45 protein-coding genes and 1 tRNA gene (2 of these 46 running past the window's edge) are annotated in these 57,671 nt (G+C 45.3%); 41 read left to right on the top strand and 5 right to left on the bottom strand.

Features of this window, described 5'->3' with window-relative positions:
- The 3 genes from NXH67_RS14710 to NXH67_RS14700 all read left to right on the top strand — a co-directional run.
- Positions 1–948 carry the end of a glycoside hydrolase family 11 protein gene (locus NXH67_RS14710; RefSeq protein ID WP_330676726.1) on the top strand. The gene continues 1,407 nt to the left of window position 1, outside the view, so the window shows 948 of its 2,355 coding nt (coding positions 1,408–2,355); its start codon lies off the left edge, out of view; its stop codon occupies positions 946–948.
- Positions 949–1,127: 179 nt separating this feature from the next.
- Positions 1,128–3,215: a molecular chaperone HtpG gene (gene htpG, locus NXH67_RS14705; RefSeq protein ID WP_272797862.1), complete on the top strand. Its 2,088-nt coding sequence runs from the start codon at positions 1,128–1,130 to the stop codon at positions 3,213–3,215.
- A gap of 124 nt (positions 3,216–3,339) precedes the next feature.
- Complete coding sequence (locus NXH67_RS14700; RefSeq protein ID WP_272797861.1) at positions 3,340–4,497, top strand: hypothetical protein; 1,158 nt, start codon at positions 3,340–3,342, stop codon at positions 4,495–4,497.
- A gap of 5 nt (positions 4,498–4,502) precedes the next feature.
- On the opposite strand, the gene NXH67_RS14695 is transcribed toward NXH67_RS14700, so the two are convergent.
- Positions 4,503–5,285, bottom strand: a complete 783-nt coding sequence (locus NXH67_RS14695; protein WP_272797860.1) for a formate/nitrite transporter family protein — start codon at positions 5,283–5,285, stop codon at positions 4,503–4,505.
- A gap of 291 nt (positions 5,286–5,576) precedes the next feature.
- Here NXH67_RS14695 and NXH67_RS14690 point away from each other — a divergent pair, with 291 nt between their 5' ends.
- The 18 genes from NXH67_RS14690 to NXH67_RS14605 all read left to right on the top strand — a co-directional run bounded on the left by NXH67_RS14690 (position 5,577) and on the right by NXH67_RS14605 (position 31,759).
- Positions 5,577–6,275 (top strand): ABC transporter ATP-binding protein, encoded by a 699-nt coding sequence (locus NXH67_RS14690; RefSeq protein ID WP_022777901.1) that lies wholly within the window; start codon positions 5,577–5,579, stop codon positions 6,273–6,275.
- Positions 6,276–6,291: 16 nt separating this feature from the next.
- Positions 6,292–7,911 (top strand): efflux RND transporter periplasmic adaptor subunit, encoded by a 1,620-nt coding sequence (locus tag NXH67_RS14685; RefSeq protein ID WP_272797859.1) that lies wholly within the window; start codon positions 6,292–6,294, stop codon positions 7,909–7,911.
- Positions 7,912–7,932: 21 nt separating this feature from the next.
- Positions 7,933–9,141, top strand: coding sequence for an ABC transporter permease (locus NXH67_RS14680; protein ID WP_022777899.1), 1,209 nt, complete (start codon positions 7,933–7,935; stop codon positions 9,139–9,141).
- A 61-nt stretch (positions 9,142–9,202) separates the two neighbouring features.
- A complete protein-coding gene (locus tag NXH67_RS14675) occupies positions 9,203–10,420 on the top strand; it encodes an ABC transporter permease (RefSeq protein WP_272797858.1) in 1,218 nt (405 codons plus the stop codon).
- Positions 10,421–10,568: 148 nt separating this feature from the next.
- Positions 10,569–14,150, top strand: coding sequence for a DUF5717 family protein (locus NXH67_RS14670; RefSeq protein ID WP_272797857.1), 3,582 nt, complete (start codon positions 10,569–10,571; stop codon positions 14,148–14,150).
- Positions 14,151–14,152: 2 nt separating this feature from the next.
- Positions 14,153–15,454 (top strand): DUF5716 family protein, encoded by a 1,302-nt coding sequence (locus NXH67_RS14665; protein ID WP_272797856.1) that lies wholly within the window; start codon positions 14,153–14,155, stop codon positions 15,452–15,454.
- A gap of 15 nt (positions 15,455–15,469) precedes the next feature.
- Positions 15,470–16,318 (top strand): hypothetical protein, encoded by an 849-nt coding sequence (locus NXH67_RS14660; RefSeq protein WP_022777895.1) that lies wholly within the window; start codon positions 15,470–15,472, stop codon positions 16,316–16,318.
- A 4-nt stretch (positions 16,319–16,322) separates the two neighbouring features.
- On the top strand, positions 16,323–17,516 hold the full coding sequence (locus tag NXH67_RS14655; protein WP_272797855.1) for a hypothetical protein: 1,194 nt from the start codon (positions 16,323–16,325) through the stop codon (positions 17,514–17,516).
- Positions 17,517–17,632: 116 nt separating this feature from the next.
- Positions 17,633–19,075: an amidophosphoribosyltransferase gene (purF, locus tag NXH67_RS14650; protein WP_272797854.1), complete on the top strand. Its 1,443-nt coding sequence runs from the start codon at positions 17,633–17,635 to the stop codon at positions 19,073–19,075.
- A gap of 67 nt (positions 19,076–19,142) precedes the next feature.
- A complete protein-coding gene (gene purB / locus NXH67_RS14645; RefSeq protein WP_272797853.1) occupies positions 19,143–20,576 on the top strand; it encodes an adenylosuccinate lyase in 1,434 nt (477 codons plus the stop codon).
- A gap of 203 nt (positions 20,577–20,779) precedes the next feature.
- The gene (gene metF, locus NXH67_RS14640) at positions 20,780–21,643 is read left to right on the top strand and encodes a methylenetetrahydrofolate reductase [NAD(P)H] (RefSeq protein WP_022777891.1); all 864 of its coding nucleotides are present in this window, start codon (positions 20,780–20,782) and stop codon (positions 21,641–21,643) included.
- Positions 21,644–21,692: 49 nt separating this feature from the next.
- Entirely contained in the window at positions 21,693–22,706 is a 1,014-nt protein-coding gene (locus NXH67_RS14635) for an AAA family ATPase (protein ID WP_272797852.1), read from the top strand.
- Positions 22,707–22,733: 27 nt separating this feature from the next.
- Positions 22,734–23,633 carry a DUF58 domain-containing protein gene (locus NXH67_RS14630; protein ID WP_272797851.1) on the top strand — a complete coding sequence of 300 codons (900 nt, stop codon included), beginning with the start codon at positions 22,734–22,736 and terminating at the stop codon, positions 23,631–23,633.
- Complete coding sequence (locus NXH67_RS14625; RefSeq protein ID WP_155830752.1) at positions 23,599–24,093, top strand: hypothetical protein; 495 nt, start codon at positions 23,599–23,601, stop codon at positions 24,091–24,093. The genes NXH67_RS14630 and NXH67_RS14625 overlap by 35 nt, the downstream gene beginning before the upstream one ends.
- Complete coding sequence (locus NXH67_RS14620; protein WP_022777887.1) at positions 24,084–25,196, top strand: vWA domain-containing protein; 1,113 nt, start codon at positions 24,084–24,086, stop codon at positions 25,194–25,196. Before NXH67_RS14625 ends, NXH67_RS14620 begins: the two co-directional genes overlap by 10 nt.
- A 29-nt stretch (positions 25,197–25,225) precedes the next feature.
- The gene (locus NXH67_RS14615) at positions 25,226–26,152 is read left to right on the top strand and encodes a vWA domain-containing protein (RefSeq protein WP_196804952.1); all 927 of its coding nucleotides are present in this window, start codon (positions 25,226–25,228) and stop codon (positions 26,150–26,152) included.
- Positions 26,149–26,934, top strand: coding sequence for a tetratricopeptide repeat protein (locus NXH67_RS14610; protein ID WP_272797850.1), 786 nt, complete (start codon positions 26,149–26,151; stop codon positions 26,932–26,934). Before NXH67_RS14615 ends, NXH67_RS14610 begins: the two co-directional genes overlap by 4 nt.
- A gap of 277 nt (positions 26,935–27,211) precedes the next feature.
- Positions 27,212–31,759 (top strand): leucine-rich repeat domain-containing protein, encoded by a 4,548-nt coding sequence (locus tag NXH67_RS14605; protein WP_272797849.1) that lies wholly within the window; start codon positions 27,212–27,214, stop codon positions 31,757–31,759.
- A 127-nt stretch (positions 31,760–31,886) separates the two neighbouring features.
- Here the strand turns inward: NXH67_RS14605 and NXH67_RS14600 are convergent, their stop codons facing one another.
- Positions 31,887–32,408: a peptidylprolyl isomerase gene (locus NXH67_RS14600; protein WP_022777883.1), complete on the bottom strand. Its 522-nt coding sequence runs from the start codon at positions 32,406–32,408 to the stop codon at positions 31,887–31,889.
- 87 nt (positions 32,409–32,495) lie between these two features.
- Here NXH67_RS14600 and NXH67_RS14595 point away from each other — a divergent pair, with 87 nt between their 5' ends.
- Positions 32,496–33,197, top strand: a complete 702-nt coding sequence (locus NXH67_RS14595) for a 4'-phosphopantetheinyl transferase family protein (RefSeq protein WP_272797848.1) — start codon at positions 32,496–32,498, stop codon at positions 33,195–33,197.
- Between the two features lie 85 nt (positions 33,198–33,282).
- On the opposite strand, the gene NXH67_RS14590 is transcribed toward NXH67_RS14595, so the two are convergent.
- Positions 33,283–33,912 carry a trimeric intracellular cation channel family protein gene (locus NXH67_RS14590; protein WP_272797847.1) on the bottom strand — a complete coding sequence of 210 codons (630 nt, stop codon included), beginning with the start codon at positions 33,910–33,912 and terminating at the stop codon, positions 33,283–33,285.
- 243 nt (positions 33,913–34,155) lie between these two features.
- Between NXH67_RS14590 and NXH67_RS14585 the strand changes: the two genes are divergently transcribed.
- Positions 34,156–34,452, top strand: coding sequence for a hypothetical protein (locus NXH67_RS14585; protein WP_022777880.1), 297 nt, complete (start codon positions 34,156–34,158; stop codon positions 34,450–34,452).
- Positions 34,453–34,559: 107 nt separating this feature from the next.
- On the opposite strand, the gene NXH67_RS14580 is transcribed toward NXH67_RS14585, so the two are convergent.
- A tRNA-Trp gene (locus NXH67_RS14580) sits at positions 34,560–34,631 on the bottom strand.
- A gap of 205 nt (positions 34,632–34,836) precedes the next feature.
- Here NXH67_RS14580 and NXH67_RS14575 point away from each other — a divergent pair.
- From NXH67_RS14575 to NXH67_RS14530, 10 genes are all read left to right on the top strand, one after another.
- A complete protein-coding gene (locus NXH67_RS14575; protein WP_272797846.1) occupies positions 34,837–36,651 on the top strand; it encodes an alpha-amylase family glycosyl hydrolase in 1,815 nt (604 codons plus the stop codon).
- A 124-nt stretch (positions 36,652–36,775) separates the two neighbouring features.
- Positions 36,776–38,575 (top strand): oligoendopeptidase F, encoded by a 1,800-nt coding sequence (gene pepF / locus NXH67_RS14570; RefSeq protein ID WP_022777878.1) that lies wholly within the window; start codon positions 36,776–36,778, stop codon positions 38,573–38,575.
- 113 nt (positions 38,576–38,688) lie between these two features.
- Positions 38,689–39,174: a VanZ family protein gene (locus tag NXH67_RS14565; protein ID WP_442870189.1), complete on the top strand. Its 486-nt coding sequence runs from the start codon at positions 38,689–38,691 to the stop codon at positions 39,172–39,174.
- On the top strand, positions 39,152–40,768 hold the full coding sequence (locus tag NXH67_RS14560; RefSeq protein ID WP_272797845.1) for a response regulator transcription factor: 1,617 nt from the start codon (positions 39,152–39,154) through the stop codon (positions 40,766–40,768). The genes NXH67_RS14565 and NXH67_RS14560 overlap by 23 nt, the downstream gene beginning before the upstream one ends.
- Entirely contained in the window at positions 40,768–42,129 is a 1,362-nt protein-coding gene (locus tag NXH67_RS14555; protein WP_272797844.1) for a sensor histidine kinase, read from the top strand. Before NXH67_RS14560 ends, NXH67_RS14555 begins: the two co-directional genes overlap by 1 nt.
- Positions 42,130–42,245: 116 nt before the next feature.
- Positions 42,246–43,241 carry an ABC transporter substrate-binding protein gene (locus NXH67_RS14550; RefSeq protein ID WP_022777874.1) on the top strand — a complete coding sequence of 332 codons (996 nt, stop codon included), beginning with the start codon at positions 42,246–42,248 and terminating at the stop codon, positions 43,239–43,241.
- 163 nt (positions 43,242–43,404) lie between these two features.
- Entirely contained in the window at positions 43,405–44,889 is a 1,485-nt protein-coding gene (locus NXH67_RS14545) for a sugar ABC transporter ATP-binding protein (RefSeq protein ID WP_272798049.1), read from the top strand.
- Positions 44,890–44,892: 3 nt separating this feature from the next.
- Entirely contained in the window at positions 44,893–45,978 is a 1,086-nt protein-coding gene (locus NXH67_RS14540; RefSeq protein WP_022777872.1) for an ABC transporter permease, read from the top strand.
- Positions 45,979–47,013, top strand: a complete 1,035-nt coding sequence (locus NXH67_RS14535; protein ID WP_022777871.1) for an ABC transporter permease subunit — start codon at positions 45,979–45,981, stop codon at positions 47,011–47,013.
- An 8-nt stretch (positions 47,014–47,021) separates the two neighbouring features.
- Positions 47,022–48,077 (top strand): ABC transporter substrate-binding protein, encoded by a 1,056-nt coding sequence (locus NXH67_RS14530; RefSeq protein WP_272797843.1) that lies wholly within the window; start codon positions 47,022–47,024, stop codon positions 48,075–48,077.
- Between the two features lie 91 nt (positions 48,078–48,168).
- Here NXH67_RS14530 and NXH67_RS14525 read toward each other — a convergent pair whose 3' ends face one another.
- Entirely contained in the window at positions 48,169–50,073 is a 1,905-nt protein-coding gene (locus NXH67_RS14525) for an N-acetylmuramoyl-L-alanine amidase family protein (protein WP_272797842.1), read from the bottom strand.
- Between the two features lie 284 nt (positions 50,074–50,357).
- Here NXH67_RS14525 and infC point away from each other — a divergent pair, with 284 nt between their 5' ends.
- From infC to NXH67_RS14485, 8 genes are all read left to right on the top strand, one after another.
- Positions 50,358–50,909, top strand: a complete 552-nt coding sequence (gene infC, locus NXH67_RS14520) for a translation initiation factor IF-3 (RefSeq protein ID WP_022777868.1) — start codon at positions 50,358–50,360, stop codon at positions 50,907–50,909.
- Positions 50,910–50,993: 84 nt separating this feature from the next.
- Positions 50,994–51,194, top strand: coding sequence for a 50S ribosomal protein L35 (gene rpmI / locus NXH67_RS14515; protein WP_022777867.1), 201 nt, complete (start codon positions 50,994–50,996; stop codon positions 51,192–51,194).
- A 63-nt stretch (positions 51,195–51,257) separates the two neighbouring features.
- A complete protein-coding gene (gene rplT, locus NXH67_RS14510) occupies positions 51,258–51,614 on the top strand; it encodes a 50S ribosomal protein L20 (RefSeq protein ID WP_022777866.1) in 357 nt (118 codons plus the stop codon).
- A 144-nt stretch (positions 51,615–51,758) separates the two neighbouring features.
- Positions 51,759–53,198: an aminoacyl-histidine dipeptidase gene (locus NXH67_RS14505; RefSeq protein WP_272797841.1), complete on the top strand. Its 1,440-nt coding sequence runs from the start codon at positions 51,759–51,761 to the stop codon at positions 53,196–53,198.
- Between the two features lie 106 nt (positions 53,199–53,304).
- Complete coding sequence (locus tag NXH67_RS14500) at positions 53,305–53,868, top strand: TetR/AcrR family transcriptional regulator (RefSeq protein WP_272797840.1); 564 nt, start codon at positions 53,305–53,307, stop codon at positions 53,866–53,868.
- 15 nt (positions 53,869–53,883) lie between these two features.
- Positions 53,884–56,277: an alpha-galactosidase gene (locus NXH67_RS14495; RefSeq protein WP_272797839.1), complete on the top strand. Its 2,394-nt coding sequence runs from the start codon at positions 53,884–53,886 to the stop codon at positions 56,275–56,277.
- Between the two features lie 350 nt (positions 56,278–56,627).
- The gene (locus NXH67_RS14490; protein WP_272797838.1) at positions 56,628–57,089 is read left to right on the top strand and encodes a GNAT family N-acetyltransferase; all 462 of its coding nucleotides are present in this window, start codon (positions 56,628–56,630) and stop codon (positions 57,087–57,089) included.
- Positions 57,090–57,103: 14 nt separating this feature from the next.
- Positions 57,104–57,671, top strand: partial view of a DUF1848 domain-containing protein gene (locus NXH67_RS14485; RefSeq protein WP_272797837.1) — the 5' portion only. 365 nt of this gene lie beyond the right edge of the window; only the first 568 of its 933 coding nucleotides appear in the window; it begins with the start codon at positions 57,104–57,106; its stop codon lies off the right edge, out of view.

The raw sequence follows: 57,671 nt of genomic DNA, 5'->3' as shown, positions 1-57,671 counted from the left end.
TATACTCAGTACTTTGCCGGCGGCACTCATGACTTCACACTTCGCGGCTGTTCCAACAATAGCAATATGGCAAGAGTTGATCTTAAGATCGGTGGACAGACCAAGGGAACCTTCTATTACGGCGGTTCTTATCCTGCAGAGTACACCATCAAGAATGTAAGCCACGGAACCGGCAATCAGACTATCGAACTTGTTGTAACAGCAGACGACGGACAGTGGGATGCTTACATTGATTACCTTAAGATCACCGGCGCAGGTGTAGGAGATAACACCGGAAATACAGGCAACAACGGCGGAAACAACGGTGGGAACAACCAGGGCGGCAACTCCGCTAACCAGAAACTCATCGCCCTCACCTTTGATGACGGCCCCTCAAGCACCACAAGCGATGTTCTTGATGTCCTTGAGAAGTACAACGTTAAGGCTACCTTCTTCCTTATCGGACAGAACGTCAACAACAACACACTGTCAATCATGCAGAGACAGGTAAGGAACGGACATGAGCTGGCCAGCCACTCCTATACACATCAGGATATGACAAGAATGAGCGCACAGCAGATCCGCAATGAGATGGAGTGGACATCTTCAGCCATCAAGAATGCAGTCGGAGCTGAGGTTAAGTTCTTCAGACCACCTTACATTTCAGTAAATAACACAATGTACCAGAATATCGACTATCCTTTCATTCAGGGGCTTCTGATCAACGATTGGGAGAACAGCACCTCAGTTCAGCAGAGAGTAAACAATGCTCTTGGCGGAGCCAAGGACGGTCAGATCATTCTACTTCATGATTTCCAGGGCAACAGTCAGACAGTACAGGCTCTTCCTCAGATCATCGAAGGTCTTCAGAACCAGGGCTATACCTTTGTGACAGTAAGCGAACTCTTCAGACTTAAAGGTGTTAACGCTAACGTCGAGTACAAGATCTGGTCCAACGTAAATAACTGATAATACAAAAAAACTATACAGACATCCAGGCAAGGCATAAACCACAACAAAAAAGTTTTTGTTAGCACTCGTTTCTAACGAGTGCTAATTTTTTATTGACTTTTACTTTTCAGGGGTTAAAATATATTTTGTACGATGAATTCGTGCGGATATTATCTTTATGAGAAGGAGTGAAAGTTATGGCTTCCAAAAAGGGAAATTTATCAATTAACAGCGAGAACATGTTTCCGATCATCAAGAAATGGCTGTATTCGGATCATGATATTTTTTACAGAGAAGTAATATCCAACGCCTGCGATGCGATCACCAAGATCCGCAAGATGGATATGATGGGAGAGTATGAGCTGCCGGAAGGCTTTAAGCCCCGTGTGGACATCATCTTAAATGACAAGGAGAAGACCATCAAGATCGTCGATAACGGTATCGGTATGACAGCTGAGGAGGTTGAGGAGTACATCAATCAGGTGGCTTTTTCAGGTGCCACAGACTTCCTTAATAAATATAAGGACAAGGCCAACGCAGATCAGATTATCGGTCACTTCGGTCTTGGTTTCTATTCAACCTTCATGGTTGCAGAGAACGTAGATATCGACACACTTTCTTATAAGTCAGACGCAGCCTCTGTTCACTGGACCTGCGACGGCGGCTCTGATTTCGAGATGTCAGACGGAGACAAGACTGAAGTTGGTACCACCATCACACTTCACCTCTCAGAGGACTGCCTTGAGTTCTGCAACGAGTACAAGGCAAGAGAGGTCATCCAGAAGTATTGTTCCTTCATGCCTTATGAGATCTACCTTTCAAGAGAAAACGAAGAGGGCACAGAGACCATCAAGGCTTCTGAGAAGCTTGAGTCAGATACAGTTATAGAAGAGGTTCACCCTGAGAAGAAAGAGGGTGAGGAAGAGGAGCCCGAGCTTCAGTACAAGATTAAGAGAAGACCTCAGCTTCTTAACGACACACATCCCCTCTGGGCCAAGACCCCCAAGGACTGCACAGATGAGGAGTACAAGGAGTTCTACAGAAAGGTATTCCGCGATTACAAGGAGCCTTTATTCTGGATCCACCTTAACATGGACTATCCCTTCAACCTCAAGGGTATCCTGTACTTCCCCAAGATCAACATGGAGTTTGAATCCATCGAGGGAACCATCAAGCTGTACAACAACCAGGTATTCATCGCAGATAACATCAAGGAAGTTATCCCTGAGTATCTGATGCTTCTTAAGGGCGTTATCGACTGTCCCGATCTTCCTCTTAACGTATCAAGGTCGGCCCTTCAGAACGACGGCTTTGTTAAAAAGATCTCCGAGTACATCAGCAAAAAGGTTGCTGAGAAGCTCGCAGGCCTGTGCAAGACCGACAAAGAGAACTACGACAAATACTGGGATGACATCAGTCCCTTCATCAAATACGGTTGCCTTCGCGACGACAAGTTCTGCGAGAAGATGACAGACTACATCCTCTTCAAGAACCTTGACGGCAAGTACCTCACAACACCCGAGGCTCTTCAGATCAACAAGGAAGCCGAAGAGGAAGCAGCCAAAGAAGAGGCAGTAGATGAGAATGGCAACAAGGTCGAGGCAGAGGTAGTTGACGATGCCAAGACAGATTCCGCAGACTCCAAGGCTGACAATAAGGAAGAGGACAAGGAGCCCCGCACCATCTACTATGTAACCGATGAACAGCAGCAGAGTCAGTACATCAACATGTTCAAGGCCCAGAAGATGGAAGCCTTCATCATGAACCACAACATCGACGTACCTTTCATGGAGCAGCTTGAGCGCAAGAACGAGGGTATCAAGTTCCTTAGAATCGACGCTGACCTCACAGATGCATTTAAGTCCAAGACCTCCAAGAAGGCTGCAAAAGAGCTTGAGGAGCAGGAGAAGGGCCTTGCAGAGAAGATTAAGAAGGCTCTTAAGAACGACAAGCTCACCGTTAAGCTTGAGAAGCTCAAGGACAAAAAGGTATCTTCAATGCTCACCGTATCAGAGGAATCCAGACGTATGGCTGAGATGATGAAGATGTATGCCATGAACGGCATGAGCATGGGCGACTTTGGAAATGAAGGACAGACTCTTATCCTCAACGCCAACCATCCTCTTGTACAGTATGTTCTTGAGAACGAGGACGGCGCCAACACAAGAATGATCTGCGAACAGCTCTACGATCTTGCCCGCATCCAGAATGCACCGCTTGAGGGCGAGGCCATGAGCAAGTTCGTAATGAGAAGCAATGATATCATGATGCTTCTTGCAAAATAATATTTCTGTAATCGCATAATACAGCTTAGTAATTCGCCAAGAAATTCATTGAATTTCCTGGCGAATTTTCTTATATTAATTGAGTCAATTTGAACAAGAAAAAAGTATTTATTTGGGAGTAACAATGAAACAGTATTTGGAAAGATTATTAATGGGCACATTCAGGAGAGTTCTGTTTATAGGAAGTTTGCCCGTAGTATTTATTTCAGTAATTAGAATCATAGCAGACTGTAACGTGCATTTTTCAGCTGCAGGAGCCGACAGATTATCCAAGCTTCTGCTGGCTGGTCTCATGTTTTACATCATATTTGTCGTGACCAATTTTTCCAACGCAATGGACGCTCTTTCAAGCGTTCCCGTATGGCAGAAGATCCTGGGCAGTGAGCAGGTGGATGCTTTTCTTACGGACGAAGAATTTGTTCCCTATGTTTATTCTGATAACTCGGAGAGCGGTATTGTCAAGATCAGTAAGAGCCACAAGTGGATCAAGGTGTTCGGAAGATATTATCCGGTTGCTCTTATTGCAGGTTACAAGAGCTTTGGCTCACAACTTGTAATGCTAAACGGCCAGACCGCATATTTTCAGTTTATGATGGGACATCCCGATGTTAAGAGGGCCCTTGCAGAGCTCCATCCCAATTCAGATTATTATGAGGAACTTCTTACCCAGCCCCGCAGCACAGGTATCCTTCAAGAAACCTATGATAAAGCCCTCAGAGCCTGTGGGACAGACCTTGAGAAAGCCGACTGGGAGGATCTTCGTTACAGATTTGAGATTGAACTTTCACGGGTTTGTTCTTCGGGAATCGATGCCGTATCAACGATGCATAAAAATGTTCTTAGTGAGAAGCAGCTTGAATATGCCATAGAACAGATCAAAAAAGTTGAGCTTAAGAGCACCAGCACTGTCCTTGATTTTAAGAGCTATGAGAATGAGTACTGTGTTTGCAACGGTGTGGCAGTTCTTGAAGGCATAGGATATCCCGCCAATAAGGAAGGCATCGATTTTCTTTTCAAATGCCTTGGAAGTGTGGATGCACCTTATTTTGTACATGCTGTAAAAGTGCTTAAGGAATTTGATACAGAAGAGCTTCACAGGAAGATCGACTATGAGATAAAGAGAGCTTTCATCAAGAGAGATGCTGTTTACCTGGCAGGTATCATTTATCTGGCAAAAGAGATCGACTACGACATTCCTTTTTTGAAGGAGCAAAAAGAAAACCTGCAGGCATCATCCTCAGAGTCTGAAGAAGAGCTGCAGGTTGCAGGAGCGCAGTTCTGATAAGATCAGTCTTTTAAATATGCTACATAGTAGGCGGCGCCGACACAAAGGCTTCCGCCTATTATATTGCCTATGGTTACCGGGATCAGATTGGTGATAAAGAAGCCAAAAAGTGACAGGCCTTCAGCGGGAACACCGTAAACAGCAGAGGTGATAAGGCCTGCGGGAATGAAGTACATATTGGCTACGCAGTGCTCAAAGCCGCAGATGATAAACAGCATAACGGGAAGCCACAGAGCCAGCACCTTGCCTGCAAGCTCATCAGCAGCAAAGGAACACCATACCGCAAGGCATACCAGAACGTTACACAGTATTCCTCTAAGGAGTCCGTCGCCAAAGGAAATATTTGCCTTGGTAACAGCAGTGTTAACGACCATAGTAGCGAGATTACCGCCATCAAAGGAATAGATGTGGCTAAAGGCTGCGATAAGGGCGATGATAAGTCCGCCCACCATATTTCCGAAATATACAAGGACCCAGTTTCTGAGCATGCCTGTGAGCTTAGCCTTGCCGGACAGAACAGGGATGATAATAAGACAGTTGCCGGTAAAAAGCTCAGCGCCTCCTATAAGCACCATAAAAAGACCTATGGGAAATACAACAGAGCTTACCATTCTTGCAGCGGAAGGGTCAGCGGCGCAGCAGCTTGCAATCTGGCTTCCAAGGCCCCCGAGAGCAATATAGGCTCCGGCCAGGATGCCAAGAAGAAATGTCTTTCCGGCAGCCAGCTCTGTCTTCCCCTTTCCTGCAGCTTCATATCTGCTTGCGATTTCAGCAGGTGATTTCATAATATAATTCCTCCAAAAAACATTTTTCACGGTTAAAAAACCTCTATAATCATACAATATTGACCATATCAGTGCAAACCGGGGCCAAAATTGGTGTATTTGGACAAAAACGCACAGGTATGGTTTATAATTTTTTTATATCTGACAAGATTAAATAGCTTTATTTATTTTTGGAAACGTTATATACTACAATAGGTTGCGTACAATTTTATTAGTACGATATCAGACGGGGGCTTGGTCTATTGGGAGGCTTTTTCTTGGAAACTGCCCTGTCTGCTTAAGAGGAGAAACATGAAGAAACTAGTTGAGATAAAGGATGTATGCAAGATATACAATCCGGGAGAAAATGAAGTCAGGGCCCTTAATCATGTGACTCTGACCATCGGAGAGGGCGAGTTTGTCGCCATCATCGGCCAGTCCGGCTCAGGAAAATCCACACTTATGAACATGCTGGGATGCCTTGATACACCCACCAGCGGCAAATATTATTTGCATGGACAGGATGTTTCCCATATGACCGACGATGAACAGTCGGATGTAAGGAACAGAGAGATCGGCTTTATATTCCAGGGCTTTAACCTGATACCATCACTTACGGCCCTTGAGAATGTGGAGCTTCCTCTTATATACAGAGGTGTTGGCAAAAAAGAGAGAGAAAGGCTTGCCAATTCTGCACTTAACAGCGTAGGCCTTGAAAAGAGAAAGACCCACAAGCCCAATGAGATGTCCGGAGGTCAGCAGCAGAGAGTTGCCATAGCAAGAGCTATAGCACAGGCACCGCCCATTCTTCTTGCTGACGAGCCTACAGGTAACCTGGATACAGCCTCCACCAAGGAGATCATCAGGATCATCAAGAGGCTCTATCACGAGGGCAGAACGGTCATCATCATCACCCATGACCCCGGCATAGCCAAGCAGGCCAAGAGAATAATAACGATTTCAGACGGGATGATACAGAGCGATATCATCAATCCGGATTACAAAGAGTGATATAGGGAGGAAGACAATGTCAAACAAGGAAAACAAGAATATTGCAGAGAACGCGCAGCAGGAAGAAAAGGTGACAGTAGCCGAGTCCTCCGCAGAGATCAGAGAAACCACCGGATCCACAGTGGAGATCTATGATGAGGATGACAGCATCGATCTTTATGACACGCCCAAGAAGAAAAAGAAGCTTAAGAAGAGATGGATAGTTCTTGCAGTAGTGGCTCTTCTTATTGCATTTTTCGTAGTAAGAGGAATTAACGCAGCCAAGAACGCAATAGTTCTGGTTGATACCTGCGAGGCAACCATGGGAGATATCGAGAACATTCTCTCTATTTCGGGAACGGTTGAGAGCGCTGAGACCAAGACCTATTTTTCAGATGTTACAGCTCCTATTGATGAGATCAATGTCAAAGTGGGAGATAAGGTAACCAGCGGAAGTATGCTCTATACCTACGATCAGGAGTCAATTGAGCTTGCCAAGAAGACAGCGGAGCTTAACATAACACAGGCCAAGGGCAGCTACAACAGTCTCTACTCCGGAACCGCCGCTGCCGACAGAAAATATGCTCAGGGCATGAATGCAGAGCAGATCAATGCAAGACTTGATGCCATCACAGCTGAGATCGATGCCATCAACAACAAGATCACCGAGAAGACCAACAGGATCAATCAGACCATCAAGGACATCCAGAACACCATGCAGGATGTTAACCAGAATGGTATCGGTGATAATTATGAGCAGTATTTTGAGAACGGCAATACAGGCTTTATCACAAGAACCGAGGACAGCTCCGATGACAACAAGGATGCTTCTCCCGAGAACAGACAGGCCAGCCTTGCTCTCCAGCAGACTTTGACAGACGTTCAGTACAAGCTCAACACAGATGAGGAGATCCAGGCCTGGAAGAATCAGATCACAGCCCTTCAGGAGGAGCAGAGCCATCTTCAGTCCGCCAAGGCTTCACTGGTGAACCCCGGAACAGCTCAGTCTTCCAAGGCTCAGTATGAATCCACAGAGCTTACACAGAATGATACCATTGCCAAGCTTGAGAAGGCAGAGGCAGGAGTTAAGGCTGATTTCAACGGCGTTGTTACAGCTGTAAGCGCCGTTGAAGGTGCTACCGTAACAAGCGGAACCCAGATCCTGTCAATGGCCAACCTTGATGATGTTCAGGTTTCTATTTCAGTATCCAAGAGTGACCTTCCCAAGATTGCCATCGGACAGAAGGTTGATATCACAATAAACGGTAAGGCCTACAATGGCGAGATCACACAGATCTCCGGTAATGCCACCAAGAATAACAACGGTGTTGCAATTGTTGCCACCACCATCAAGATCACCAATCCTGATTCAGACATTATTCTGGGAGTTGAGGCCAGCAACAAGATTCACGCCGAGAAGGCAGAGAACACAATGGTCCTTCCCTATGAGTACATCCAGACTGATTCTGAGGGCGATTACGTATATGTTGTTGAGAACAATACCGTGGTAAGAAAGAACGTTACCATCGGAATCGCCACCAGCACAGATGCCCAGATCCTTGAGGGAATCAAGTCCGGAGACAAAGTAATCACCTCCGACGTTTCAACTCTTACTGAGGGAATGGTGGTAGTTGACAGCTCACAGATGAACGGCTGATAGGAGATACTTTTTTTACAGATGGGTAAATTTGGCGAGTATTTTAAAAGTGCAATTAAACAGATAATAGGAAACGGCTATCGTACTGCCATGACCATGCTGGGTATTGTCATCGGAATCGCTGCGGTTATCGCTGTTGTTTCTCTCGGTAACGGAATGAGTGAATTCGTACAGAGTGAGCTCAACGGCATTGCAGGTAACTACGGACAGATTTCCATCGATTCTTCCAAGACATCGGAGACCTTTGGACTTGATGATATCGAACTATTGGAGGAACAGCTTCCGGATATTAAGGGTGTGTCTCCCGACTTTATGACCTATGGCAAGGTTAAGGGCAGAAGAGAGACCTTCGAAGCTCAGATCACAGGCGTTGCTCCGGCCTACAGATATGCCATGAGCAACGACATCGTTAAAGGTCAGTATTTCAACAAGCAGCAGCTTGACAGTAATCAGAAGGTCTGCGTTATGCTAAGGGACGATGCCAAAAAGATCTTCGGAACCGAGGATTGTATCGGCATGGAGCTTGAGATGACCATCTGGGGTAAGACAGCGACTTACACGGTAATAGGCCTTCGAGACAGTATGAACAGGCTCTACGAGTTCATTATGGAGGGGCAGGATTACTACGCTACCATAGAAATCCCCTATACTTCCATGGGCGTAGACTACGATTTCAATGTTGATACCTTTTATTCCATGATGCTTTTTGCAGATCAGAGTATCCTTACAGAAAACATTGATAAGGCAAGAGACATTCTTACCAACAGGCACGGACTTCGCGGAACTAAAGCTTTGACAGCCTATAGCATGGCGGATATCTCCGAGCAACTTGATCAGATCCTGGGATATGCCAGAACCTTCCTTCTTCTGGTATCTGTAATATCCCTTGTGGTAGGCGGAATAGGTGTTATGAATATCATGCTTGTTTCCGTTACTGAGAGGACCAGGGAGATCGGCATCCGCAAATCAATCGGAGCAAGTACAGGCGCCATTCTGACACAGTTCCTGGCAGAGGCTGCGATCCTTACGCTTCTTGGAGGAATTGTGGGAATTTTTCTTGGAATGGGAATGGCTTACATTATCTGTACGCTTATAGGATTTAAGGTAATAATCACACCGACTTCGGTTATCGGAGCGGCGTTTTTCTCAGTACTTATCGGACTCTTTTTCGGAATCTATCCCGCAAGAAAAGCAGCGAAGATGAAACCGATAGATGCCCTCAGACTTTGATGTTGTCAGATCAAATGTCTGAAGCGCAACAATTTTGCTACTGATCAGGAAAGGCAATAAATTGGGAACCTTTGGAGAATACATAAAAAGCGCAGTATCAAGCATACGCACTAATAAGGGCAGATCTTTTCTTACCATGCTGGGTATCATTATCGGTATCGCAGCTGTTCTTACAGTGCTTATAATAGGCGATGGCATGAAGGCTACCGTCAATTCTGAGATGGATTCAATCGGTGCCACCACCATCTCCATAAGTCTTGATACAACCAAGACAGACAAGACTATCACAAGGCAGCAGCTTAGGGAAATCGAGAGCAATATTCCCAATATTTACGGCATTTCACCTTCTATGTCAGGATGGGGTACCGTTAACGGCAGGAAAGGCACTGCGGATCTGTATATCACCGGCGGCAGTGAATCCTTGGTGGAGCAGGGCAGTGTTAAGATGCTTCACGGAAGATATTTCTCCAAATCCGATGTGGAGGATGACAAAAAAGTCATCGTTCTTAGCCAGACTTCAGCCAATTATATCTTTGGATATGAGGAAGTTGTGGGTGAGACCTTCGAAGTGGACTGCTATGGTCTGACCGGAGAATTTACCGTGGTGGGTGTAAGAGAAGACAATACTATGGACAAGGCCTATGCCATGTACGGCGGCGATAACATTATCCTGATGGCAGAGGCTCCGTTCACGGGCCTGGGCGATGTGATGGAGTACGATCTTGATGATTTCATAAACAGCTTCACCATATATCTTGACAGTGAGAACAAAGATGAAGTTCTCTCCAAGGCACGTTCTGTTGTTGAGAACATCCTTGGACTTCGCGGAGAAAATGCGGTCAAGGTTTCTGCAGGCTCAGGTTTTGACCAGACAACAGAAACAATCCTTAATATCATCACTTCCGTAATTGCAATAATCGCAGCTATTTCTCTGCTGGTTGGAGGAATAGGCGTTATGAATATCATGACCGTATCGGTTACGGAGAGAACAAGAGAGATCGGTATCCGCAAATCTCTCGGTGCAAGAACCAGTTCCATTCTGACCCAGTTCCTTGCTGAGGCTGCTATCCTTACCTTCACAGGAGGTCTTATAGGAATGGCGCTTGGAATGACTATTTCCTTCATCATCTGCAAGGTAGTGGATTTCTCTTTCATTGTTAAACCGGAGCTGGTGGTTTTGGTTGTGGCAATTTCCACGGGAATAGGACTTTTCTTTGGAATTTACCCCGCCAAACGTGCAGCCAAGCTTGACCCCATCGAGGCTCTCAGGACGGAATAAACGGCAGGGGACAGTCCCCATTAACAAATTGTGAACTATTAAAATTATCGGTAGACTATGTTGTTCACAGTTTGCTGATGGGGACTGTCCCCCTTAGCTACCTTTATGATATACTATATAAGATTATTAGGTTTATTGGGGTGAAGTTTTGAGAGAGATAATTGACCAGTTTTTAAAGGGGAAATTTGAATATACAGAGAAAAAATTAGACTTCTCCACTCCCAGAGTGGAGCTTTCTTTAGGTACCGGCGAAACAATCGAGGGTACCTTTACTGTTTTCGGTCCGGAGGGAAGGCTTACCGAGGGCCGTATAATCTCCAGTGATGTCCGCATGGACGTTCTTACACCTGAGTTTTCGGGATCACCCTTTGAGGCATCCTACAGATTCAATGCAATAGGCTTAACTCCCGGAGATGTTCTTCAGGGAGAATTTCGCATTATCTCCAATCAGGGAGAGTATCTTCTGCCCTTTGTGGTGACCGTAAGACTTGACCATATAGCTTCGAGCCTGGGAGATATTAAGAATCTTTTTCATTTTGCCAACCTTGCCAAGACTGACTGGGCAGAGGCTGTGAATCTTTTCTATTCCTCTGATTTCATAACCATATTCAAGGGAAATGACGGGCAGTACGAGAGCCTCTACAGAGGTCTGTCTCAGATTCCCGGAAGTGAACAGAACGTGGAGGAGTTCCTGATCTCCATCAACAAGAAGCAGCCTGTGACTTATATACCGGATCAGCAGGAGATCCTTCTTGATTTCACAGGATTGTCCCATGACACCACCTTCATTCTGTCAAGAAACGGCTGGGGCTATACACAGCTGACCGCCAAGGTGGACGGAGACTTCATATCTCTGGATAAATATCAGATAGGCGAGGAGGATTTCTCCGGCAGCAGTTGCCGCGTAAGGCTACGTCTCAAGACGGACAAGCTTCATTCCGGCAATAATTTTGGCTGCATAACCTTCGAGAACGCCTATGTTTCCGTCAAGGTTCCGGTGACTGTTTCCGTTGATTTTACCGGAAGTCATTTCAGAAGTGATTATCATGAGAAAAAGAAGCTCATCTTAGAGCTTATCAGAGTATACGAGAACTTCAGCTGTAAAAAAATAACTTCAAGGGCCTGGGTATCCGAGACCGGCAAGATCATCTCCAAGATGAATGCCCTTGATGAGAAGGACCTGGAGTTCAGACTCTATACCGCCCATTACTACATTACCGCCGGCAGAGTCAACGAGGGCAAATGGATCCTGGACCACGCCGAGAGGGAAGTAGAGGAGGCACCGGGAGATACACTGTACTGTTATTTCCTGTATCTATCAACTCTCTGTAGCAGAGAGGAAGCCTATATCAACGACATAGCGGAGAGAATGGAGGGAATATTCAGGAGAAATCCCGACAACTGGCGCATCGCCTGGCTCCTTCAGTTCGTCTCTGAGGAATACAGCTCCAGCACACCAAGAAAATGGATGATGCTTGAGCAGCAGTTCTCTTTTGGTTCCAGAAGCCCCATTATCTATATGGAGGCCATGAACCTGTTAAATGAGACTCCCCCCATTCTCACCAATCTGGATGAGTATGAGCTGTATGTGCTTATGTACGGCGCCAGGAGGAAGATCATCAGCCTGAACCTTATGGACCAGATTGTATATCTCTCCATGAGGGTCAGAAATTTTGACAAAAAGCTCTTTACAGTCCTTAAGGCCTGCTATGAGATCAAGGAGAGCGACGAAGTCCTTGAAGCCATCGTTTCTCTTTTGATAAAAGGCGGTAAGACCGACAGGGACAGTTTTGCATGGTATGCCAAGGGTGTTGAGAGAGAGCTTCATATAACAAGACTGTATGAGTACTATATGATGTCCATCTACACCGATCAGGAGGGGAATCTTCCCTGCGAGATCAGCAGGATGATACTGATGTATTTTTCCTATCAGTCGGATCTTGAGTATGACAAGAACGCCATACTGTACAAATACGTTCACGAGAACAGAGAAGATTTTCCTGAGCTGTATGAGAGCTTCAGACCGCAGATAGAGAAGTTTATGCTGGCGCAGCTGGATAAAGGCAGAATCAGCAGGGAGCTGGGGTATCTCTACAAGAATTTTCTGACCAAACAAATGGTGGATGCAGCCAACGCCTCCAAGGTTCTGAGCGTTCTGTACACCGCAGAGATCAGAACTGAGGACAAGCGTATCAGCGAAGTGCTGGTTGTCTATGACAAGTGCGAGAGGGAGATGAGATATCCTCTTACGGACGGAGTTGCTTTCGTTCCTTTGTACGGTTCTGATTATGCTATCATTTTGGCCGACAGGCAGGAGAACAGGTATGCCGCCAGCGTACCCTACAGCAGCATCAGACTCATGGCTCCCGGAAGAGTTGCCTCCTATGCCATTCCTTATATTCAAAAGGGCAAGGAAAATCTTGACCTCTTCCTTTGCGACCTGGGTAAAAACGCCTATACCATCAACATGGAGAATGTTGGCAGATACAAGGATCTGGCCGCCTCTGAGCTGGTTAGAAAGAGCTGCAGGGACGAGATCAGGAACAATCTGGTGCGCTTTTACTATGACAACGACTTTACAAGGCAGCTTACGGAGTATCTGATGGAGATAGATCCTTCAGGGCTTCAGACCAAGGATAGGAATGATATCCTTGAGCTGATGGTTATGGGAGGACTCTACGACAGAGCGCTTGAGTGGCTCAAGTGCTACGGCACCTACGGAGTTGATCCCAAGGTGGTGCTTCGTCTGTGCGGAAGGCTCATAGACAGAGATGCTTTTGACGGCTTCTGGCCTGAGACCGAGATTGCTTTTTATGCCTTCTCTGCCAGCAAGTATGACGAGCAGCTGCTGAAATACCTGGTGGCCAATTACAACGGCACTGTTAAGGGGATGAGAAATATCTGGAAGGCTGCAGAGTCTTTCGGAATAGATACCTATCCTTTGTCTGAGAGAATACTTGTTCAGATGATGTACAGCGGCTCCTATGTGGGAGAGAAGAATCTCATCTATCAGTCCTATGTTCAGAGCGGCGCCAATACGGATATTGAGATGGCATTTCTTGCCAGCAACTGTTATGAGAACTTTGTTCACGGCAAGATAACTGACAAGTATCTCTTCGAGAGAATAGAGAAACTGGCACAGGAGAAGCTTCCTCTGGATGAGGTGTGCAAGCTTTCTTACCTTCGCCATTATGCCAGTGAGAAGAAGGCCGACGAGGAGTTCAATCCGGAGGTTGTTATCAGCTTCCTTAGAGAGCTTCTTGCGGAGGGAATCTTCTTCCCGTTTTTCATGGATTACGCAGAGCTGTGCCCTGATATGTACCAGTTCTCCGATAAGACCATGATCGAATACAGAACCACTCCCGGCAGCGTATGTATGCTTCATTACAGACTTGCCGGCAGCGATGACAACAAGTATCACAGCCTGGAGATGAAGGAAATGTATGACGGCATCTACGTGTGCTCCTTCGTTCTGTTCTTCGGTGAACAGCTCCAGTATTATGTATCTGAGGAGAGGGGAGAGCAGGGCCCTGTAACCACCGAGAGTGCGGTGGTGTCCAAGAACGATATCGTCAAGACCGGCTCCGGCTCCAGATACAGTCTGATCAACGACATTATGATCGGAGAGACACTGCAGGACTACGACACAGTGGACAAGCTGATGCAGGAGTATTTCAAGAAAAAGTCTCTCTGCGATCATTTATTTAAACCCTTGAAAGAGGATGAGTAACTATGCTATTTGGAAGCGGTGATGAAAAACGCTTTGTACTGGGGTATGACCTGGGCGAGAAGGTATCGCAGATCAGCTTTCTTGCCTCCGATGCGGATATGCCGGAGACCCTTTCAGTGCTGGCGGGAGCAGAACTATATAATATTCCCACAGTTCTTTGTAAGAGGAAGGATGTGAATCAGTGGTTTTACGGCAAGGAAGCCGTCCGTCACATCGATGAGGGCGATGGGATTCCCGTGGAGGGACTTATTGCGGCGGCCAGGGACGGCAAGCCCGTTAAGGTTGGAGATTCGGAGTATGACCCTATTGCGCTTCTTACTCTTTTTATCAAGAGGAGCCTTTCTCTTTTGTCAATGGAACTGTCCCTTGATATGGTGGAGGCCATTATGTTCACCACCATGAGTCTTGACCACAGAATGGTGCAGGTGCTCAATGCGGTAACAGCTGCGCTGGAGCTTAAGACTACCAATGTTTTTTACCAGAGTCACGAGGAGAGCTTTTTTAACTACATGCTCTATCAGCCGGAAGATCTGATGCATCACACGATCCTGGCCTGTGACTACGATTGTGAGACTCTTAATGTCTTGCAGATGACCCTTAACCACAACACCAAACCTGTGGTGGCTACCATAGATACTGCAAGCTACGATTCCCTTAGGCTTGGTCCCGACGGATTTCCCAAGGATGCGGCACTATTCCACAGAGCCTGCGACAGGTTGGACGATGAGTTCCTTACCATAATGCAGAAGCTGTGCTCGGAGCGCATCGTATCCACTATCTTTCTTCTTGGAGACGGATTCAGGGAAAAATGGACCAAGAGATCCCTGGAGTTTTTGTGCAGAACAAGGCGTGTTTTCCAGGGAAACAATCTTTTTAGCAAAGGCGCAAGTATTGCAGCCAGGGAGAGGATAAGACCCACAGACAACAGCAGGATGTTTGTTTTCCTCGGTGAAGACAAGCTCAAGTCCAACCTTGGAATGAATCTTCTTAAGTGCGGCAAGGAGGCGTATTTCGCCCTGCTTGATGCCGGAGTCAACTGGTATGAGGCCGAGAATTCTTTTGACATAATCATGGATCCGGGCGGCATCATCAATATTCAGGTGACGCCTCTTACAGGAAAGAGTCCAAGGCTTGTCCAGTTCTATCTGGAGGGCCTTGAGAAGAGACCTGCCGGAACCACAAGGCTTCATATATCACTGAACATGTCCTCAGTGGATGAGGTGAACGTCAAGGTGCAGGATATGGGCTTTGGCGAGCTGTTTCCCGCAACCGGCAAGGTGTGGGAGCAGACCATAGAATTGTAATTTTGGGAGCAGTATATGAGCAGACCGATTCTTTGCATGGGAACCTATGCCAAAGAGCCCTACAACATAGAGCGAATAGGGCGAAATGTATATTGTATAGAGGAGCTGTGCTACTGTATTGTTCAGAACGCATTTCTTTTTGACGAGGAGAGCTTTGACAGAGAGCTGTTCGACTGGATCGACTACGAATGTTCTCTCACAAGGCTGGCGGATGAACTTAGGAGTATGTCGGCCAAGCATTGTTCAATGGCCTCCATTGCGGGAACCATTCTGGACTACGTGGGCTACAACTCCAAGGAAGAGGTGGACAGAACCGAGGAGATCCTTCGTGCCAACGCAGGCATGGATATCTATAAAAAGAGGCTGGCAAGGGCCGAGTTTCTCATGAAGAGCGAGAAGTTCGCCATGGCTTTCAGGGAGTATGAGTTTTTGCTTAACAACACTCCCGACATAGACAGGAAGCTTCGGGCCATGATAGAGCATAACGAGGGGGTTATGTATGCCAAGCTGTTTTTGTTTGATCTGGCAGCAGGCATGTTCAAGAAGGCCTATGAGGACGACCACAACTATGAGTCCTATCTGCAGTATTTATCGGCAGTTCGAATGGGACTTACGGACAAGGAATATGTTTCTTTTATCGCTGAGAACGAGGATGCCTACGAAGCTTCGCTTGAGCTGGAAAAAAGGATGAGCGAAGCCTCAGAGCTCTATGGAGCCGGCAATGAGAATCTTCTTCTCAAGAGTCTTCTGGTCTACAAGGCCGAGGGCAAGATGCATGAGTACTACGAAAAGGTAGGAAATTTAACCGAGGAGCTTAAGGACGATTACAGATTTACTGTTAAGGAAAAGAACGTAAGCAGGTGAGATAATGGGGATATTCGACACCATCTTTGGTAGAAACGTAAATATTGATCCGGAGAGCAAAAAAGAGCTGGAGAATTGGAACGATATTGTCTATACCAGAAAAGATCTGGATATGGACGATCCGGTTCAGAGAAGGGAATACATAAACAGCTGCCTTCAGCAGATGGAGGAGGCTGCAGCGGAGCTGGACGCTCTGGAGATGGAATACAACGATGTAACCAGTCACCTTCGGGATATGGAGGAGATTGATGCGCTTCCTCCCGAGCAGAGGGCGGAGATCAATACCTGCGCTGCAAGAATACTGGAATCTCAGGAGCAGCAGGAGAAGTACAACAAGCGCAAGAACCGCATGAGCGAGACTGACTATGAGCGCATGGAGAGGCTGGAGAACGAGGCCCCTTCAGGAATAAAGAAGCTGACAGAAGCCGAGAGCTATCAGAAGAAGATTAAAAATGACTTAAAGCGCCTGGACGGTGAACACGAAGCCTACATGTTCAGAGAAGAAGACCTGGAAAAGAGCATCGACGTATCCCACAAGCTCATTGTAGTGGTGGGTGTAGCACTGGTTCTGGCAATAATAGCGCTTCTGGTACTTCAATACGGACTTAAGCTCAACGTGATCTACGGTTATATGGTTGCGATACTGCTTGCGGGAATTGCAGTGACTCTTTTGTATGTGCAGGGCACCAACGCTACTGTGGAGATGAAGGGCGTAAGGAAGTCCATCTCAAGGCTTATAATGCTGCAGAACCAGGTCAAGATAAGATATGTGAATAACACCAATCTCATCGATTATCTCTGCCTGAAATATGGAGTCAACAATGCCAAGGAACTGATTTCCCTCTATGACAGATATCTTGAGGAAAAGAAGGAGAGGGCCCTTGTGGAGGATGCCCGCAAGCTCCTTGATACCAATCAGAAGGATCTTGTGTATATGCTTCGCCACTACAGGGTGAAGGATCCGGATATCTGGCTGCGACAGGTGGAGGCTCTTTTGGACCACAATGAGGAGGTGGAGATCCGCCATTCCCTCAATGTTCAGCGCTCCAATCTAAGGAAACGCATGGAATACAACAGGGATATCGTTGCCGGCAATGCCAAGTCTGAGATTGAGGACATGGCCCGTCAGTATCCTGAATATACCCAGGAGATTTTGGATATGGTTTCCCGATATGAAGATAAATATCCGGGAGTATAATTAATTGAATCTTGTGAAAAATGATGATTGCCACATACACGCATAGATGTTATTATTGTCGTGTTTGTGGCAGTTTTTGCGAAGTACAATAATGCTTCACATGAGGAGATCATAAAATGAACGCAGGTAGGACGGAGAATTACAAACGCCTCGGGGAAGAATGCGGCGTTTTCGGTATGTACGACTTCGACGGCGGCGATGTGGCGGGATCCATCTATTACGGACTCGTATCACTCCAGCACAGAGGTCAGGAGAGCTGCGGTATCGCTGTCAGCGAGACCAAGGGTCCAAAGGGCAAGGTTAGCAGCTACAAGGACATGGGCCTTGTGAATGAGACCTTTACTCCCGACATTTTGGATAGCCTTAAGGGCGATATAGGTGTCGGACATGTTCGTTATTCAACAGCAGGCAGCAGCACAAGAGAGAATGCTCAGCCGCTGGTTCTTAATTATGTAAAGGGTACCTTGGCAATGGCGCACAACGGTAACCTTATCAACGCGCCGGAGCTCCGTCACGAGCTTTCTTATACCGGTGCTATTTTCCAGACTACAATTGATTCGGAAGTTATCGCTTATTTTATCGCCAGAGAAAGACTTGTTTCCAAGTCCGTTGAAGAGGCGGTGGGACGTGCAATGCAGAGGATAAAGGGTGCATATAGCCTTGTCATCATGTCTCCCAGGAAGCTGATCGGAGCAAGAGATCCTTACGGTTTCAAGCCCCTTGTTATAGGAAGAAGAGAGAACTGTTATGTTCTTGCATCTGAGACCTGCGCCCTTGATACCATAGGTGCCACCTTCATAAGAGATGTGGAACCCGGCGAGATCGTAACAATTTCTCCCGAATACGGAATTCAGTCCGATAAGAGCATGTGCCTGTCTGGGGACAAGCATGCACGCTGTATTTTTGAATATATCTATTTTGCAAGACCTGACAGCACCATCGACGGCATCAGCGTATACGATGCCAGAATAGCTGCCGGACGTTTCCTTGCCAAGGATTCACCGGTGGATGCGGATATGGTTGTGGGCGTTCCCGAGTCCGGTAATGTAGCGGCTCTCGGTTATGCTCTTGAATCAGGAATCCCCTATGGTCAGGCCTTTGTAAAAAATGCTTATATAGGTAGAACCTTCATCAAGCCCAAGCAAAAGAACAGAGAGTCCAGCGTTCAGGTCAAGCTTAATGCCTTAAAGAGCGCTGTCAAGGGCAAGAAGATAATCATGATAGACGACTCCATCGTAAGAGGAACCACCTCCGACAGGATCGTGAGAATGCTTCGTGATGCGGGAGCCAAAGAGGTACATATGAGAGTCAGCTCACCTCCGTTCCTCTGGCCTTGTTATTTTGGAACAGACGTACCTGCAAGAGACCAGCTCATTGCATATAACAGAAATGTTGATGACATCTGCAGGATCATCGGAGCAGATTCCCTGGCCTATTTGGGAATAGAGAGACTCAAGGAAATGGTAGGCGGTAGCCTCGGCATCTGCGAAGGATGCTTCACCGGCCAATATCCCATCGAGCCGCCTAAGGAAGATATTAGGGGAGAGTATGAGCGATAAGTGTAAGCGGAGCCATGCGTTATCGCGGAGTAGATTATATAAAAGTTGTTATATTAAGGAGGATAAAATGAGTACAGACCGTTACAGCAGCCCATTATCTGAACGTTACGCAAGTAAGGAGATGCAGTACATTTTTTCCCAGGACATGAAGTTCAGAACCTGGAGAAGACTCTGGATCGCCCTTGCGGAGATTGAGAAGGAACTGGGACTTAATATTACTCAGGAGCAGATCGATGAGCTTAAGAGCCATCAGGATGACATCAATTATGATGTTGCCAGAGCAAGAGAGAAGGAAGTAAGACATGACGTAATGAGCCATGTATACGCCTATGGACAGCAGTGCCCCAAGGCCAAGGGCATTATCCATCTTGGTGCGACCAGCTGCTATGTCGGTGACAATACAGATATCATCATTATGACTGAGGCGCTCAAACTTGTTCGCAAAAAGCTTGTTAACGTCATCGCCGAACTTGCTAAGTTCGCTGACAAATATAAGGATCAGCCAACACTTGGTTTTACTCATTTCCAGCCTGCTCAGCCTACAACAGTAGGTAAGAGAGCGAGCCTGTGGCTTCAGGATTTCACCATCGATCTTGAGGACCTTGATTTTGTACTTGATAATATGAAGCTTCTTGGTTCCAAGGGAACAACCGGAACTCAGGCATCCTTCCTTGAGCTCTTCGACGGGGACCTTACCAAGGTTGACAAGCTTGATCCCATGCTTGCAGATAAGATGGGCTTCAAGGGCTGCATGGCTGTTTCAGGCCAGACCTACAGCCGCAAGATTGACGTTAAGGTAGTTAATGTCCTCTCCGGCATCTGCCAGTCAGCCACCAAGATGGCCCAGGACATCAGACTTCTTCAGCACCTCAAGGAGGTAGAGGAGCCCTTCGAGAAGAGCCAGATCGGATCTTCTGCAATGGCATATAAGAGAAATCCCATGAGAAGTGAGAGAATCTGCTCACTTTCAAGATATGTTATCGTAGATACTCTGAACCCTGCCATCACAGAAGTTTCACAGTGGTTTGAGAGAACCCTTGATGACTCAGCCAACAAGAGACTGTCAGTACCCGAGGGCTTCCTTGCAACAGACGGTGTTCTTGACCTGTGCCTCAACGTAGTTGATGGCCTCGTGGTTTATCCCAAGGTTATCGAGAAACACATGCTGGCAGAGCTTCCCTTCATGGCAACAGAGAATATCATGATGGATGCGGTTAAAAAAGGCGGAGACAGACAGGAGCTTCATGAGAGAATCAGAGAACTCTCCATGGAAGCAGGTAAGACCGTCAAGGTTGAGGGTAAGGACAACAATCTCCTTGAACTCATCGCCGCAGATCCTGCCTTTAACTTAAGCCTGGATGAACTCAAGGCTTCAATGGATCCGGGGAAGTATGTGGGCTGCAGCGCACATCAGGTTGATAAGTTCCTTGGCGAAGTTGTTCAGCCTATTCTGGAGGCCAACAAGGACATTCTTGGTGTAACAGCAGAGATTAACGTATAAGATAATTTTTCGGGAAGCCGACAATAGGTGTCTGCCTCTGTTAGGGGGCAGGCACCTTTATTGACTTCTCTTTTTCTTACTAATAAATCGATTATATCTTGCCAAATCCGGTGTCTAATTTTGTTGAAAAAGACAGTGGTATTTGATAGTATATGGTGAACTGAAAAAAAGTTTTGTATTAAGGAAGCAAATGGGGATAATATATGAAAATTAGTGATCTTATCAAAGAAAAAGAAGTAACTTTGTCTTTTGAAGTTTTCCCACCAAAAACAGATGACGGATATGAAGCGGTCGAGAAGGCTGCGGCTGAGATAGCTGCCCTTAAGCCCGACTTTATGAGCGTGACCTACGGAGCAGGCGGCGGAACCAGCAAGAACACAGCAAATATCGCAGCCGACCTTCAGAATAAATATGATACTCCGGTTCTGGCTCATCTTACCTGTGTATCCTCCACCAAAGAGCATGTGAGGAACATGATTTCCGTATATAAGGAAAAGGGCATTGAGAACATAATGGCCCTTAGAGGTGACATCCCCAAGGAAGGTCGTATCTGCTATGAATACGATCACGCCACAGAGCTTATCTATGATATCAAATCATTGGATGAAAACATCTGCATCGGCGGTGCCTGCTATCCGGAAGGACATATAGAGTGTGCAAGGCAGTCCGAGGACATTATGCATCTCAAGGAAAAGGTAGATGCGGGATGCGATTTCCTTACCACCCAGATGTTTTTTGACAACTCCACATTGTATCAGTTCTTATACCGAATAAGAGAGAAGGGAATTGAGGTGCCTGTTCTTCCGGGAATCATGCCTATAACCAATGCGAGACAGGTAGCCAGAAGCGTAGCACTTTCAGGATCAACTATTCCCCAGAAGATGAAGATCATGGTGGACAGATTCGCAGACGACCCTCAGAAGATGAAGGAAGCCGGTATCATCTATGCCAGCGATCAGATCATAGACCTTATATCCAACGGGGTCAGCCATATTCACGTATATTCAATGAACAAGCCCGACATAGCAGCCGGCATCATGAGGAATCTGGCAACAATAATCAGATAATACGGTAATACCTGTATATAGAGAAATATCCCAAAGGAGAGTAATTAAAATGAACGAACAAGCAAACACAGGTGCTAAGAGCGCCATTTTGGAGAGTGAATATCACTACTCACAGGAAGTAATCAAGAAACTGTCAGATTACTTCGATGCCAAGGTTGTAGGTCAGCAGCAGCTTAAGTTCTCACTTATCGCAGCTATCCTTGCTGACGGACATATTCTTGTAGAGTCGGTACCGGGACTTGCCAAGACTACAGCAGCCAAGGCTATTTCGGATGCGGTAGACGGTCAGTTCGCAAGAATCCAGTGCACACCCGACCTTCTTCCCGGCGATATCGTAGGTACACAGATCTACAATCAGGCCAACGGCAAATTCGAGACAATCCTTGGACCTGTATTCGCCAACTTCGTACTTCTCGATGAGGTTAACCGTTCCAGTGCCAAGACTCAGTCAGCCATGCTGGAAGCCATGCAGGAGAAGCACGTAACAATCGGTGGAACAACCTACAACATGCCCGAGGACGTTTTCATCGTTATCGCAACTCAGAACCCTATCGAGCAGGAAGGAACATATCCTCTTTCCGAGGCTCAGACAGACCGTTTTATCATCAAAGAGGTTATCACATATCCTCTTGCAGCTGAGGAAGTAGAGATCCTTAACAGAATCGAGAGCGGTGTTATCTCAAGAGTTGACCCCGCAGTTCTTACTATCAAGGATATCGACCAGGTTCAGGATATCGTGGACAAGGTATATGTAGATGAGTCCATCAAGTGGTATATCTCCAGCATCATCGTTGCCAGCAGAAGAGCAAGCCAGATCCAGGGACTTGAGATTGGTAAATATGTAAGAATCGGAGCCAGCCCCCGTGCTTCCATCGCATTCCTTAAGATGGCCAAGGCTTCCGCACTTATGCATGGAAGAACCTATGTTACTCCCGATGATGTCAAGATGGTAAGACATCAGGTACTTCGTCACAGAATCGGTCTTAACTATTCAGCGGTTGCAGACAATATCACCGTTGAGCAGGTAATCGACGGAATTGTTAATTCAGTAAAAACTCCGTGATAAAACAGGTCTTTTGAAGGTGAAGCAATGAAAATTGATTACGAGTATTTATCAAGAATCAGAAGGGCGGTAGCTCTTTATACTAATAAGAAGACCTCCAATATTCTTGACGGTGATTTCCATTCCATTCACAGGGGCCGCAGCATGGAGTTTGATGACCTCAAGGAGTACAACTTCGGTGATGACGTACACGACATCGACTGGAAGTCCTCCTCAAGAATGGGCTCCATTGTAGTTAGAAGATATATGACGGACCGCCGCCACAACGTAATGTTTATCTGTGACTGCGGAGACAAGATGATGGCCGATACCGACAAGGGTCAGCCCAAGAAGGAAACAGCACTTATGCTGTTCGGAACTCTTGCTTATATCACCGGAAGAAACGGTGCGGATTATGCGCTTGCTTACCCCAAGGGAGAGAAGACAACCATCAGCATGTTCCGTTCCGGCCCGGAGCATCTAGAGAAGCTCCTGTATGACTATGAGGAGCATATTCCGGCACAGGCAGCCATTTCTCTCGACAAAGTGCTGGATGAAGTGGTGGGATCGATCAATAAGAGAATGATCATTATCATCATCACCGATTCCGCCGGAGTTGAGAGTCTTGATCCCAAGATGCTGAGGGCTATCACCAAGGATCATGATCTTCTTATTTATAATATTGAAGATGCCTGGCTTACCGGAGATCATGTATATGACACCGGGATCAGGAAATATGAGAAGTTGTTCTTATCTCACCATGCCCAGCTCCATGAGGAAGAGGCAAGGCAGAAAAGGGCAATGGTGGAAAGCTTCAATGAAATGTGCAAACAGTGCAAGATCGGCATGACCAGCATCTCACAGGAAAGCGAGATCATAGACAAGACTATAGATTTACTTGAGAGGTATAAACATGGTTACTACGGTTACTTTACAGGCACCATTTGAGTACAGTTGGTGGGTAATTCTTTTGGGAATCGTACTTCTGGCAGCTGCAGGGGTGTGCTTTTTCTTCTTTTACCGCATGCTCAAGGCATATCTTCCTGAGAGACAGAAGAAAGAAGTACCTAAGATCAAGAGGCTCTCACCCCAGGAGTTGTTTGCTCTTAAGAGAAAATATGAAGGACAGCTTCAGGGACTGCTACGAACTTATTCCGGTAATCAGATAGAAAAAAGAGAGGCATATCAGGATCTTAGTATGCTGATAAGAGAATTTGTCCGTGATGCCACAGGAATTCATGTGGAGAATTATACGGTAAAAGAGATTAAGTCTCTCGGAATCAGAAGGCTTGATATGCTTATGGATGAGTATTATGTTCCTGAGTTCGCAGAAGAGTTCAGAGCAAAGAACAAGGATTTTATAACATCTGTTAATACAGCCTTAGGAGTGATCAGAACATGGAGCTAATGTACAAACAGGCCATCGCCTTTGGAATCGTGGCACTGGCCCTGGTATTGGGACTTACGTTTTTTTTAAAAAAGAAGAAAAACGATGAATACGACACCGGAACAAGAGCAGCTAATACGCAGAAGCTCAGAAGTACGGCGCTGTATAAAAAACTGAATGAAAGATATAACATCCTTCGAGCTGTTCTTATAGCAGGAATCGTGGGTTCGATCATATCAACTCTTTTCCTTGCGGCAAGGCCCTTCAGAACAGAGGAGGTCATGAACGGAGTTAAGAAGAGAGACATCATCCTTTGCATGGATGTTTCCTATTCATTGTACGATCTGAACTATGAGATTACGGATTACTACAAGGAAGTTGTTGCAGGCCTTAAGGGTGACAGATTCGGAGTTAATATCTTCAATACTTCCACCGTTACATACGTGCCTCTTACAGATGATTACGATTACGTTATCACCAAGCTGGATGAGTTATCTGAGTACTTCACACTTCAGAAGGAGTACATGGAGAAATATGAGGACAATCCCAATTTCAGCTACATGAATCTGACAGAGGAAGAGAAAGAGCACTACGACGAGATTAGCTACAAGCTCAAATATTACAATGCAGGTACCTTGTACAATAACGTTACAAGAGGATCTTCACTTATCGGTGAGGGTCTTGGTACAGCATTATATACTTTCCCCTATCTTGATGATTCCGAGAGAACAAGAGTTATCATCATGAGCACAGACAACGAGCTGAATGCTTCAGGCGAGGAGATCATGAATCTCAAGAGTGCTTCCGAAGCCTGCGCAAAGCATAAGGTTACGGTATTCGGAATTTTCCCTTCTGAGGAAAAATTCTACGATCCCATGACCTATAACTATTCATCATGTCTTGGCGAGTTCAAGAATGCGGTAGAAAAGACAGGCGGTAAGTTCTATGTCAGGACCGAGAATCAGTCCGTATCCGAGATCGTCAAGGATATCAACAAGCAGGAAGCAATGGTGGTCAAGACGGTTATGTCCAGTCAGACAGTAGACATGCCTGAGATACCGTTTATTATTTTAATGATTTGCCTCGCCCTTGGCTGCGCGGCAGGATTGGTGTTGCAGAAATGAGTATTAGGCCTATTTTTCCGGTATTTATATTGATTATTATATTGGCAGCCCTGATGGGAGCAACTGCTTATATATTATTCAGAAACAAGAATAACCTTAAAGATAAGATCTTTTCCATGGTAAGACTTGGCATCATCTATATTCTTCTTTTTGTAATAGGACTGAGGCCGGTGACGGTCAAGACAGATTACGAATTTGCAATGAAGAATCTGGATGTAATGATCGTAGTTGATACCACCATCAGTATGTGGGCCAGGGACTACGATGGCTCCAATGAGAGGATGAAGGGAGTTGTGGCAGATATAAAGGGTATTACCAAGGCGCTGGCCGGCAGTAATTTTGCCCTTGTTACCTTTGATGACAAGGCCAAGGTATTGTCTCCCTTTACTCAGGACTTCGAATATGTCAATGATCTTGCAGATACGTTAAAGTCCCCCGACAGTATGTATGCTTCGGGAAGTGATATGTCAATTCCTTTTCATGATATGCAGGCTCTTCTTTTATCCTCTTCCAAAAAAGAGGGAAGAAAGACCATCGTATTCTTTATGAGTGACGGTGAGATCACCAATAACAAGGAGCTCATGTCCTATGCAGAGCTTGCTGAGTATATTGACGGTGGCGCTGTTCTTGGCTACGGAAGTGCAAGCGGCGGTAAGATGAAGGATGAATCCGGTTATATCTACGATTACCAGACAAGGCAGGATGCTTTGTCCAAGATAGATGAGGATAACCTTAAGAAACTTGCTGAGGATATGGGAATAGAGTATATGAACCTCAACAACGGTGCAAGCTCCCTTACAGGACTTGTACAGCTGATCAAGGATGGTTCCGCCATAGTCATAGAAAAGGGTGACGGCGCGGAAGTGTACGAGGATACCTATTACTATTATGCAATTGCACTGGCGGTTATGCTCCTCTTTGAATTATTCTTTGTGATTAGGAGGGAAAAACTGTGAATAAAAAGAAATTTCCTGTGCTTATGCCGGTTCTGGCAGTAGTTGGAACAATCTTACTTGTTCTCGGACTCTCAATGATCATAAGAGTTGGTATAAACCACAGCTTTATATCTGATTACAACAACAATGTCTATGCATCTGACAAGGAGGAGGGACTCCTTGTGATGAATGTTCCGGAGAGCTACCTGCCTTATTACAACCTTGGCAACGTGTCCTTCAAAAATGGAGATTACAACGGCGCCATCGCGTATTACAATCAGGCACTGGCACTTAATCCTCCCGGAAAAAGAGAATGCAAGGTTAGGATTAACCTGGCTCTTGCAATGGTATATTCCATCGATCTCAATCACCTTGATTCACAGGAGAAGATTGATACAGCACTTATCATTCTCTACAAGGCAAGAGATACTCTTACCACCAACGGATGGGCTGCAGACAATCCGGCAGATGCCAGGGATGCCACAGCTCAGCAGCTCAAAGAGGATATCGACAAACTTATTGAGCAGCTGGAGAACCCTCCGGAGGGCGGATCAGGCGGAAGCAGCGAACAAAATGAACCTGATTCCGGAGAATCCGGGGATCAGGGTCAGGGCCAGTCTTCCGGCGGCGATGATGCCAAGAACAAGAAAAAACTTGAGTCTCAGCAGAAGGGCGCTCTTGATGAGAAGTCCAGAGAGCAGGACGACCTTGAGAAGAGCTACGGCGGACAGAAATACGGAAGCGGCAGCAAAGAAAACAACAACGGAGAGGGCAGCGATTCAGGCTACTCCAATCCCTGGTAAATAATTCGGAACTTAAGGTGCCGGGCACAAATGACATGTGCCCGGCACCTTTTTTTCAATATATTGTGTGGTTATGTAAATTTAATGTCTTGTCAGGGTTTTCTGAGAATACAATATGATGTATAATTAACGGGAATATAAGGCGATATTTAGTAGTGTTAAATCCTGTTTTATATTCATTATTCCGATTGAACAAGATACAATATATAGTGTTTTGAACAAAGGGAAGAGTAGTACGAAAAAAGTATATTATGTTAGGAGGAGAGAAACAGTGCATATGAAGAAATTTTTGGCTGTTGCCTTAAGTGCGGCAATGATAGTTTCTTCTGCGATTCCCGGCTATGCTGCCGAGGAAAGCGCGGTAGTTCTTGAAGAAACAGTTGACGCTGCCTATGAGGCTTCATCCATGGAAAGCACAGAAGATGAGACCGCAGGCGCTGAGGCATCGGAAGATGCTACAGACTTCGAGACGGAGGAGACACCATCAGAGGCTGCAAGTGAAGCTACATCAGAGACAGCTTTGGAGGAAGAGATTGAGCTTGAGGAAATCGTACCTGAAGAGGTGGAGATCGCTGATGAGGCTGCAACATCTGATAGCGAGGCTGCTCTTGTAGAGAGCGATGAGGAGATCGCTGAGTTTTTGTCAGACGCAGAGCCTTCAGCTTGTTTCGATGTTGACGCTGACGGAACACTGATCTGGAAGGATGATACTGCTAAGGTCCCTACAACTGCGTATATTCCTGCATCTGTTAAGAAAATCACCAGCAAGTTCTTTACTGATGACAGATTCAAAGGCAAAGATACAAAAATTTTCTTCCTTGGAGATAAGGCTCAGGTAGTTATTGAAGAGCAGGCCTTTTTCAAATGTAAGAATCTTCGTAGTATTAAAGATGGCGCCGCAATCAAAAGCGTTGGTAAAGATGCTTTTATAGGATGTACCAATCTGGTATATGTTGATCTTGTAGGTGCGGAGAGAATTGAGGATAGTGCCTTTGAAGGTTGTGCAAAACTTGGAACTGCTGAGTTTGGAAAAAATCTTAAATATATTGGCGTTTCAGCTTTTGGAGAAACCGCAATTACTAAACTTGATCTGGCAGCACTTGATTTGTCGGCATTTTCTATGGGACAGGGAGCTTTCGAGAACTGTAAGAGTCTTCTGACAGTTACGCTTCCAAATACTCTTGTAGAAGTTCCTGTAGAAGCATTCAGCAATTGTACGGTACTTAACTCCGTAACTTTTGGAGATGCAAGAGGATCACTTTCTACTATTGGTAGAAGTGCATTTGAGGGATGTACCAAGCTTGTAAGCCTTGAGTTTTTCAATGTTAAGAATTATGGAAGCTCCGCTTTTGCAGGATGCTCAGGACTTAAGGCTATTACTATCGTATATGAAGGCAATGATCTGGTGATTTCCGAGAGCGCATTTCCTGCCAATCCCAAGAACTGGAAGATTGAGATGACCGGTAAATCGCCTATTGTCAAGGATTATGCCATAAGACACGAATATACCTATCATGGTGTAGAATATGCGGTTACTATAGTATATCCTACAACCAGCGACAAAGAGCTGGTAACTGTTAAGAGATATGTTAATAACAAAGAGATAAAGAATGCTGAGAAGGGTGACGATGTTAAGATTACCGTTGCTCCCAAGGAAGGTTATTCACTTAAGAAAATAACTTTTGCCACCGACAGCAAGGGGTATTATAGCATTCCTGATTTCAGTTATTTGGGAGACAAAGACAAGGTTTTAAGCTTTGAGCTGAAGGATATGCCTGATAAGGATGTTTTTGTCCTGGTTGAGATGATTGCCAATAATAAGATTAAAGACTGGATTGGCACTCCTTCAATGAAGTTTGAACATAATAATGATTATGATTTTAAGAGCACCGGAGTATCAGACAGAGTTATCATGAGCGGTAGCAAAGCCGATACGGGTGCATGGTTATGGACTTTTTCATCCAGCGCCAAGGATAAGATTGCTATAACAGAGGATGGTGTTGTTACTGTCATTGGTAAGACTGTAGATGATAAGGGTGTAACTCTTAAGGCAACTTTGAAGGCTGACACATCTGTAGTTAAAAGTATTTCAGGTATTACAGTTGATGATAGCAAAGATATAAAGAGCATTTCATTTAAGAACTTAGAAGGCAGCAAACCCAAGAATTCAAGATTTTACAGTGCGGATAATACAGAGTATAACAAATCCGGCTATGATGTTATCGAGATCAGGAATTATTTCGTTTCAACATCTGATTTGATTTTCAAAGTCAAAATTGATGCATATACCTCTAAAGATGCAGAGCAGCCTTATTTGGTAAAGTCCAATTGGACTTCGGTTGACAGCAAGATTGCATCAGTAGGTGCAGCATCTGTTTATGACAACGAGAACCGTATTGTTGTTAAGAAGGGTGCCATCGGCGAGACCATGATTACTGTCTCTGTAGCCGGCAAGAATGACAAGGGTGAGGACATAGAGCTTAAAAAGCGCTTCATTGTAAGGGTTCTTGATCCTACACCAAGACTCAGCACACCTGATATTACCGTTAACTATGCATCAAGCCTCGGAACAGAGCTGGGACTTGTAATGGTTAAGGGATATCCTGTTGATCCTAACTCACTTAAGCTGGTAGACAGCAAGAACAAGGAGTCAGGTAAGCTCCAGATAAACTACAAGGACGGCAAGTTCTATATAAGCAAGCACAACAACTATGTTAAGTTCAAGGGCGATGAAGTGTTCACAGGTGATACACAGCTGTATGTTACCGGAACCTTCGACGGGGATTCCAAGGAGATTGAATTCCCCAAGATCGCTATTACCAAGATTACCTTTACCAACAAGCCTCTGGCTCCCACACTTAAGACCAAGAACAAGATCAATCTGTTCTATAAGGGAGCTTCCGCAGGAACTGTTGAAGTAACACAGAGTATCAAAGATGCTGCGGTTATAGGCTATGAGCTGTATTCCGTTGACAAGAGCGGCAAAAAGGTTGAAGCATCTTCCGATAAGTTCAAGAAGAACTTCGACATCACCTACAACCCTGATAACAGAACCTTTACAATTTCAAGAAATGACAATGAGATACTTAAGGATGACAGCAAAAAAGCTGTTGTATCCGGCTATTTTGCAATCAGCTATGCCGGCTATTCCAATCCTGTAGTTAAGAAATTCACTGTACCCAACACTGTAACCAAGCCTGCTTATGCACTTGATGTTGCAACAACAACCAAGAACATGAGAGGCAGAGATCATGTATTTGATCTTAAGCTGGTTAAGAAGGTTAGCAAGACAGAAGTTGAGGTTCTTGACCTGGACGATTGCGAAGTTGATCTTTTATACGATTACACAACTGAGTATTCCCTCGGAGTAGAAGATGATACCATTCATCTGAGACACAACGGCTATGCAAGCAATTCCAAGGCTCAGTTCCGTGTACGCAAGCCTGAGTGGAGCGATGATCTTGTATACACCTTCACACTTAAGGCTACCAATGCACTTCCTGCAAATAAGCTGTCTGTTAAGTCAGTGACACTTAATAAGAACTATCCTGAGGAGACAGCACAGTTTGAACTGGCAGCTCTCGCAGACGGACATTATGCTTCACTTGATGTAACACCTACGGGTAAGAACGCAGCTGATATTGCAAGCTTTGAACTTGTTGGTGACAGAAAGGTAGTTGTTTCCCTGAAGGAAGGCGCCGTAACAGCAGGTACCTACAGCTTCAGCGTTACTCCTAAGGTATCCTTCGGTGGATATGATGAGCCTCTTAAGGCTGCAACCATCAAGGTTGTTGTTACAGATAAGAAGCCCGTTGTTAAGCTTAAGAGTGGTACATTTACCTTTAACTGGAATTATCCCGGCAGAGAGACTATCAGCACTACATACTCCATCACCAATCTGCCTGCAGGAACAGAGAAAACCGTTGATATTTCAGATTACACTATCACTCCTAACGGACATAACTACAAATTTGAGGATCTTGCGGAAATCAAGAGTTTCGAGGGCGGCAATATTTCAATAGCAATCAAGGATGGCTATGCGCTTATCGCAAACAAGGGCAAGACTCTTAAGTTCAAGGTGTCCGGTAAGGTAGGCGCCAACGATATGGAGTCCTTCGATCTGTCAATCAAGCTTGACAGCAAAGCTCCTTCAGTTAGTCTCAAGGCCTCCGGAACCATCAATCCTATCGACAGAACCAGCAAGGTGACCTACACAGCCACCATCAAGAACCTGATTATTGATGATCCTCAGTTTAAGCTCGTAGAGCTCGATTCTAAGGGAGTTAAGCTTCCTGATGAACAGTATCATTTTGAACTTGTTCAGGATGAGAAGAACAAGAAGATTGTTTATGTCAGAGTTAAGGACGGCAAGAGCGTAAACAGCGGTGTTAAGTATTCACTTCGTATTTCATGCACCAACGTACCTATGGCAAAAGAGTCCAAGGTAACCGTAACACCTAAGCAGGCGCTTCCTAAGATCAAGACAGATGTAACCTCCAAGACGATCTATTCACTTCAGGAGAACAGGTCCTTTGACGTTAAGGTTTCTCATGTGGTTGATAAGAACACAACTGTTATGAAACCTGCGATCCATACAATAGTATGGGCTGACGGCGTATCTGAATCAATTAAGGATGCATTTGACTACAACTATATTTACACCAGCGCAGATCGCACCAGTGCAGATCTTAGTGTTGAACTTGTCAATCCCGCAGCTGTTGTTCAGAACAAGACCTATACACTTAAGTTTGCCGTTAAATATGATGACCAGGCAGAGAACACTGCCGGCAACTACGTCACAGTCAAGGTAACTGTTAAGAAGTAATTGGTTAATAAGTAATCAGTTAGAAATAATAATTTATTCTTTTCACACAAAAAAAGAAGGAGAATGGTTAACTGCCATTCTCCTTCTTAATTATTATTTGGAAATATTTACATAAGACCTATGATCATCAGCACTTCTCGGGCTCGGGATAATCAACTCCGAAGGTCTCAACTGTAACGGTCTTCATAACCTGATTGGTAACAGGTCTGTCGTTCCAGTCTGTCTGAGTATCGGCGATTGCATTAACAACTTCCATGCCCTCGATGATCTTACCAAAAGCTGCATAGTCACCGTCAAGGTGAGGAGAAGTCTTATGCATGATAAAGAACTGTGAGCCTGCGGAATTGGGCATCATTGAACGAGCCATTGAAAGTACACCCTCGGTGTGCTTTAAGTCGTTTTTGAAGCCGTTGGATGAGAATTCACCCTTGATGCCATAGCCGGGGCCGCCCATTCCTGTTCCTTCGGGATCACCGCCCTGAAGCATGAAACCGCTGATAACACGATGGAAGATCAGTCCGTCGTAGAAATTCTTCTTAATAAGTGAAATGAAGTTATTAACTGTGTTGGGCGCGATGTCGGGATAGAGTTCAGCCTTCATTACGTCGCCGTTTGCCATAGTTATTGTAACTATAGGATTCTGTGCCATTTTAATTCCTCCTGGATAAATGATAGTATATACCTGACAGTCATCAACTGTTAGTTTATCATATTAATAGCTATAAGGAGCAAAAAAATGATGACTTGCAACGAAGTATATGTGACAGACGTCAGTATCTACAAGGATCCTGAGGTGTTCAGGTCTTTTTACGATAAAATGGACAGCATGCGTAAAGAGAAGATAGACAGACTTCATAATGACAGTGACAAATATCTGTCCCTTGGAGCGGGAGTGCTGCTTAAAAGAGCTATGTCGGAGTTTGGAATAGATGAGCCTGAGATTGAACTTGGAGCTAACGGTAAGCCTTATATTAAGGGCAGAAGCGACATCTTTTTTAACCTGTCCCATTCCGGCACATATGCCGCCATGACCGTATCTGACAGGGAAGTCGGGATTGATATTGAGAAGATTAAGAACTTCAAGGATACGCTGATCAAAAGAGTGTTTGATGAAAAAGAGATAGCTATGGTCTCACGGCTACTATCTGAAACGGAAGGCACAAAAGAGAATATTGCCGGCGCAGATGCTCTCTATACGGGGCTCTGGACAGCGAAAGAGAGCGTTATGAAGTACTTTGGCACGGGAATAAGTATGGATCCGGCGAAGATTCATCTGGAGCTTGGAAAAATTCGGGATAACTCTTCGATTAAGTCCATGACCGTATCTTCCGAAAAAGTGGACTGCAGCGGAATAACTATTCAATGCTATGAGCTGGAGGATTATCGAATATCTGTATGTAGTGAATATGATAGCTGTGGACAGGTAGTGATCATATGACAAGGGGACGGCTGTGAGTCAATGGGGGACGGTTCTAAAAGGTATAAAAACCGTCCCCCATTGACTCACAGCCGTCCCAGCCTACTCACTGCAGATGTACTGTCGGCAGATTCCACTCGAAGTGCATTGCGAGCCAACGCAAAATAACAATAGTAAAGAATCCCGCCAGTGTAGTAACGACTTCATTCGCTGTATACTTCCACAGCACAACCGTCACAATAGATCCTGCAATACATGCAATTGCGTACACATGCTTGACCAGCACATAAGGCACCTTGTCCGCAAACACATCGCGCATGATACCGCCGCCGATTCCGGTCACAACTCCGAGGAAAGCCACCAGAAACATATTGTCGGAGTAGGGCGAACTGATCCCTGTGAAGGTTCCGTCAACGGTAAAGGCCGCAAGGCCCAGTGTATCCAGCCAGAACATGGACTTGTCGTACAAAGGTGAGATACCCTTGGGCATTGGTTTTTTCAAATACAGAACCAGAAAGGCTATATTGGCCGTTATAAGTGCGATTATGGTATACATGGGATTGACGAACATGGCCGGAGGCGTGTTATTGATAATAAGGTCCCTTACCAGACCTCCGCCTGTGGCAGTCACCAGCGCCAGCAGGTTTATTCCGAATATATCCATGTCTTTTCTTGCAGCCACTACGGCTCCCGAGATGGCAAAAGCTATAATTCCCACATTTTCTATTAACATCATTATCGGTGAGTTCATATTGTACCCCGTTATCGTATTTCAAAAAAGTTTCAATTGATTTTGCCCACAAAAAGCACTACTTATCTTATTCTTAATTCTCATTTTTGTCCATAAGAAAAATCCCCGGAAAAATTGTTGCAGATTTGAAAAATAATATGTTTTTTGAGGTAAGTTTTTCACACAAAAGACACAATTTAGTCGGAAAATAATCCTTGTAATTTTTGAAATAAGGAAAGGGGATAAAACATGTTTACTACTAGACTTTACAACTTGCAGAAGAAAAATCCGAGTACCTTTGCTGTTATGCTTTCAAAAAGAGACAGAAGAAGAGTCAGCGGCTATATCAAAGATATATCCGCTATACTGTCGGAAGAAGGAGAGGATATCGCTTCCTACAATAAATTATCAAGAAAGTTGGAGGAGGGACATTTCTCCTACAGCAATAACGAGCTGAGCGTAATGAGAGCAGCCATCACACTTAACAAATATGGAGTTGCGTTATCATATTTCTTTAAGAGATATGCGCTCAAGACATACAGGTAAAGGGATGATCGGGTCACATGGAAACATGTGGCCTATTTGTTTGCCCAAAATAAAGAAGAGGACATGAAAAAAGGATCGTTCCAGACGGAACAATCCTTTCATACTAGCAGGGGAAGCAGGATTCGAACCCGCATGAACGGTTTTGGAGACCGCAATACTAGCCATTGTATGATTCCCCTATATGCAGTTGCTACCGGGCTTTTCGCACCGACGAATGTTAGTATAGCATAGTGATTTTGGATTGTAAAGAAATAATTTTACTAAGAAAACGTTTTCTTAAAAAAATATTTATGCTATACTTGGTAAGATTGCTTTGAAACCCGCTTGAATACGTTATATAATAGACTGATACAGGCGCTTATGTTTGTTTAAGGGGAAGGTATTATGTATAAAAGGAACAGGTTGATCGCAGGCCTGTGTGTGGCAGCCATGTTGGTTGGCTGCACCGGAGTTTTGCTGGAGGCAGATAAGGACAGGGAGAATAACAGGGACAGTGCGAGGGAGCAGGTCAGTGCTCCGCCGGAGAATGTTGCTCATAAGGATGAACCTGATGAGCCGGTGGAGGAACCCGCTGAGGAACCTCAGCCACTGAGGGTAATAGATGACAAGTACCGCACTACCTATGAGATTTTTGTTTATTCTTTTGCGGACAGTAACGGTGACGGCATAGGAGATCTGCAGGGAGTTATTAAGAATCTTGATTATATAAATGACGGGGACGACGAGAGTGACTTGGATCTTGGCTGTAATGCCATCTGGCTCATGCCGATAAGTCCGTCTCCTTCATATCACAAATATGACATAACAGATTATAAGAATATTGATCCGGAGTATGGTTCCATAGATGACTTCGATGATCTGGTAGCAGAGTGTCACAAGAGAGACATTGACGTATACCTTGATCTTGTCATCAATCATACTTCCAGCGAACATCCCTGGTTTCAGGAGGCCGCAGACTATCTTAAGGAGCATACGGATCCTGCGCAGATAATGGATGAGGAAGGGGCCTTTACCGAGGAGGCTCTTGAGGAATGTCCCTACCTCGAGTATTACAATTTTGGGACAGAAGCTTCTGACGGTTACGAGAGATTGAACGGCACCGAGTGGTATTATGAAGCCAGATTCTGGTCCGGAATGCCTGATCTTAATCTTGACAGCGACAAGGTCTTTGAAGAGATAGAAGGAATCACCAGGTTCTGGTCTGTGCGCGGCGTTGACGGCTACAGACTTGATGCGGTCACTTCCTATTTTACCAAGGACATTGAAAAGAATACTCAGTTCCTGACAAGGCTCAACACCATGATCAAGAGTCAGAACCCCAAGGCCTATATAGTGGGCGAGGCCTGGACTTCTGAGTCTGAGTATGCAGAGTATTATAAGAGTGGTATCGACAGCTTTTTTGCATTTAACTACGCTAATGCTGAGGGCATGATAGCGAGACTTGCCAAGAGTAAGTTAGATGCAGCAAGTTTTGCTGATGCGCTTAGTAGTAGTGAAAAGCTGCTTGGAGCAAGTAATCCCGACTATGTGGATGCGCCTTTTTACACCAATCACGACATGGCAAGAAGCGCCGGATATTACACCGGCAAGGGAGCAGACAACAGTATCAAGTTCGCAGGAGGCCTTAACCTTCTGATGGGTGGTAACGCCTTCATCTATTACGGCGAAGAGCTGGGAATGAGAGGCTCAGGCAAGGATGAGAACAAGAGAGCTCCCATGTACTGGGTAAATGAGGCTGGTTCCGGAACACTGTACGACAAGCTGTCAGCATTCATGTGCGACGGCCCCAAGGATATGGACAAAATAACCATGTCCAATCCTCCTTACTATGTACAGAAGGACGATGAATATTCCATCTACAATTATTACAAGAATGCTATCAGAATGAGGAATACCTTCCCCGTGATTGCAAGGGGAACCACTACTCCCGTTCCGGAGATAGAAAAAGAGAGACTTGGCGTCTTTATCAGGGCTGTACCTGTAGATACAGTGGACAAGGAGACTTTTGGTCCCAACAGCGTTCTTGTGGTATTCAACAATTCTTCCGAGGAGATCACTGTGGATCTGGGAAGAAGCGCGGCAGCCGTTGATTACAACAAGATAGTCTACCAGCTCAATACTTCAGCCAAGGTATCCGCCATCGACAGGACAGAACTTACCGTTGCACCCTTCGGAATAGTTATCCTGGACAAGCAGTAAATACATGGATTTTTGCACCGCATTCCCGTCATGGGTTTGCGGTGTTTTTTCGGGCAAAATATGTTATGATAGGAAACGACTGTTTTTAGTCAGTCGCAGTTTTTTGAAAAGGAAGGTGAGTTATATGCAGGACAAATTGTTAAAAAGAGATGAGGTCAAGGAGGAACTTACCTGGCGCCTCGAGGACATATATGAGAGTGAAGATAAATGGGAAGAGGATCTGAAAGCTTGTGAGAAGATCGGAGAGGAACTGGCTTCATATGCAGGTAGGCTCTCAACAAGCTCAGCAACTCTTCTTGAGTTCTTCAAGCTCTATGAGAAGAGCGAGCTTATGCAGAGCGCCATCTACGGTTACGCTCACATGAGACATGACCAGGATACTTCCAATACCAAGTACACAGGAATGTATCAGAGAGCATATTCAACACTTGTTCAGGCTTCTGAGAAGGTTGCTTTTGTTGAGCCTGAGATTCTTGAGATGTCTGATGAGACAATCGAGAAGTTCTATAAGGAGCAGTCCGAACTTGAGAATTACAGAGTTACCATCACAGAGATCAGAAGGCTTAAGGATCACATCCTCAGCAAGGAAATGGAGGAGCTTCTTGCTTCAGCAGGAGAGGTTCTCGGAGCATCTCAGAACAGCTACAGCATGCTCTCCAACGCAGATATGAAGTTCCCTGAGGTTAAGGACGGAAACGGAGAGGATGTTCAGCTCTCCGACGGAAGATTCGTTCCGATCCAGAATTCCAAGGACAGAGTTCTTCGTAAGAATGCTTTTGAGGCATATTACAGCAAATATGCAGAGTACAAGAACACCTGGGCTGCTATGTACGCAGGAGAGGTTAAGGGCCGCATTTTCAAGGCTAAGGCAAGAAAGTACGACAACATCTTTGAGGCAGCCGTTGATCACAACAACGTTTCTCCTCTTGTATGCGACAGACTCTTCGAGGCTGTACACGACAACATGGACAAGATGCACAGATACGTGAGCCTTCGTAAGAAGCTTCTTGGAGTTGACGATCTTCATATGTATGACGTATACGTATCAATGATCCCAGAGTTCGACATGAAGGTGACCTATGAGGAAGCCAAGGAGCTGTCTCTTAAGGCTCTTGCACCTCTCGGTGAGGACTATCTTGAGATCGTCAAGAAAGCATATGACGAGAGATGGATCGATGTTCCCGAGAACGAGGGAAAGAGAGGCGGAGCATACTCCAGCGGTGTTTACGGAGTTCATCCTTACATGCTTCTTAACTATAACGATACCTTAAATGATGTGTTCACACTTGTTCATGAGATGGGACATTCAATGCACACCTGGTATTCAGAGCATGCTCACAACGTATTTGACGCAGGCTACAAGATCTTCGTTGCAGAGGTTGCTTCAACTACCAACGAGATGCTTCTTTTCCATTATCTCAAGAACAACGCCAAGGATGAGAAGGAGAAGGCATTTATCATCAACCACCTTCTTGAGAGCTTCAAGTCCACAATGTTCCGTCAGACAATGTTTGAGGAGTTTGAGAGAAAATCAGGAAGAATGGCTGAGGAGGGCGAGCCTCTTACAGCAGATTCACTTTCTGAGCTGTATTACAATCTGAACCTTGAGTACTTCGGCAAGGATATGAATATGGATGATCTTATCCGTTATGAGTGGTGCAGGATTCCTCACTTCTATTACAACTTCTACGTATATCAGTATGCAACCAGCTTTGCTGCAGCAGTTGCTATTGCAAACCGCATCGTAAAGGGTGAGGCAGGTGTTGTTGAAGCTTACAAGAAGTTCCTTTCAAGCGGATGCACACAGGATCCCGTAAGCCTTCTCAAGATCGCAGGTGTTGATCTTACAACCAAGGCTCCTCTTGAGGAAGCACTGGCAGTATTCGGTGAAGCTATCGAGGAGATGGAAAGCATCAAGCTCTGATACATTAAGAGAATATTATGAAATATTTTTTACTGTATATTAAACAAACATTGCGGTTTGTGCTTAAGCCTATGTCTTTTGTACCCGCAATCATCATGATGTGTTTGATATTTATGTTTTCCGAGCAGGATGGATATGAGAGCAGCCGCCTTAGCTACGAAGTGGGAGTCAAGGTCCTCACGGTGGCCAATGACACCTTCGACAAGGGCTGGTCCGCTGAGCATATCAGCCTCCTGTCGGAAAACCTGCAGTTCTATATCAGAAAGACGGCGCATTTTACCGAGTATTTCTTACTTGCGGTATCGGTGGCCTTTCCCCTATATGTATATGGGGTCAGGGGAATATGGCTGGTGTTGTCCGCCGGGACTTTCTGTATAGGATTTGCCTGTCTTGATGAATACCATCAGTCCTTTATCGACGGCAGAAGCCCTCAGAAAAGAGATGTGTTCATCGACAGCTGCGGAGTGATTCTTGGGGTTATTGTTACCCGTATTGTGGGATGGACAGGCAGGATGACCATATTCCGGCCACTTTCCAACCACGGGGAGAAGGATAAAGAAAAGGGTAGAAAAAAGCATGTTAAAGGTGTTTCTTGCTGAGGATGAGTTCGTCATCCGAGAGGGAATCAAAAATAACATCAATTGGGGTGAACACGGCTATGAATTCTGCGGAGAGGCAGGCGATGGAGAGCTTGCCTTCTCCATGATTCAGAAACTTCAGCCGGATATTCTTATTACTGACATCAGAATGCCTTTTATGGACGGGCTGGCTCTCAGCCGTATGGTCAAGGCGGAATTCCCCGGAATAGAGATAATACTGCTCACAGGTTATGAGGATTTTGAGTATGCCAAGGAGGCTATCAGAATAGGAGTCGCATCCTATCTGTCCAAGCCCATCAGCGGCCGCAATCTCCTTACTGAGATAGACCATGTGGCAGACAAGATAATAGAAAAGAGAAAAGAGAAGGAGGCTGCCCTTCGCTATGAGCAGGATATGAAGGAGAAGGCGCAGCTGGATAAGCAGGAGTTTTTCAAGGACCTTGTCACAGGCGGAAGACCGCTTACCTATATCCTTGACAGAGCCAAGAAGCTGTCAATAAATATCCTGGCCCTTCGCTATAACATAGTTCTTGTTAAGATCTGGTCCACCAGACATGATGCCGGAGAGTATTCCGGAAGCGTTGTTAAGGTGGAGGAGAAGATAGATGAGATCGCAGCAAGATATAATGCGCTTGTATTCGATCTTAATCTTGAAGGCAAGGCTATTTTGTTCAGAGCGGATTCTGAGGAAGAGCTTAGCGGCAATATCAGCAGCGCCCTTTCTGAGATGAAGGAAGCTTTTGCTAAGTACAAGCATATAAGATATTACGGCGGCGTAGGTCAGAGCGCAGAGAGACTTACGGATATCCCGGCGGTCTTTAATTGGGCAAGCCGCGCTTTTGCCCATCAGTATCTGTCTTCTGACAGCGACTTTTTATACGGCTCGGAGGAGAAGCTTGACTTTGGCAAGGATAATGTCATCCTGTCGGAGGTGGATCCCAAGCACATTGACAGAAGGCTTATAAGGGAATTCCTTCGAAGAGGTGATGAGAGCGAGACAGAGTTTTTCATGGCGGAGTTCTTCGGAGGCATGGGCAAAAATGCCATGAAATCAACCATGCTCAGACAGTATATCGCTATGGATGTGTACTTCTGTGTGGCTGAGTTTGCCGAATCGGAGCTTAAGCTCTCAAGAAGCGAAATTGATGCTTCCATTCCTACAGCAGAGCTGATGGCCGATGAGAAGACTACCTGCGACTATCTGATCAATATCGTAAACAAGGCTATAGACCTGAGAAAAAAGACTGCGGCGGGAAGCTACCGCGATGTGGTCAATCAGGTTATTGAATACATCGAAGAGCACTATGCTGAGGATGAGCTGTCGCTTAATCAGCTGGCGGCTGTGGTGAATTTCTCACCGAATCACTTAAGCGCAGTGTTCAGACAGGAGACGGGACAGCCCTTCATCAAATATCTCACGGATTTCAGGATGGAAAAGGCCAAGGAGCTTCTTCTTTCAACCTCCAAAAGGAGCAACGAAGTGGGACTTCTTGTGGGCTATAAGGATCCGCACTATTTTTCGTTTTTGTTTAAAAAGACGCAGGGTGTCACCACAACCCAGTACAGAGGGGCAATGCATCCGGAGGAAGGTTAATGGCTAAGGCACCGGAAGGATCGGGAAAAAGAAAACAGAATAAATCAAGGCTGGCAAGCCAGATCCGTATCTCGTACCTGGTACTTCTTTTGCCCAGTATCATCTTCATGGTCTTTGCCTTCTACAATCTCCGGCTGGTGAATGAGAGATACAACAAGATGCTGAGCTCTGTTGTGGCAGCCAGTGAGTTCAGTCTGGACTTCAAGGAGGATTTCGACTACGAGACCTATCTTCTTATTGTTGGAAATGTGACTCCGGAGGAATCCAGAATACCTGAACTGTTAAGAGACGCGGGAAGAGTAGTTGACAGTCTTGAAGATTATACGGACACTCCGGACAATATCAAGAGAATTGAGAACGCCAAGAAGTATCTCAGCAACCTCTCCGGCTACATAGACAAGATAGAGGCCAATCTCGAGGACGGCAACCGGTATGAGAAGAATATGACGATCTGGGAGAATGACGTTCAGATAGTTACAGCTCTTTTACAGGAGACCGTCAACGAATATATCTATTATGAAAACAAACAGATACAGAGCGCGCAGGCAGACAACAGGGAGCTCTATCTCAACACCGCCAAGATGTCCATTGCGCTGTTTTTCATAATCCTTTTTGCTATTATCGGTGTTTCAGTTGTGGGACCCATGTGGATCACAAGACCTATAGAGGAACAGGTTATAGAGGAGCAGAAGAAGCTTCGAAAGGCTGAGTTTGAAGTACTGCAGGCCCAGATCAATCCTCACTTTCTATACAATACTCTTGATGCCATTGTATGGTCTGCGGAAGCAGGCAATCAGACTCAGGTCGTTAACATGGTGGGAAGTCTCTCTGACTTTTTCAAAGCCTCTCTTAACAAGGGCAAGGAGATTGTGTCTGTCAGGGATGAGCTTCAGCATGTCAGAAGCTATCTGGAGATTCAGCAGATCAGATATCAGGATATCTTAAGCTATGAGATCAATGTGCCGGAATCTCTGTATGACTGTTCTATTCCCAAGATCACATTGCAGCCCGTGATTGAGAATGCCCTGTACCACGGGATCAAGAACAGAAGGGCACTGGGCAAGATATCCGTTATGGGCATTGATGAGGAAAATACCATGCTCCTTAGAGTTGTGGATGATGGAATCGGCATGAGTGCTGAGAGACTATCGGAAGTCAGGAAGGCTCTGTCCGGAGACGAACCCGGAAGCGGCGCAATATACGGTCTCTACAATGTTAATGAGAGAATCAGACTTAACTACGGCGAGAACTATGGCATAACCATTGAGAGTACTCAGGGAGAGGGCACCGAAGTTATGATAAGGCTCCCGAAAATCTCAACCGGAATCGTAGAAAAATCAAACAAAATAAATAATTCATAAAAAAATCAACATATCTTCGTTGTTTATTTAATGGTGCTTTTTCTTCATATCTTTAGAATATTAGTTATGTAAGGAATGGTCCTTACAAGAATAATAATTTATTCAGGAGGGTTAACATGAAGAAAAAGTTTTTAGCAGCAGTATTGGCATCTGTAATGGCCTTTGGCCTTGTAGCTTGCGGAAATAGCGGAGCAGGCACAGAGACAGCAAAGACATCAGGCGGAGAGGGCGGACTCATCAAGGTTGGTATCATCAACAACGATCCTAACGAGTCAGGTTATCGTACAGCTAACGATGCAGACCTTAAGGCTAAGTTCACCAAGGAGAACGGCTATGATGCATCATTTGCTTACAGCTTGAAGAACGATGAGCAGATTCAGTACGCTCAGACCTTTATCCAGGATGATGTTGATTATCTTCTTTTATCTGCAGCTGATACAGCGGGTTGGGATTCAGTTCTTAAGGATGCTCAGGCAGCAGGCGTTAAGGTTATCCTTTTCGACCGTACAATCGATGCAGATTCAAGCCTTTACGAGGCATCAATCGTATCTGACATGGCTAAGGAAGGCCAGACAGCAGTTGACTGGCTTGCAGGTCAGAACCTTTCAGAGTACAACGTAATTCACATTCAGGGTGTTATGGGATCAGCTGCTCAGCAGGGAAGATCCGGAGCACTTGATACCAAGGTTGCAGCAGAAGGCAACTGGAACATCGTTAAGCAGCAGACAGCTGAGTGGAACGCAGAGAAGGCACAGCAGATCGTTCAGTCAGTTATCGATGCAGGCACACCTTTCAACGTAATCTACGCTGAGAACGACGACATGGCTAAGGGCGCTGTTGCAGCTCTTGATGCAGCCGGAATCACACACGGTGTTGGCAAGGACGTTGTTGTTATGGGCTTTGACTGCAACAAGTGGGCTCTTGAAGAGCTTCTTGCTCAGAACTGGAACTACGATGGACAGTGCAATCCTTTCCAGGCTAGCTACATCGACGACATCATCAAGACTCTTGAGGGTGGCGGAACACTTTCACAGAAGACCATCATCATGGACGAGAAGGGCTTCGATGCTACAACAATCACACAGGAAGATGTAGACAACTACGGAATTTAAACGATATTGGGATTCGAAGTAACAGTCATGCGTGTATCGTTTAAAACGATAAACTGGTCTAGTCCAATATAGCTTTACACAAGGCGCGGCGGCAGTGTCTGCCGCGTCTTTTTTAAACAAAAGGCGAGGAGAGTAAAAAGTGAGCGATACGACAATCCTGAAGATGCGAGGCATCAACAAATCATTTCCCGGGGTGCGGGCACTTCAGAATGTGGACTTCACCTTGAACAAAGGCGAGATCCATGCCCTGATGGGGGAAAACGGCGCCGGAAAATCAACACTTATCAAGGTTCTGACAGGTGTTTACACCAAGGACGCAGGAGCCATTGAGCTGGAGGGACAGGGAGAAGTTCAGATCCATTCACCTCAGGATGCTCAGAAGTACGGTATCAGTACCGTATATCAGGAAATTACACTCTGCCCCAATCTTACGGTGGCAGAAAATATGTTTATCGGTCGTGAGACAGGTGCCATTACTAAATGGAAACAGATGAATGAGAACGCCGATAAACTTCTTAAAAAACTGGATATCCCGGCAAGCGCCACACAGCAGCTAGGCAGCTGCTCCATAGCAGTTCAGCAGATGGTGGCCATTGCCAGAGCTATAGATATGGATTGTAAGGTTCTTATTCTGGACGAGCCTACTTCCTCACTGGATGAGCAGGAAGTTGACAAGCTCTTTGAACTGATGAGAGACCTTAAGAAAATGGGAGTTGGAATTATCTTCGTTACTCACTTCCTGGATCAGGTATATGAGGTCTGTGACAAGATCACGGTTCTTCGTGACGGCCAGCTGGTAGGTGAGTATGAGATCAAGGATCTTCCCAGAGTTCAGCTGGTTGCCAAGATGCTTGGTAAGGAGATGGATGATCTCTCTGATATCAAGGGAGAGAGCGCAGCTTATTCCGGAAGCGACGCCGGAGAGGTTGTATTTGAAGCCAAAGGCCTTCAGAGTAATGCCGGCATAAGGCCCTTTGATTTTTACATCAAAAAGGGTGAGGTTAACGGCTTTACAGGTCTTCTGGGTTCCGGCCGAAGCGAGTGTGTAAGAGCTATTTTCGGAGCTGACAGAGTGCTGGGCGGTAAGGTTAAGGTCCATGGCAAAGAGGTTAAGATCAGCAATCCATTGGATGCTATGAAGAACGGTATAGCTTATCTTCCTGAGGACAGAAAGATAGACGGAATTATTGGGGATCTTTCCGTACGAGACAATATCATTCTGGCCCTTCAGGTGCTTACAGGATTCTTCAAGCCCTTTAGTAAGGCCAAGGCCAATGCCTTCGCCGAGGAGTATATCAAGAAGCTCAATATCAAGACCGCTTCTGCGGACACTCCAATCAAATCACTGTCCGGAGGAAATCAGCAGAAGGTTATTCTTGCAAGATGGCTTTTGATGCATCCCGAATATCTTATTCTTGATGAGCCTACAAGAGGAATCGACGTAGGAACCAAGGTTGATATTCAAAAGCTGGTTCTGGAGCTGGCATCGGAGGGTATGAGTGTTACCTTCATTTCATCAGAGACCGATGAGATGCTCAGAACCTGTTCAAGACTTGTAGTTATGCGCGATAGGAAGGTTGTAGGTGAGCTTTCCGGAGAGAATCTCACCCAGAACAATATTATGAGTACTATCGCAGGAGGAGAGTAAGGTATGTCAGATACAAAAAAGAAAAAGGATCAGAGCTTTATAAAAAGGCTTACATCGAATCAGCTCTTTATTCCGCTTCTTGCACTTATTCTTCTTGCGGTAATAAACCTGATCTCGGATCCTATGTTTTTCAAGATCACAGCCGGATTTAACAATGCCGGCAACCCGGTTCTTTCCGGATATTTAATAACAATCCTGGATTACGGCTCAGAGCTGGCAATCCTGGCAATAGGAATGACACTGGTAACGGCAGCTTCCGGAGGACAGGACATTTCCGTCGGCGCCACAATAGCCATTGCGGGATCTGCAATGCTTCGCATACTCTGCGGCGGCAATTCAAGACCTGAGACCATTCAGGCCCCCATAATTGTGGCATTCTTGATTGCCTGCATCGTTGGTATGCTGTGTGGAGCCTTTAACGGACTTCTGGTTTCTGTATTCAAGATCCAGCCCATGATCGCAACACTGATCCTGTTTACTGCAGGTCGTTCCATTGCAGCCTGGATCAACAATAACGAGCTTCCCATTGTTCCGGATCCCAAGTTCTCATACTTCGGCGGATTTATTCCGGGCATTCCGATTCCTACAACTGTATTTATTGCAGCTCTTTGCATGGTGATAATCGCCCTTGTTCTTAAGTTCACGAACCTGGGACTATACACACAGGCAGTAGGTATCAACGAGAGCTCAGCAAGACTTAACGGTATCAACCCTACTTTTGTTAAGTTCCTTGCCTTTGTAATCCTTGGTCTTTGCGTTGCAGTTGCAGCTCTTATCAAGGTTAGCCGTCTTTCAACCATCAACTATTCAGTTATCGCTAAGGATATCGAAATGGATGCGATCCTTGCGGTTGCTCTTGGCGGCAATGCTCTTTCAGGCGGTAAGTTCAATATGTGGGCTTCAATCCTGGGCGCATATGTTATTCAGTTCCTTACCACAACCCTTTATAAGTTCAATGTTCAGTCAGATGCGCTGGCAGCTTATAAGGCTGTTGTAGTTATTCTCCTTGTTGTATTCTCTGCTCCCAAGGTAAGAGAGTACATGGGTAACCTTGTCAAAAAGGTTGCTCCGAAGAAGGGGGTGGCATAAATGAAACTTAAGAGAGACAGTATTTTTAACAAGATAAGTGATACTAATCTGCTCCTTACCATTACAATAGTCATCTTCTTCCTTATGTATATTGGAGCTATTTTGTTCCAGGGCGGCGGTTTCACCAAGCCCCAGATGTTCTTTAACATCCTTAATGCCAACGCTTCACTTATTATTACTGCCTGCGGAATGAGCCTTGTAATGATCTGTGGCGGTATCGATATCTCCGTTGGCGGCGTTGTGGCACTGGTTTCCATGTGCTGCGCAGTTTACCTCGATTATCACGATGGCAGCATTCTGGGATCGATCCTTATTGCACTTGGTATCGGTCTTGCCTACGGCCTGGTTCAGGGTTTCCTTGTTGCTTATCTTGATATTCAGCCCTTTATCGTATCACTTGCAGGTATGTTCTTTGCAAGAGGTATGACAACAATCGTTAATACCGCACCCTTCAATGTAGAGGATCCGGAGTTCACAGCCCTGAAGCTCACAAGAATCAATGTGCCTTTCATGGGATCTGTTAACAAAAAAGGTATTTATGTTCCTGCATATGTCGAAATTGGTGTGATCGTAGCTCTTTTAATTGTGGTATTATTGTTTGTGGTACTCAGATGGACCAGACTGGGAAGAAGCTTCTACGCAGTTGGCGGAAACAAGCAGAGTGCTCTGATGATGGGAATCAACGTTAAGCGCACCAAGTTCCTGTCTCACCTTATCTGCAGCCTTCTTGCAGGAATCGGAGGCTATGTATACTTCCTTCATGTTGGTTCGGGAGCTGCCAGCCATGCAATGGGTATGGAGATGAACGCAATTGCCTCCTCCATCATCGGCGGAACAATGCTGACAGGTGGTGTAGGTAATATCATCGGAACTCTGTTCGGCGTACTGTCACTTAGTACGATCCAGAACATAGTTGCATCCGCAGGCCTTGACGATGCCTGGTGGACAGGAATCACCATCGCTGCGATGCTGTGCCTCTTCCTTATTATCCAGAGCGTAGTAATGGCTCAGAAAAAGAAAGCTCTTAAAGGCTGACGGGGAATATGAAAAAATACCTATCTATATTTGCAGTAGTATTTCTTTTAACAATAAGCATAATGTACGGCTGCGGAGGAAACACTGTTTCCTCCGATGAAGCCGCAGACTTAAGCAGTAGTACATCAAAAGCCGACACGTTAATAACGGTCGGCTTCTCTCAGTTGGGGGCAGAATCCGACTGGAGGAGTGCCAATACCAATTCGATGCTGGGAACCTTCACCGAGGAAAACGGTTACTCTCTGGTCTATAAAAACGGACAGCAGAAGCAGGCCAATCAGATAACCGCCATCAGAACCTTTATTCAGCAGGATGTGGACTATATAGTTCTGGCCCCTGCCAATGAGGACGGGTGGGAATCGGTTCTCTCGGAGGCCAGAGAGGCGCATATTCCGGTCATCATAGTGGACAGAAGAGTGAATGCTTCAGACAAGAATCTGTATTCCTGCTGGGTGGGCTCGGATTTTGAACTGGAGGCCAAGAAGATAACTGCCTGGATCAATGCCTACACTACCAAATGCGGAGTTGCACCTGAGGATCTTCATATAGTAAATATCCAGGGAACAATAGGTAATACAGCCCAGATCGGAAGAACCAGAGGACTAGCCAACGCAGCAAGAGACTATGGCTGGGATCTGATGGAAGAGGTGTCGGGAGATTTCACCGAGGCCAAGGCCCAGGAGGTAATGGAGGCTCTTCTCAAGCGTTTTGACAACATCAATGTGGTTTACTGTGAGAATGACAATGAGGCTATCGGAGCTATAACCGCTCTTGAGAATGCCGGCAAAAGAGTCGGCTCCAATATTAAGTCCGGTGAGGTCATGGTGGTTTCCTTTGACGGAGTTAATGAGCAGGCACTGAGCTACGCAAGAGAGGGCAAGATATCCTGCATCGCTGAATGCAATCCCATGCACGGACCAAGGGTTGATGCTCTTATCAAGGCTCTTGAAAGGGGAGAACAGCCCGATAAGTTCAATTATGTTGATGAGAAGATATACAGCTCAATTCCTGACGTTACAGCTGTCACTGTAGACGACAAGACTTACACTGTAGAGAAACCATAATTAATAGATATGTGTATAAAGACGGCGGCCCGGAGATTCAATCAGGCAGATTGGATCCCTGAGCCGCATTTTTTATAGCAACTTTTTTATTTTATTTTGATATCAATACTCCGTCTGCATCAAAGCTGTACTTCTTGCCCCACTTAGTTATGGTCTCAGATTTTGCAATTTTTCCGTCGGACTTAGCATAATATTTTTTATCAGCGATGGTAATCCAGGCGGTATGTACCTGTCTGCCATCTGCTTTGAAGTAATAGGTATCACCATCAATATCTGTGAAGCCTGTCTGCATCACACCATCTTCGTCAAAGTAGTAGGTTGATGCCCACTTGGTCATCCAGCCTGTAATTCTCTTGCCATCTTTTCCGAAGTAGTAAGTCTTTCCATCATCCTCATAGAAAGTGGCTGTCTGACGAACGCCTCTTTTGTTGAACAGATAATAATCTCCATCAATTACAAGAACTCCGGTAGCCAGTTCACCTGTGGATAATTCATAGTACGTTGCGCCATATTTCACAAACCACCTGCCGCTAACGGGTTCAGGCTGTACTTCTATCTCAAAGTATGGAGAATAGAAATACATAATATATTTGCCATAGCTGTTTATCTGATTATGGGATTTCACAGCTACTCCGTCAATAACAAGCTGTGTGTTTTCATCCAGCTCATATTTGTCAACATAGGATGCATTAAGATAAACAGCTAATTCAAATCTGTATTTTCCGGGGGTAAAGGTCTTATCATAGAAGTCTTTTTCTGTTCCATCTTCTGATACTTTGCGCCAGTTATAGAAATTCACGGTTACTTCAGGGTTCTCTTCATTTGTTATCTTTGCTTTTGTTCTGGCATTTCCGTCTTTCAAAAGATCTTTGGCATCAGTAGATACTGAGATGCTATCAATGAGAGTCCTATTATTATATGTATAATTAAGCTCATATACGTTCGTGATTCTCTCATTGTTCTGATTAAGTGCAGAGAAATAAATTGTATAATCACCTGATATCAGTTCGGTCTTGCTAAAAGCATCTTTCAGGTTATAGGGCATATCATCCTCTGTAAGATAATTAATATGTGCGCCTATATCAAGTCTGTATGAGGACGCATCCTTCACCGGATCCCAATACAAAAGATCTCCTTCAACGCGAAGATTATTGATCTTGGGAATCTCTTTTACTTCATAGTTGCCGGATCTGAAGAAGTAAACGGGGTTTTCAGTACTGGTTATCCTGTCATAAGGGGTACAAGCTACTCCGTCAATTGTAATCGTTATGTTTTCATCTATCTCGAAGGTATCTTTATATGCATCATTAATAACGGCCATACATGTGAAATTATAAGTTCCGGGAGTGAAAACCGAATCATCATAAGTGCGTGAATATCCGTTAGAAAGAACTTTGAACCAATAAGAGTATTGTACGCTAAGTGCCTGATTATCTGTGGTGATAACAACCGGCCCCCTTTTCACGGCGCCGTCTATAAGGAGCTGTTTGGCATTAGTCGTGATGTTTACATTTTTAACAGGAGTTTTTTTTGGGGTATATGTATATTCAAGCTCACTAACTTCACTGCTCCTGTAACCATCCCAATTTATTGCATAGAACTGCAGGGTATAGGATCCCGGATCCAATTTAAAGGTGTCATGGAAGAGTACAGACAGATCACATGGCATGCTCTCATCAGATAAATATTCTCTCTTATCACCTACATCAAGCCAATATAAGGGGGTATCAGGGAAAGGATCCCAATACAAAAGATTTCCTTCAAGTCGCACACCGGTAAGTGACGGCAGCTGTGTCACACCGGGCATAGGGTCTCTGACTTCATCCGGTTCTGCAGGCAAATTGGTTGGCGCAGTTTCCTCTAAAACCTCTTCAAGAACTACCTGTTCTGTAATTTCCTCATCAGCAGACTGTGAGGCATAAGCAGTCACGGGCTGTAAAATAAGGCCTGTACACAATGCTGCGGCCAGTAACCTTGTTAAGAATATCTTTCTCATAAAATCCCACCTTTCCTATAAGAAAATTTGTTATAATGGCAATACAAGAAGCGCCACTTCCTAAATTTTAAGCGAGATTTAAACGAAATAACATTAACCTTTAGTTAGTAAAAAATTTTAAGTTTGGTGTTGACAACATATATTTATCTGTGTTATATTATCTCAGTATTTGAAAACAAAGCAGAGTATCCACTCTCACCCTGCGGCTTCGCCAGTAGTGGTTAATATCTTTTCAAATCTTCTCAGATCATGAGAATTGATTGACTTAGATTTTCAGTGGATACATGCGAGTATCCACTTTTTTTATTTTATCGGAGGATAAAGCCATTAGCGAGTTATTTATTAATGACCAGATCAGAGCTAAGGAAGTACGTGTAATTGGTATCGAAGGGGATCAGCTGGGTGTTATGTCAATCCAGGATGCAAGGAAGATCGCTGACGATGAGGGTGTTGATCTTGTAATGATCGCTCCCACAGCCAAGCCACCTGTTTGCAGAGTTGTTGATTACGGTAAGTTCAAGTATGAGCAGCTTCGCAAGGAGAAGGAAGCAAGAAAGAAACAGAAGACTGTTGAGATCAAGGAGATCAGACTTTCTCCCAACATCGACACCAACGACCTTAATACCAAGGTCAATGCAGCCAAGAAGTTCCTTGAGAAAGGAAACAGAGTTAAGATCACTCTTCGTTTCCGCGGAAGAGAGATGGCTCATATGGGTGCCAGCGTTCACATTCTTACTGACTTTGCAGAGGCCCTGGCAGATGTAGCGGTTGTTGAGAAGCAGCCCAAGGTTGAGGGACGTAGTATGACCATGTTCCTTACCGAGAAGAAGAATTGATTTTTAGCCACATACCTGGTTAAAGATAAATCTATGATATTTATCTATCATAAGACTTAAGTGAAGAATTAGGAGGATTTAGTTATGCAGCAAAAGATGAAGACAAAGAGAGCTGCTGCCAAGAGATTCAAGGTTACAGGAACTGGCAAGCTCATGAGAAACAAAGCGTATAAGCGCCACATCTTAACAAAGAAGTCCACAAAGAGAAAGAGAAATCTCAGACATGCCGGACTTGTTGACGCTACAAATGTAAAGACAATGAAGAGCATCCTTCCTTACGCTTAATTCTCAGCGTTATAGAAGATGTATTTCCGGTTTAGTTTATTAGAATTTTAGGAGGAATTTAAGATGGCAAGAGTTAAAGGCGCATTAAATGCCAAGAAGAAGCATAAAAGAGTATTAAAGCTTGCAAAGGGCTACAGAGGAGCAAGATCCAAGCAGTACAGAGTAGCTAAGCAGTCAGTTATGAGAGCACTTACTTCAGCATTTGCTGGACGTAAGCAGAAGAAGAGAGATATGAGATCTCTCTGGATCACACGTATCAATGCTGCAGCTAGAATCAATGGTCTTTCATACAGCAACATGATGCATGGTCTTAAGCTTGCAGGCGTAGACATCAACAGAAAGATGCTTGCTGAGCTTGCAGTTAACGATCCTGATGGATTCAAGACACTTGCAGAGCTTGCAAAAGAGAAAATTGCTTAATCGAAAATTACAAGTTTTATTTGGGAAACTTTCATTGATTAAATAGTTTTTTTAGAGTATTATTATGGAGTATCGAGTCCTTCGATACTCCATTTTTAGTGGAATTTTACAAAAATTAACATAAATACAAAGTGAGGAATAATTATGGCATTTGAGAATTTAGAGCCCAGGGAAGTATTTCATTTCTTCGAGGAGATCTGCAGGATTCCGCATGGCTCCGGGAATCTTCAGAAGATCAGTGATTATCTTGTTTCTTTTGCAAAGGAGAGAGGTTTTGAGGTACGCCGCGACGACGAACTCAATGTAATAATCAAGGCTCCCGGAAGCGCAGGCTACGAGGACAAGGCGCCTGTTATTCTTCAGGGCCATATGGATATGGTTGCGGTTAAGAATGATGACTGTGACATTGATATGAAGACTGAGGGTCTTCGCACTGCCACAGACGGTGAGTTCGTATGGGCAGAGGGAACCAGCCTTGGCGGCGACGACGGAATTGCGGTTGCATACTGTCTTGCACTTCTTGATTCCAAGGACATTCCTCATCCTCCGCTGGAGGTTGTAATAACAACCAATGAAGAGACAGGTATGTTCGGAGCAGCAGCAATTGACCTTTCAGATCTTAAGGGCAAGCAGCTCATCAACATCGACAACGAGGAAGAGGGAGCATTTATCGTTAGCTGCGCAGGCGGCGCAAGGATCTATTCCCAGTTCCCTCTTAAGAGAGAGAGCTTTGTTGGTAATCTTCTCAAGGTAGATATTTCCGGACTTCAGGGCGGACACTCAGGAGAGATGATCAAGTGCGGAAGAGGTAACGCGAATATTATTCTTGCAAGAACTCTTTTGGAGGCGCTGGATGATGTAGACGTAAGGCTTGTTACTATCGAAGGCGGTGTTGCCGATAATGCTATTCCTTCCACAGCTACAGCTCTTGTTCTTGTGAATGCAGAAGACGTTGATGCTTTTGTTAAGAGCGTAGGAGTTACCCTTAAGGACGTGCAGGGTGAGCTTGAGGTGAAGGATCCCGGCCTTGATATCGCAGTATCCGAAGTTGCTGAGTCAGCGGAGCAGAGCGCAGTTACTCCCCAGGACACCAAAAAGGTTCTTACCGCAATCTGTGCAATGCCTGACGGAGTACAGGCTATGAGTTCTTCTGTCGAGGGACTTGTGGAGACATCACTTAACCTTGGAATCATCAAGTGCGATGAGGAGAAGGTTACAATCGATCAGTCAGTAAGAAGCAGCGTAGGTTCTTCCAAGAAGGCACTTATGAGGAAGGTTACTTCCATCACCACAGTATTTGGCGGAAGCTACGAGATCAGCGGAGAGTATCCCGGATGGAAGTTCAGACAGGAGTCAGAGCTTAGAGACCATATGGTATCCGTTTACGAGAAAATGTACGGCAAAAAACCTCAGGTTATGGCAATCCACGCAGGTCTTGAGTGCGGTCTTTTAAGTGAGAAGATTGATGACCTTGACTGCATCTCCATCGGACCTGACATGCAGGATATCCACTCAGCCAAGGAGAGGCTTTCTGTGGCTTCAACAAAGAATGTATGGGAGTATTTAAAGGCAGTTCTTGCCTAATTGGGGTATTTAATTCGTGAGACATGCCTTGGCGTGTCACCGTACAATTTAATTCGTGGGACATGCCTTGGCGTGTCCCCGTACATCTATAGGAGGGTTACAAGTAGTGAATGAAATCAGACAGATGATAATGGATTCCGTTATAAACCAGTTCAACAAAAAGGGTATGAAGTTTACAATGGACGATATTTCCAAGGAGCTTCATATCAGCAAGAAGACCATTTATAAAGAGTTTGAGGATAAGAATGAACTCTTTTTTGCCACAGTAGATTACGGATTCTCTGCTATCAAGAGAAAGGAAGCAGAGGTTCTTGCGGACGACAGTCTTGATCTTGTGGAGAAGATCTCCAAACTGATCGTCTGCCTTCCCGATAATTATAAGAATATCGATTTCAGAAGAGTATATCAGCTCAAGGAGAAGTATCCTCTTGTTTACCAGAAGGTAGCACACAGGATTGAGACAGACTGGGAGGAGACGGATAAGCTCCTGGTCAAGGCAATGGAGCAGGGCCTTATCAGAAAGGTACCTCTTGGAATTGTGAAGCTGATGATTGAGGGAGCCATCGAGAGATTCCTTAGTTGTGAGGATCTTTCAGACACGAACCTTAGCTATGAAGAGGCTCTTAATGAGATGATCGATATCGTTATCAACGGACTTAGAGTTAAGTAACAGGGAGGGTAGTCAATGATCTACGCAGACGGACATTTATTTTTACTTCAGACAGCCGGCACTTCATATATGTTCAGAAAGCTGGATTCGGGGCACTTGGAGCATATCCATTACGGTGGATCTCTTTTTTCCAAGGAGAGAGTAAAAAAAGCCATGGAGAGCGGCAAGTGTGAGGAAGTAACAGAGCTTGGCAAGGAGGGCATCGAGAAAGTAGCTGATGCTGTTGCCCCCAAGCACTTCTTTGGCGGCGGAAACATGAATGTGTACTCTGATGAGTTCAGTGGTGTATTCCTTGAGCAGCTTAATCTCGAGATGTCTTCCTTTGGTAAAGGCGATATCAGAGAGCCTTTCGTTGAGCTTACCTATGCAGACGGCTCCAAGACTGTGGACTTTACCTTTGAGAATTTTGAGGTAAAAAAAGGTAAGGCAATGCTGGAGACTCTTCCTTCTTCCTATGAGGCGGATGAGCAGCTTTTTATCGTACTTAAGGATAAACAGTACAATGTGCGGCTGATGCTGATCTATTCGGTGTTTGAGAGCATCGATGTGATCACCAGAAGTGCGATCGTATATAACGACAGCGACAAAGCGGTGGTGATCGACAGACTCCTCAGCACCCAGATCGACTTTAATCGTCCCGCTTATAAAATGACTTCCTTCCATGGAAGATGGGCCAATGAGATGGGCAAGCACGAATCTGTCTGCACAGGCGGCAAGGTTGTATGCGAGGAGCTTAATGCCGGAGAGTCAGGATCAAGATCCAATCCTTTTGTTATTGTAAGTGATATCGATGCGGATGATGAGCACGGTGAGTGCTATGGATTTAACCTTATCTACAGCGGAGATCACTACGAAGCTCTTTCTTCCAACGGCGTAAATATGAGCAGGTTTGTATGCGGTATTCAGCCTAACAGCTTCTCCTGGCTTCTTGGCCCCGGGGATAGCTTCGAGACTCCGGAGGCGGTTATGACCTTTTCCGGCAGGGGCATGAATGCCATGAGCATCAACATGCATGAGTTCGTAAGAAAGCATGTGGTAAGAGGAACCTGGCGCGACAAGGAGAGACCGATTCTTATTAACAGCTGGGAGGCCGCGTATTTTAACTTTACCCAGGGGTCACTTGTGGCTCTTGCAAAAGAGGCTAAGAAGTGCGGAATCGAGCTTTTTGTCATGGACGATGGCTGGTTCGGCGTAAGAAACGATGATAAGAGATCACTTGGCGACTGGTACGAGAATAAGAAGAAGCTCCCCGGAGGAATTCAGGAGCTTGCTGATAAGATAACGAATCTTGGAATGATGTTCGGTATCTGGGTAGAGCCTGAGATGGTAAATGAGGATTCTGACCTTTACAGAGCGCATCCGGACTGGGCTGTACAGATTCCGGGTAAGCCCCATTCCAAGGGAAGAAACCAGATGAACCTTGACCTTACAAGGACTGAGGTTCAGGACTATGTTATAGAGTCCATGAAGAGGGTATTTTCTGCAGGTAAGGTTTCCTACGTTAAGTGGGATATGAACAGGATCTTTTCCGACAGATTTTCAGCAAGCCTTGGTGAGAGAAGACAGGGCGAGTTCATGCACAGATATTATCTGGGACTGTATCGCATCATGAAGGAGCTGACCCAGAGCTTCCCGGATATTCTGTTCGAGGGCTGCTCTGCAGGTGGTAACAGATTTGATCTTGGAATACTGTGCTATTTCCCTCAGATCTGGGGATCGGATGATACGGATGCCATGTGCAGACTTGATATCCAGAGAGGCTACAGCTACGGATATCCCGCCAGCACTGTGGGAGCACATGTTTCTGCGTGCCCTAATCATCAGACACTTAACAATTCGCCCCTTGAGACCAGGTATGAGATTGCCTGTGCGGGCTGCTTTGGCTATGAGCTCAATCTCTGCGATCTGTCAGAGTCTGATAAAAAGGTTATTGCAGAGCAGGTTGAGTTCTACAAGAATTGGAGAGAGGTATTCCAGTTCGGAGATTATTACAGACTTCCCGACTATGGATATATCATTGTCAGCAGGGATAAGAAGAAGGCTGTTTCCTTTGTTGTGGAGAGAAATTCCAAGCCCAACAATGATTACAGATGCTTAAAGACTGTCGGACTTGCTGAGGACAAGGTCTACAATATGAGAAACAGAGTGGTTCCTCTTAGTGTCAAGGAGTTCGGAAGTCTTGTTAATACGATGGTTCCGGTTCATGTGAAGCAGGATGGGCTGCTGCATACAATAATTGACAGAGTGGTGAATGTCAGCAGCGAGGAGCAGAAGGTTACGGCGACAGGAGCGGCATTCAATAATCATGGAGTAGCGCTGAATCCCTCCTTCAGTGGTACCGGCTACAACCAAGACACCCGCATAATGCGCACCGAGGATGTGCGCCTCTACGTATTCGAAGAAGCGTAAGCGAATAATTGAATCATAGTGGTTTCCCGGACCCGGCTCTTCTCGGGCCGCGACGGCTGTGATCATGACAAAATCTGTCTCACGGTGCTAAACGCTTCGCCAAGCCCCGGACATGAATCACTCGTGCATAAGGCGCTCCTGATTCATGGGGCTCGACTCCGCAACCCCGAAATCGACAGATTTTGTCATGATCACAGCCGTCGCGACCTGAGAAGAGCCGGTGTATATGTGAAGCCGCAAGAAGAGCAATTATTATTGTTTAAAATCATTGCAAGAATACCGAAAAGGCGCTTGAATAGAATGTTCTTCAATGCTAAGATTTTTGTAATACGTTTGGAGGACAATGTAATTTGGGGGCTGTAGTAAGGAGTGCTGCTAAGGCGGATTTTGAGGCGGTAAGAAGGATCATGAACCAGGTGCAGGAATTGCATGTGGAGTGGAGGCCGGATATTTACAGGCTGAATGAGAATTTTTTTACCGAAGAGATGTTTGAAGAGCTGTTTGAAGGCGGCAGGTTCTATGTTGCGGATATGGATGGAGCAGTTGTCGGAGTGCTGGGAATAGATTACAGGCATATCGAAACGCCGGCAAATGTGACGAGAGATGTTGTTTTTATAGACAGCATGGCTGTTGATAGCGAGTATAGAGGCAAGGGAATCGGTCATCTCTTTTTTGACAAGGTGAGAGAGCTTAAGAGAGAGCGAAATGCCGATGGAATCGAGCTTCAGGTGAATGCCAGGAACAGAGCTGCCTATGAGATGTACAGGAGCTGCGGTTTCACAGAGAAGTCCATTAACATGGAACTGTTGTAATGGGGGAATAGTCTATGATAATTCAGACGGGATCCCGTACTGATATACCCGCATTTTATGCGGACTGGTTTGCGAATAGGTTGAGAGAGGGATTTGTTTATGTGAGAAACCCTTACAATATGACCTATGTTACGAAGTATGTGCTCCATCCCTCTGTGGTGGATCTGTTTAGTTTCTGTTCCAAGAATCCGGAGCCGATGCTGAAATATCTTGATCTGCTAAGACCTTACGGCACATATTGGTACGTGACGATAACGGGCTATGGAAGGGACATTGAGCCAAATGTACCGGAAATCCCGGAGGTGACAGAGACCTTCAAAAGGCTGTCGGAATTTGCAGGGGTGGATTCCATGGGATGGCGGTATGACCCTATTTTTCTTGATGAGAAGTACACGGTAGGATATCATCTTGAAAAGTTTGCGGAGATTGCGAAGACCCTTGAAGGATATACCGAAACTGCGGTGATCAGCTTTATAGATCTGTATCAGAAGGTTAAAAAGAATTTTCCCGAGGCTAAGACGATAGAGAAGAAAGATCGCCTCTACCTTGGAGAGAACATGGTTAAGATTGCAGCAGAGCACG

Origin of the sequence: Butyrivibrio sp. DSM 10294, from assembly GCF_028539135.1 — a bacterium.
Taxonomy (GTDB): domain Bacteria; phylum Bacillota; class Clostridia; order Lachnospirales; family Lachnospiraceae; genus Butyrivibrio.
The sequence above is the reverse complement of the archived record's forward strand: the minus strand, read 5'-3'. Positions and strand labels throughout refer to the sequence as shown.

Bases quoted from the DNA above. Each gene is read 5' to 3' on its own strand.
- htpG (WP_272797862.1), top strand. From the start codon at position 1,128: ATGGCTTCCAAAAAGGGAAATTTATCAATTAACAGCGAGAACATGTTT.
- NXH67_RS14700 (WP_272797861.1), top strand. From the start codon at position 3,340: ATGAAACAGTATTTGGAAAGATTATTAATGGGCACATTCAGGAGAGTT.
- NXH67_RS14695 (WP_272797860.1), bottom strand. From the start codon at position 5,285: ATGAAATCACCTGCTGAAATCGCAAGCAGATATGAAGCTGCAGGAAAG.
- NXH67_RS14690 (WP_022777901.1), top strand. From the start codon at position 5,577: ATGAAGAAACTAGTTGAGATAAAGGATGTATGCAAGATATACAATCCG.
- NXH67_RS14685 (WP_272797859.1), top strand. From the start codon at position 6,292: ATGTCAAACAAGGAAAACAAGAATATTGCAGAGAACGCGCAGCAGGAA.
- NXH67_RS14680 (WP_022777899.1), top strand. From the start codon at position 7,933: ATGGGTAAATTTGGCGAGTATTTTAAAAGTGCAATTAAACAGATAATA.
- NXH67_RS14665 (WP_272797856.1), top strand. From the start codon at position 14,153: ATGCTATTTGGAAGCGGTGATGAAAAACGCTTTGTACTGGGGTATGAC.
- NXH67_RS14660 (WP_022777895.1), top strand. From the start codon at position 15,470: ATGAGCAGACCGATTCTTTGCATGGGAACCTATGCCAAAGAGCCCTAC.
- NXH67_RS14655 (WP_272797855.1), top strand. From the start codon at position 16,323: ATGGGGATATTCGACACCATCTTTGGTAGAAACGTAAATATTGATCCG.
- purF (WP_272797854.1), top strand. From the start codon at position 17,633: ATGAACGCAGGTAGGACGGAGAATTACAAACGCCTCGGGGAAGAATGC.
- purB (WP_272797853.1), top strand. From the start codon at position 19,143: ATGAGTACAGACCGTTACAGCAGCCCATTATCTGAACGTTACGCAAGT.
- metF (WP_022777891.1), top strand. From the start codon at position 20,780: ATGAAAATTAGTGATCTTATCAAAGAAAAAGAAGTAACTTTGTCTTTT.
- NXH67_RS14635 (WP_272797852.1), top strand. From the start codon at position 21,693: ATGAACGAACAAGCAAACACAGGTGCTAAGAGCGCCATTTTGGAGAGT.
- NXH67_RS14630 (WP_272797851.1), top strand. From the start codon at position 22,734: ATGAAAATTGATTACGAGTATTTATCAAGAATCAGAAGGGCGGTAGCT.
- NXH67_RS14625 (WP_155830752.1), top strand. From the start codon at position 23,599: ATGGTTACTACGGTTACTTTACAGGCACCATTTGAGTACAGTTGGTGG.
- NXH67_RS14620 (WP_022777887.1), top strand. From the start codon at position 24,084: ATGGAGCTAATGTACAAACAGGCCATCGCCTTTGGAATCGTGGCACTG.
- NXH67_RS14605 (WP_272797849.1), top strand. From the start codon at position 27,212: ATGAAGAAATTTTTGGCTGTTGCCTTAAGTGCGGCAATGATAGTTTCT.
- NXH67_RS14600 (WP_022777883.1), bottom strand. From the start codon at position 32,408: ATGGCACAGAATCCTATAGTTACAATAACTATGGCAAACGGCGACGTA.
- NXH67_RS14595 (WP_272797848.1), top strand. From the start codon at position 32,496: ATGATGACTTGCAACGAAGTATATGTGACAGACGTCAGTATCTACAAG.
- NXH67_RS14590 (WP_272797847.1), bottom strand. From the start codon at position 33,912: ATGATGTTAATAGAAAATGTGGGAATTATAGCTTTTGCCATCTCGGGA.
- NXH67_RS14585 (WP_022777880.1), top strand. From the start codon at position 34,156: ATGTTTACTACTAGACTTTACAACTTGCAGAAGAAAAATCCGAGTACC.
- NXH67_RS14575 (WP_272797846.1), top strand. From the start codon at position 34,837: ATGTATAAAAGGAACAGGTTGATCGCAGGCCTGTGTGTGGCAGCCATG.
- pepF (WP_022777878.1), top strand. From the start codon at position 36,776: ATGCAGGACAAATTGTTAAAAAGAGATGAGGTCAAGGAGGAACTTACC.
- NXH67_RS14565 (WP_442870189.1), top strand. From the start codon at position 38,689: ATGTTTTCCGAGCAGGATGGATATGAGAGCAGCCGCCTTAGCTACGAA.
- NXH67_RS14560 (WP_272797845.1), top strand. From the start codon at position 39,152: ATGTTAAAGGTGTTTCTTGCTGAGGATGAGTTCGTCATCCGAGAGGGA.
- NXH67_RS14555 (WP_272797844.1), top strand. From the start codon at position 40,768: ATGGCTAAGGCACCGGAAGGATCGGGAAAAAGAAAACAGAATAAATCA.
- NXH67_RS14550 (WP_022777874.1), top strand. From the start codon at position 42,246: ATGAAGAAAAAGTTTTTAGCAGCAGTATTGGCATCTGTAATGGCCTTT.
- NXH67_RS14545 (WP_272798049.1), top strand. From the start codon at position 43,405: ATGCGAGGCATCAACAAATCATTTCCCGGGGTGCGGGCACTTCAGAAT.
- NXH67_RS14540 (WP_022777872.1), top strand. From the start codon at position 44,893: ATGTCAGATACAAAAAAGAAAAAGGATCAGAGCTTTATAAAAAGGCTT.
- NXH67_RS14535 (WP_022777871.1), top strand. From the start codon at position 45,979: ATGAAACTTAAGAGAGACAGTATTTTTAACAAGATAAGTGATACTAAT.
- NXH67_RS14530 (WP_272797843.1), top strand. From the start codon at position 47,022: ATGAAAAAATACCTATCTATATTTGCAGTAGTATTTCTTTTAACAATA.
- NXH67_RS14525 (WP_272797842.1), bottom strand. From the start codon at position 50,073: ATGAGAAAGATATTCTTAACAAGGTTACTGGCCGCAGCATTGTGTACA.
- infC (WP_022777868.1), top strand. From the start codon at position 50,358: ATGCGAGTATCCACTTTTTTTATTTTATCGGAGGATAAAGCCATTAGC.
- rpmI (WP_022777867.1), top strand. From the start codon at position 50,994: ATGCAGCAAAAGATGAAGACAAAGAGAGCTGCTGCCAAGAGATTCAAG.
- rplT (WP_022777866.1), top strand. From the start codon at position 51,258: ATGGCAAGAGTTAAAGGCGCATTAAATGCCAAGAAGAAGCATAAAAGA.
- NXH67_RS14505 (WP_272797841.1), top strand. From the start codon at position 51,759: ATGGCATTTGAGAATTTAGAGCCCAGGGAAGTATTTCATTTCTTCGAG.
- NXH67_RS14495 (WP_272797839.1), top strand. From the start codon at position 53,884: ATGATCTACGCAGACGGACATTTATTTTTACTTCAGACAGCCGGCACT.